At 72.0% G+C, this 56,060-nt stretch carries 53 protein-coding genes and 2 pseudogenes (1 of these 55 running past the window's edge); 28 read left to right on the forward strand and 27 right to left on the reverse strand.

Features of this window, described 5'->3' with window-relative positions; genetic code table 11:
- Positions 1-1,305, forward strand: a 1,305-nt coding sequence (groL, locus tag C1A33_RS10245) for a chaperonin GroEL (RefSeq protein ID WP_101831284.1), incomplete at its 5' end; no start/stop codon positions are given.
- An 84-nt stretch (positions 1,306-1,389) separates the two neighbouring features.
- Positions 1,390-3,597, forward strand: a complete 2,208-nt coding sequence (locus C1A33_RS38320) for a glycosyltransferase (protein ID WP_243407391.1) — start codon at positions 1,390-1,392, stop codon at positions 3,595-3,597.
- A 297-nt stretch (positions 3,598-3,894) separates the two neighbouring features.
- On the opposite strand, the gene C1A33_RS36460 is transcribed toward C1A33_RS38320, so the two are convergent.
- Positions 3,895-4,083 (reverse strand): hypothetical protein, encoded by a 189-nt coding sequence (locus C1A33_RS36460; RefSeq protein WP_243407392.1) that lies wholly within the window; start codon positions 4,081-4,083, stop codon positions 3,895-3,897.
- 135 nt (positions 4,084-4,218) lie between these two features.
- On the opposite strand from C1A33_RS36460, the gene C1A33_RS10270 reads away from it, so the two are divergent.
- Complete coding sequence (locus tag C1A33_RS10270; protein WP_101831286.1) at positions 4,219-4,899, forward strand: class I SAM-dependent methyltransferase; 681 nt, start codon at positions 4,219-4,221, stop codon at positions 4,897-4,899.
- On the opposite strand, the gene C1A33_RS35660 is transcribed toward C1A33_RS10270, so the two are convergent.
- Positions 4,874-5,170 (reverse strand): hypothetical protein, encoded by a 297-nt coding sequence (locus C1A33_RS35660; RefSeq protein ID WP_207770246.1) that lies wholly within the window; start codon positions 5,168-5,170, stop codon positions 4,874-4,876. The genes C1A33_RS10270 and C1A33_RS35660 overlap by 26 nt on opposite strands.
- Before the next feature lie 291 nt (positions 5,171-5,461).
- On the opposite strand from C1A33_RS35660, the gene C1A33_RS10280 reads away from it, so the two are divergent.
- A complete protein-coding gene (locus C1A33_RS10280) occupies positions 5,462-5,803 on the forward strand; it encodes a type II toxin-antitoxin system PemK/MazF family toxin (protein ID WP_101831287.1) in 342 nt (113 codons plus the stop codon).
- 53 nt (positions 5,804-5,856) lie between these two features.
- Here the strand turns inward: C1A33_RS10280 and C1A33_RS10285 are convergent, their stop codons facing one another.
- Entirely contained in the window at positions 5,857-6,660 is an 804-nt protein-coding gene (locus C1A33_RS10285) for a class I SAM-dependent methyltransferase (protein WP_243407393.1), read from the reverse strand.
- A 67-nt stretch (positions 6,661-6,727) separates the two neighbouring features.
- The gene (locus C1A33_RS10290) at positions 6,728-7,528 is read right to left on the reverse strand and encodes a class I SAM-dependent methyltransferase (protein WP_101831289.1); all 801 of its coding nucleotides are present in this window, start codon (positions 7,526-7,528) and stop codon (positions 6,728-6,730) included.
- A gap of 311 nt (positions 7,529-7,839) precedes the next feature.
- Between C1A33_RS10290 and C1A33_RS10295 the strand changes: the two genes are divergently transcribed.
- The 3 genes from C1A33_RS10295 to C1A33_RS10305 all read left to right on the forward strand — a co-directional run bounded on the left by C1A33_RS10295 (position 7,840) and on the right by C1A33_RS10305 (position 12,358).
- On the forward strand, positions 7,840-9,225 hold the full coding sequence (locus C1A33_RS10295) for an MFS transporter (protein ID WP_165818317.1): 1,386 nt from the start codon (positions 7,840-7,842) through the stop codon (positions 9,223-9,225).
- A 610-nt stretch (positions 9,226-9,835) separates the two neighbouring features.
- Complete coding sequence (locus C1A33_RS10300) at positions 9,836-11,428, forward strand: hypothetical protein (protein ID WP_133150632.1); 1,593 nt, start codon at positions 9,836-9,838, stop codon at positions 11,426-11,428.
- 198 nt (positions 11,429-11,626) lie between these two features.
- Positions 11,627-12,358: a dienelactone hydrolase family protein gene (locus C1A33_RS10305; RefSeq protein WP_101831292.1), complete on the forward strand. Its 732-nt coding sequence runs from the start codon at positions 11,627-11,629 to the stop codon at positions 12,356-12,358.
- A gap of 208 nt (positions 12,359-12,566) precedes the next feature.
- On the opposite strand, the gene C1A33_RS10310 is transcribed toward C1A33_RS10305, so the two are convergent.
- The gene (locus C1A33_RS10310) at positions 12,567-12,863 is read right to left on the reverse strand and encodes a DUF1330 domain-containing protein (protein WP_101831293.1); all 297 of its coding nucleotides are present in this window, start codon (positions 12,861-12,863) and stop codon (positions 12,567-12,569) included.
- Positions 12,864-13,021: 158 nt separating this feature from the next.
- Between C1A33_RS10310 and C1A33_RS10315 the strand changes: the two genes are divergently transcribed.
- On the forward strand, positions 13,022-13,924 hold the full coding sequence (locus C1A33_RS10315; RefSeq protein ID WP_101831294.1) for a LysR family transcriptional regulator: 903 nt from the start codon (positions 13,022-13,024) through the stop codon (positions 13,922-13,924).
- A 130-nt stretch (positions 13,925-14,054) separates the two neighbouring features.
- On the opposite strand, the gene C1A33_RS34765 is transcribed toward C1A33_RS10315, so the two are convergent.
- A complete protein-coding gene (locus C1A33_RS34765; RefSeq protein ID WP_165818316.1) occupies positions 14,055-14,237 on the reverse strand; it encodes a hypothetical protein in 183 nt (60 codons plus the stop codon).
- Positions 14,238-14,451: 214 nt separating this feature from the next.
- Positions 14,452-15,000: a GrpB family protein gene (locus C1A33_RS10325; RefSeq protein ID WP_101831295.1), complete on the reverse strand. Its 549-nt coding sequence runs from the start codon at positions 14,998-15,000 to the stop codon at positions 14,452-14,454.
- A gap of 186 nt (positions 15,001-15,186) precedes the next feature.
- On the opposite strand from C1A33_RS10325, the gene C1A33_RS10330 reads away from it, so the two are divergent.
- A complete protein-coding gene (locus C1A33_RS10330) occupies positions 15,187-15,726 on the forward strand; it encodes a class I SAM-dependent DNA methyltransferase (protein WP_101831296.1) in 540 nt (179 codons plus the stop codon).
- A 428-nt stretch (positions 15,727-16,154) separates the two neighbouring features.
- Here the strand turns inward: C1A33_RS10330 and C1A33_RS10335 are convergent, their stop codons facing one another.
- Complete coding sequence (locus C1A33_RS10335) at positions 16,155-16,592, reverse strand: nuclear transport factor 2 family protein (RefSeq protein ID WP_101831297.1); 438 nt, start codon at positions 16,590-16,592, stop codon at positions 16,155-16,157.
- 67 nt (positions 16,593-16,659) lie between these two features.
- On the opposite strand from C1A33_RS10335, the gene C1A33_RS10340 reads away from it, so the two are divergent.
- Positions 16,660-17,214, forward strand: a complete 555-nt coding sequence (locus C1A33_RS10340; RefSeq protein ID WP_101831298.1) for a TetR/AcrR family transcriptional regulator — start codon at positions 16,660-16,662, stop codon at positions 17,212-17,214.
- Between the two features lie 88 nt (positions 17,215-17,302).
- Here the strand turns inward: C1A33_RS10340 and C1A33_RS10345 are convergent, their stop codons facing one another.
- From C1A33_RS10345 to C1A33_RS10355, 3 genes are all read right to left on the reverse strand, one after another.
- Complete coding sequence (locus C1A33_RS10345) at positions 17,303-18,124, reverse strand: SCO6745 family protein (RefSeq protein ID WP_101831299.1); 822 nt, start codon at positions 18,122-18,124, stop codon at positions 17,303-17,305.
- Positions 18,125-18,321: 197 nt separating this feature from the next.
- Positions 18,322-18,981 carry a response regulator gene (locus C1A33_RS10350; RefSeq protein ID WP_101831300.1) on the reverse strand — a complete coding sequence of 220 codons (660 nt, stop codon included), beginning with the start codon at positions 18,979-18,981 and terminating at the stop codon, positions 18,322-18,324.
- A complete protein-coding gene (locus tag C1A33_RS10355; RefSeq protein WP_165818319.1) occupies positions 18,978-20,198 on the reverse strand; it encodes a sensor histidine kinase in 1,221 nt (406 codons plus the stop codon). The genes C1A33_RS10350 and C1A33_RS10355 overlap by 4 nt, the downstream gene beginning before the upstream one ends.
- A gap of 146 nt (positions 20,199-20,344) precedes the next feature.
- On the opposite strand from C1A33_RS10355, the gene C1A33_RS10360 reads away from it, so the two are divergent.
- From C1A33_RS10360 to C1A33_RS10385, 6 genes are all read left to right on the forward strand, one after another.
- Positions 20,345-21,235 carry an ABC transporter ATP-binding protein gene (locus tag C1A33_RS10360; protein ID WP_101831302.1) on the forward strand — a complete coding sequence of 297 codons (891 nt, stop codon included), beginning with the start codon at positions 20,345-20,347 and terminating at the stop codon, positions 21,233-21,235.
- The gene (locus tag C1A33_RS10365) at positions 21,232-22,041 is read left to right on the forward strand and encodes an ABC transporter permease subunit (RefSeq protein ID WP_101831303.1); all 810 of its coding nucleotides are present in this window, start codon (positions 21,232-21,234) and stop codon (positions 22,039-22,041) included. The genes C1A33_RS10360 and C1A33_RS10365 overlap by 4 nt, the downstream gene beginning before the upstream one ends.
- 64 nt (positions 22,042-22,105) lie before the next feature.
- Positions 22,106-22,303 carry a DUF7489 domain-containing protein gene (locus C1A33_RS10370; RefSeq protein ID WP_101831304.1) on the forward strand — a complete coding sequence of 66 codons (198 nt, stop codon included), beginning with the start codon at positions 22,106-22,108 and terminating at the stop codon, positions 22,301-22,303.
- Positions 22,304-22,784: 481 nt separating this feature from the next.
- Positions 22,785-23,132 carry a MerR family transcriptional regulator gene (locus C1A33_RS10375; RefSeq protein WP_101831305.1) on the forward strand — a complete coding sequence of 116 codons (348 nt, stop codon included), beginning with the start codon at positions 22,785-22,787 and terminating at the stop codon, positions 23,130-23,132.
- A gap of 11 nt (positions 23,133-23,143) precedes the next feature.
- Positions 23,144-23,926 (forward strand): nucleoside/nucleotide kinase family protein, encoded by a 783-nt coding sequence (locus C1A33_RS10380; RefSeq protein ID WP_480014317.1) that lies wholly within the window; start codon positions 23,144-23,146, stop codon positions 23,924-23,926.
- Between the two features lie 169 nt (positions 23,927-24,095).
- A complete protein-coding gene (locus tag C1A33_RS10385; RefSeq protein WP_101831306.1) occupies positions 24,096-24,455 on the forward strand; it encodes a DUF6204 family protein in 360 nt (119 codons plus the stop codon).
- A gap of 16 nt (positions 24,456-24,471) precedes the next feature.
- On the opposite strand, the gene C1A33_RS37695 is transcribed toward C1A33_RS10385, so the two are convergent.
- Together C1A33_RS37695 and C1A33_RS10395 are read right to left on the reverse strand one after the other, a co-directional pair.
- Entirely contained in the window at positions 24,472-24,723 is a 252-nt protein-coding gene (locus C1A33_RS37695; RefSeq protein ID WP_165818320.1) for a hypothetical protein, read from the reverse strand.
- Positions 24,724-24,774: 51 nt separating this feature from the next.
- Entirely contained in the window at positions 24,775-25,551 is a 777-nt protein-coding gene (locus C1A33_RS10395; RefSeq protein WP_207770247.1) for a class I SAM-dependent methyltransferase, read from the reverse strand.
- Between the two features lie 151 nt (positions 25,552-25,702).
- Between C1A33_RS10395 and C1A33_RS10400 the strand changes: the two genes are divergently transcribed.
- The gene (locus C1A33_RS10400; RefSeq protein ID WP_101831308.1) at positions 25,703-26,314 is read left to right on the forward strand and encodes a TetR/AcrR family transcriptional regulator; all 612 of its coding nucleotides are present in this window, start codon (positions 25,703-25,705) and stop codon (positions 26,312-26,314) included.
- A 230-nt stretch (positions 26,315-26,544) separates the two neighbouring features.
- Here C1A33_RS10400 and C1A33_RS10405 read toward each other — a convergent pair whose 3' ends face one another.
- The gene (locus C1A33_RS10405) at positions 26,545-26,775 is read right to left on the reverse strand and encodes a hypothetical protein (protein ID WP_101831309.1); all 231 of its coding nucleotides are present in this window, start codon (positions 26,773-26,775) and stop codon (positions 26,545-26,547) included.
- A 106-nt stretch (positions 26,776-26,881) separates the two neighbouring features.
- Positions 26,882-28,117 (reverse strand): epoxide hydrolase family protein, encoded by a 1,236-nt coding sequence (locus tag C1A33_RS10410; protein WP_101831328.1) that lies wholly within the window; start codon positions 28,115-28,117, stop codon positions 26,882-26,884.
- Between the two features lie 140 nt (positions 28,118-28,257).
- Here C1A33_RS10410 and C1A33_RS10415 point away from each other — a divergent pair, with 140 nt between their 5' ends.
- Both C1A33_RS10415 and C1A33_RS10420 read left to right on the forward strand, forming a co-directional pair.
- A complete protein-coding gene (locus C1A33_RS10415) occupies positions 28,258-29,022 on the forward strand; it encodes a metallophosphoesterase family protein (protein WP_101831310.1) in 765 nt (254 codons plus the stop codon).
- Positions 29,023-29,084: 62 nt separating this feature from the next.
- Positions 29,085-29,318: a response regulator transcription factor gene (locus C1A33_RS10420; RefSeq protein ID WP_101831329.1), complete on the forward strand. Its 234-nt coding sequence runs from the start codon at positions 29,085-29,087 to the stop codon at positions 29,316-29,318.
- On the opposite strand, the gene C1A33_RS10425 is transcribed toward C1A33_RS10420, so the two are convergent.
- Complete coding sequence (locus C1A33_RS10425) at positions 29,264-29,641, reverse strand: VOC family protein (protein ID WP_243407394.1); 378 nt, start codon at positions 29,639-29,641, stop codon at positions 29,264-29,266. The two genes, C1A33_RS10420 and C1A33_RS10425, sit on opposite strands and share 55 nt — an antisense overlap.
- Before the next feature lie 213 nt (positions 29,642-29,854).
- Here C1A33_RS10425 and C1A33_RS10430 point away from each other — a divergent pair, with 213 nt between their 5' ends.
- The 3 genes and pseudogenes from C1A33_RS10430 (at position 29,855) to C1A33_RS36475 (ending at position 31,822) form a co-directional block, all read left to right on the forward strand.
- A complete protein-coding gene (locus C1A33_RS10430; protein ID WP_165818321.1) occupies positions 29,855-31,105 on the forward strand; it encodes an MFS transporter in 1,251 nt (416 codons plus the stop codon).
- A 60-nt stretch (positions 31,106-31,165) separates the two neighbouring features.
- Positions 31,166-31,411, forward strand: a pseudogene (locus C1A33_RS37875) (WD40 repeat domain-containing protein); the annotation flags it as partial.
- Positions 31,412-31,468: 57 nt separating this feature from the next.
- Complete coding sequence (locus C1A33_RS36475) at positions 31,469-31,822, forward strand: WD40 repeat domain-containing protein (protein WP_243407395.1); 354 nt, start codon at positions 31,469-31,471, stop codon at positions 31,820-31,822.
- Positions 31,823-32,000: 178 nt separating this feature from the next.
- Here C1A33_RS36475 and C1A33_RS10435 read toward each other — a convergent pair whose 3' ends face one another.
- Positions 32,001-32,891, reverse strand: a complete 891-nt coding sequence (locus C1A33_RS10435; RefSeq protein WP_101831331.1) for a nuclease — start codon at positions 32,889-32,891, stop codon at positions 32,001-32,003.
- Positions 32,892-33,480: 589 nt separating this feature from the next.
- Between C1A33_RS10435 and C1A33_RS10440 the strand changes: the two genes are divergently transcribed.
- The 4 genes from C1A33_RS10440 to C1A33_RS10455 all read left to right on the forward strand — a co-directional run bounded on the left by C1A33_RS10440 (position 33,481) and on the right by C1A33_RS10455 (position 40,414).
- Positions 33,481-33,921, forward strand: coding sequence for a TIGR03618 family F420-dependent PPOX class oxidoreductase (locus C1A33_RS10440; protein ID WP_101831312.1), 441 nt, complete (start codon positions 33,481-33,483; stop codon positions 33,919-33,921).
- Positions 33,922-34,219: 298 nt separating this feature from the next.
- On the forward strand, positions 34,220-37,657 hold the full coding sequence (locus C1A33_RS10445; RefSeq protein ID WP_101831313.1) for a WD40 repeat domain-containing protein: 3,438 nt from the start codon (positions 34,220-34,222) through the stop codon (positions 37,655-37,657).
- A gap of 184 nt (positions 37,658-37,841) precedes the next feature.
- Positions 37,842-39,374 (forward strand): CATRA conflict system CASPASE/TPR repeat-associated protein, encoded by a 1,533-nt coding sequence (locus tag C1A33_RS10450; protein ID WP_101831314.1) that lies wholly within the window; start codon positions 37,842-37,844, stop codon positions 39,372-39,374.
- An 83-nt stretch (positions 39,375-39,457) separates the two neighbouring features.
- On the forward strand, positions 39,458-40,414 hold the full coding sequence (locus C1A33_RS10455; protein WP_133150633.1) for a CATRA system-associated protein: 957 nt from the start codon (positions 39,458-39,460) through the stop codon (positions 40,412-40,414).
- 22 nt (positions 40,415-40,436) lie between these two features.
- Here the strand turns inward: C1A33_RS10455 and C1A33_RS10460 are convergent, their stop codons facing one another.
- From C1A33_RS10460 to C1A33_RS34775, 4 genes are all read right to left on the reverse strand, one after another.
- Positions 40,437-41,426, reverse strand: a complete 990-nt coding sequence (locus C1A33_RS10460) for an AAA family ATPase (protein WP_101831316.1) — start codon at positions 41,424-41,426, stop codon at positions 40,437-40,439.
- A 102-nt stretch (positions 41,427-41,528) separates the two neighbouring features.
- Complete coding sequence (locus tag C1A33_RS10465) at positions 41,529-43,958, reverse strand: transglutaminase domain-containing protein (RefSeq protein ID WP_101831317.1); 2,430 nt, start codon at positions 43,956-43,958, stop codon at positions 41,529-41,531.
- The gene (locus C1A33_RS10470) at positions 43,955-45,085 is read right to left on the reverse strand and encodes a DUF58 domain-containing protein (RefSeq protein ID WP_165818322.1); all 1,131 of its coding nucleotides are present in this window, start codon (positions 45,083-45,085) and stop codon (positions 43,955-43,957) included. Before C1A33_RS10470 ends, C1A33_RS10465 begins: the two co-directional genes overlap by 4 nt.
- 158 nt (positions 45,086-45,243) lie before the next feature.
- Complete coding sequence (locus C1A33_RS34775) at positions 45,244-47,496, reverse strand: NHL repeat-containing protein (RefSeq protein WP_165818323.1); 2,253 nt, start codon at positions 47,494-47,496, stop codon at positions 45,244-45,246.
- An 814-nt stretch (positions 47,497-48,310) separates the two neighbouring features.
- On the opposite strand from C1A33_RS34775, the gene C1A33_RS10475 reads away from it, so the two are divergent.
- Entirely contained in the window at positions 48,311-49,507 is a 1,197-nt protein-coding gene (locus C1A33_RS10475; protein WP_279354606.1) for a beta-ketoacyl-[acyl-carrier-protein] synthase family protein, read from the forward strand.
- Between the two features lie 274 nt (positions 49,508-49,781).
- On the opposite strand, the gene C1A33_RS10480 is transcribed toward C1A33_RS10475, so the two are convergent.
- Entirely contained in the window at positions 49,782-50,447 is a 666-nt protein-coding gene (locus C1A33_RS10480; RefSeq protein ID WP_101831320.1) for a hypothetical protein, read from the reverse strand.
- Between the two features lie 239 nt (positions 50,448-50,686).
- On the opposite strand from C1A33_RS10480, the pseudogene C1A33_RS35665 reads away from it, so the two are divergent.
- Positions 50,687-51,061: pseudogene (locus C1A33_RS35665) on the forward strand (SDR family NAD(P)-dependent oxidoreductase); the annotation flags it as partial.
- Positions 51,062-51,216: 155 nt separating this feature from the next.
- On the opposite strand, the gene C1A33_RS35670 reads toward C1A33_RS35665, so the two are convergent.
- From C1A33_RS35670 to C1A33_RS10505, 5 genes are all read right to left on the reverse strand, one after another.
- On the reverse strand, positions 51,217-51,906 hold the full coding sequence (locus tag C1A33_RS35670) for a sulfotransferase family protein (protein ID WP_207770248.1): 690 nt from the start codon (positions 51,904-51,906) through the stop codon (positions 51,217-51,219).
- 136 nt (positions 51,907-52,042) lie between these two features.
- A complete protein-coding gene (locus C1A33_RS10490) occupies positions 52,043-53,236 on the reverse strand; it encodes a cation diffusion facilitator family transporter (protein WP_101831322.1) in 1,194 nt (397 codons plus the stop codon).
- Positions 53,233-53,622 carry an ArsR/SmtB family transcription factor gene (locus tag C1A33_RS10495; protein WP_101831323.1) on the reverse strand — a complete coding sequence of 130 codons (390 nt, stop codon included), beginning with the start codon at positions 53,620-53,622 and terminating at the stop codon, positions 53,233-53,235. The genes C1A33_RS10490 and C1A33_RS10495 overlap by 4 nt, the downstream gene beginning before the upstream one ends.
- A gap of 62 nt (positions 53,623-53,684) precedes the next feature.
- Complete coding sequence (locus C1A33_RS10500; RefSeq protein WP_101831324.1) at positions 53,685-54,626, reverse strand: ribose-phosphate diphosphokinase; 942 nt, start codon at positions 54,624-54,626, stop codon at positions 53,685-53,687.
- Between the two features lie 173 nt (positions 54,627-54,799).
- Positions 54,800-56,060, reverse strand: partial view of an ABC transporter permease gene (locus C1A33_RS10505; protein ID WP_101831325.1) — the 3' portion only. It continues 35 nt past the right edge of the window; only the last 1,261 of its 1,296 coding nucleotides appear in the window; its start codon lies off the right edge, out of view; the stop codon is at positions 54,800-54,802.

A 56,060-nucleotide genomic window follows, 5' to 3' on the forward strand; every position in this document is an offset into this window, starting at 1 on the left:
GTGGCCGCCGGTGCGAACCCGCTGGGCCTGAAGAAGGGCATCGAGGTCGCGGTCGAGCGCGTCTCCGAGGAGCTCTCCAAGCAGGCCAAGGAGGTCGAGACCAAGGAGCAGATCGCCTCCACGGCGTCGATCTCCGCGGGCGACAACGCCATCGGTGGTCTGATCGCGGAGGCGCTCGACAAGGTCGGCAAGGAGGGTGTTGTCACGGTCGAGGAGAGCAACACCTTCGGGTTGGAGCTCGAGCTCACCGAGGGCATGCGCTTCGACAAGGGCTACATCTCGCCGTACTTCGTCACCGACGCCGACCGTCAGGAAGCCGTCCTCGACGACCCGTACATCCTGATCGTCAACAGCAAGATCGCGGCCGTCAAGGACCTCCTCCCGCTGCTCGAGAAGGTCATGCAGACCTCCAAGCCGCTGGTCATCATCTCCGAGGACGTCGAGGGCGAGGCCCTGGCCACCCTCGTCGTCAACAAGATCCGCGGCACCTTCAAGAGCGTCGCGGTCAAGGCCCCCGGCTTCGGCGACCGCCGCAAGGCCATCCTCGGTGACATCGCCATCCTCACCGGCGGCCAGGTCATCAGCGAGGACGTCGGCCTCAAGCTGGAGTCGACCTCGATCGACCTGCTCGGCAAGGCCCGCAAGGTCGTCGTCACCAAGGACGAGACGACGATCGTCGAGGGCTCTGGCGACCCGGACCAGATCGCCGGCCGCGTCTCGCAGATCCGCAACGAGATCGAGAAGTCCGACTCGGACTATGACCGCGAAAAGCTCCAGGAACGGCTCGCGAAGCTCGCCGGCGGCGTCGCCGTCATCAAGGTGGGCGCGGCGACCGAGGTCGAGCTCAAGGAGAAGAAGCACCGCATCGAGGACGCCGTCTCCAATGCGAAGGCGGCCGTCGAAGAGGGCATCGTCGCCGGCGGTGGCGTGGCCCTGCTTCAGGCCTCGGTCAGCGCGTTCGACAAGCTCGACCTGTCCGGCGACGAGGCCACCGGGGCGAACATCGTCAAGAGGGCGATGGAAGCGCCGGTTCGGCAGATCGCGGCGAACTCCGGATTCGAGGGCGGCGTCGTCGTCGAGAAGGTCCGCAACCTGCCGATCGGCCACGGCCTGAACGCGGCCACCGGTGAATATGTCGACCTGGTGGCCACCGGCATCATCGACCCGGTGAAGGTCACCCGCTCGGCGCTGCAGAACGCCGCGTCGATCGCCGGCCTCTTCCTCACCATCGAGGTTGTCATCGCCGACAAGTCGGACTCCGCGGCGGCTGCCGATGGGGGCGGCATGGGCGGCATGGGCTTCTAACCCCGCTTTGCCTTCCTGGACGTACGCCAAGCGAGCTCTACGCTCGCGCGCCTGCCGGTGGCTTCCGCCGGCGTCGACCGGAAGGTGAGCAGGGTGCCCCTGCGCTACGGCTTCCTCAGTACGTATCCGCCGACGCAGTGCGGGCTCGCCACGTTCACGGCGGCCCTGCGTGAACAGCTGACTGACTGCGCGCCCGGCGCGTCCAGCGGGGTGGTGCGCCTGCTGGACGCGCCCGCCGGGCCGAGTCCACCGCGAGCCGCCCCGACCGGGGTGGTTGGAGACCTGGTGGCCGGGACCCCCGGCGGTCCGCAACGCGCCGCCCGGCTGCTTAACAGGTTCGACGTCGCGGTGGTGCAGCACGAATACGGCATCTACGGCGGCCGGGACGGCGACGAGGTGTTGGAGGTGCTGCGCCACCTCGACGTTCCGCTGATCGTCGTCCTGCACACGGTGCTCGTGCACCCGACCCCGCACCAGCGCCACGTCCTGGAGGCGGTGGCCGCCGCCTCGGACGCGGTCGTCGTCATGACCGAGACGGCGCGGGCGCGACTCGCCGCCGGTTACGAGGTCGATCCGCGCCTGGTGGTGGTCATCCCGCACGGGGCCGCCGACAACCGCCGCGCCACGCCGGCCCGGTCGAGCCGGCCGACGGTCCTGACCTGGGGGCTGATCGGGCCCGGCAAGGGCATCGAATGGGGTATCGCGGCGATGGCGGCGCTGACCGACCTCGACCCGACACCGCGCTACCTCGTCGCGGGCCAGACCCATCCCAAGGTCCTCGCCCGGGAAGGGGAGGCGTACCGCGACAGCCTGGTCGCCCAGGCCCGTCGGCTCGGCGTGGCAGGGTCGGTCAGCTTCGACGGCCGTTACCGCGACGCGGCATCGCTCGGCGCCCTGGTCCGCGCCGCTGACGTCGTGCTGCTGCCCTACGACTCCCGCGACCAGGTGACCTCCGGCGTGCTCATCGAGGCGGTCGCGGCGCTGCGCCCGATCGTCGCCACCCGCTTCCCACATGCCGTCGAACTTCTCGGCGACGGCACCGGCCTGCTCGTGCCACACGGCGACGCCCCCGGCGATCGCGGCCGCGATACGCAGCATCGTCACCGACGACAGCAAGATCCAGGAGTTGGCCCGGGCCGCCGCCGCACACGCCCCCGACCTGCTGTGGCCCGCGGTCGCCCACCGCTACCAGCGGCTCGCCGCCGGGCTGGTCACCCGGACCGGACGCAGGCCGACCCGGGCGAGAAGCGAACTGAGCAGGCCGGCGGCGGTGACCCGATGATCGCCGACGTGTCGTTCGCGCACCTTTTCCGCCTCAGCGACGACATCGGCCTGTTCGAGCACGCCCTGGGCGCGGTTCCCCGTCGGGAGCACGGCTACTGCGTGGACGACGTCGCCCGCGGGATGGTCGTCCTCGCCCGGGAGCCGGATCCGCCCTTCGAACTGGTCCGGCTCCTGAAACGCTACCTGGCCTTTGTCGTCGCGGCGCAGTCGCCGGACGGTGCGATGCGCAACCGCCGGGACACCGCCGGGCGCTGGCGCGACCAGCCCGGCCTCGGCGACTGGTGGGGCCGCGCACTGTGGGGCCTCGGCACCGTGGCTGCGCGGGCACCCACCCTGCGGGCGCGGGACACCGCGCTGGGCCGGTTCCGGGCCAGCGCCAGACGACGCTCCCGCTGGCCGCGGGCGATGACGTTCGCCGCGCTCGGCGCCGGCGAGGTGCTGCTCGTCTACCCGGACCATCAGCCCGCCCGTGATCTGCTCGCCGCCGCCGTCACCGCGATCGGCCCGCCCGGTGTCGACCCGGCCTGGCCCTGGCCGGAACCGGCGCTTCGGTACGCCAACGCCGCCGTGCCGGAGGCGCTGATCCTCGCCGGTATCTGCTTGCCGGACGAGGCGGTGCTCGCGTCCGGCCTGCGGCTGCTGGCCTGGCTGCTCGACCTGGAGACCCGCGGCGGCCGGCTGTCGCCCACGCCGGTCGGCGGCAGGCGACCCGGCGAAGACGGCGAGCCCGGCTTCGACCAGCAGCCCATCGAGGCCGCGACCCTCGCCGACGCCTGTGCCCGTGCCTACGACCTCACCGGCCAGACCCGCTGGCTGACAGGGCTCGAACGGGCCCAGGCGTGGTTCCTCGGGGACAACGACAGCGTCGTGCCACTCCTCGACACCCTCACCGGCGGTTGCTGCGACGGTCTCGAGCCACACGGCCGCAACATCAACCAGGGAGCGGAGTCGACTCTCGCGCTGCTCTCAACGGCGCAGCATGCCCGTCGCCTGCTGGCGGCGCCGTGAGCGCGCGAGGCCCGGCCCGAAACGGTCTCCCCAGCGGTGAGACAACCGTGGACCACGAAACCCACGCGGCGAGCGGATGATCTCGGCCCTTGAGGCCGACCTGGTCACCCGCCACCCGGTCACGCTGTCCGCAGACCCCGGCCGGGTCATCGCGAAGCTGTTCCTTCCTGGCGAGGAAGGCAATGAGGCGCACTCGCGGGCCGCGGGCATCGTGGACCGGGTTCTCGCCCTGCCCGAGAGCGAAGTCAGCCGCCTCGTCGCCGGCCTGCTCGCGGTCTTCGCACCCCGCCACTGGGACTACAGCGACATCCTGGCGCGGCATGCCGCGGTGGTCGAGTCGCGGGTACGGGCGCCCGCGACCGCCCCGCCGTCACCCCCGCCCACATTGTTGACGAGCACGTCCAACTCGCCCAGCTCCGCCAGCGCAGCCTCCACCAGCCGCGCCGGTCCGTCGGCCGCCCCCAGATCCCTGAGCTCTGGCGTCACCGTCCGCGCGGCCGCGACCACGCGCATACCCTCGCCCGTCAGCGCCGCGACGGTCGTTCGGCGAGGGCAGCGCGGTATTCACGATCGCCAGCAAAATGTGTGGCGGGGCGGGGAGGTCTCTGCTCATCTTGTCAGATGCGACAGCGCTACGACGATTTCGCTGGCTGGTACGACGCCTATGCGACCGGGGGGTTGGGACTGCCGTTCGCCCGGGCCGCGGACCGCCTCCTCGCGCGCCTCCTTGGCCCTGGCCACGGCCGTCTGTGCCTTGACCTGGGCTGCGGCGGCGGTGCGCACGCCCCCGCGTTGACCGGCCTGGACTGGCAGCTGATCGGCGTCGACATCTCCGCGCCCCAGATCGACCTTGCCCGCCGCAAGGGCCTCACCGCGGTGGTTGCCAGCGCCGAGCGGCTCCCCCTCCGTGACCAGTCCGTCGACGCCGCCACCATGATCATGACAAGCACCGACTTCGACGACCTGCTCCCGGTGTTCGCCGAGGCCCACCGCGTGCTGCGCCCCGGCGGCCGCCTGGTGGTCGTCGGCGCGCATCCCTGCTTCGGTGGCGTCTTCGTCGAACGCGACAGCCAGGGCGCCTGCACCGTCCACCCCGGCTACCGCCGCCACCAGCGCGTCGAGCAACATCCTCTGCTCGGCGACGGGATCCGCTCCCGGGTCGGGGTCGTCAACGTCCCACTACCCGTGCTGCTGAACGCGCTGACCGGCGCGGGGCTCGTCCTGCGGGAGACCGCGGAAGACGACGGCGACCAGCCGGTCCCGGAACTGATCGGACTCACAGGCGCCCGGCCAGGCCGCTGACGAACCCGACCACTGCGCTGCCCCTGCCCACCAACGCGGCCGAAACCTGCCCGCTACCGGGCCGGTCACAGTCACCGACCGTGATCGTCGCCGCTCTCGATCGTGCGGCCTCCGCGATGCGGATGGTGTCGCCGAGCGCCGTCTCGTCGAGCAGCTCCCGGAGCCCGGACCGGCTGACCGCGTACACGCGGGACGACGTGGCCGGGTCGTCGTACTGCGGTGCGCCGGACTTGAGCAGACTGTGCAGAGCATGGAGCTTACCACCCGTCACGCTCTGCTACTGGCGATGTTGTCGCACCGGATGGCCAAAGGGCCTGGGCTATGCCGTGGGGATGATTACCGGGACGGCATCGTATCGACGTCCCAGACGTCTTCCTGTCGCACCGCGCCAACGACAACGACTGCCCGTGGTACAGGCGCTGTCTATCGGTTTTCGGCCGGTGGTCCCCGCCGATCAGGACTGGGACGTCTGGCGTGCCGCACCGGCGGGCAGGCGAGGATGTTTCGCCTTTCACTATCCTGGCCGCGGGGATAGTGAAAGGCGACCAGACGGGAGAGCTTCGTGCGGTGTGGCGAGGTGTGGTGGGCGGACTTCGGCGAGCGGCGGCCCGTCGTGCTGCTGTCCGAGCCGTCGAACGCCACGTTCCAGGCAATGCACATCGTCGAGCCGGCCACCGTCGACATCACCGGCGTCGGGCTCGAGGTGGCGCTGGGTTCGGCCGACGGGCTTCCCCTCGAAGGGGTTGTACGGGTGGCCTTTCCTCGTCCTGGCAGGGTCCCCTGCACATGGCTCACGACCGTGACGGAGCAGGACCTGATCGAGCGTGCCGGAGCGCTCTCGGAGTCCAAGGTCGGTCAAATCAGGGAGGCCCTCCGGCTCAGCGAGGTCCTCCCGCAGGCCTGAGCGTCCGATCAGCCCAGGGCGTGCCACGTCCAGGACGATGGGCCGTCCTGAGGTCAGGGGCGTCGTCGGCCCCAGGCGATCGCCGTCGCGAAGGCGAGGTCGAAGAAGGCCGGATCCGCCAGTAGTGCCAACGCGTCGTCGAGCACGTCGTCCGAGGCGAGGTCGAGCTCGCGGATACGCGCGCGCAGGCGGGTCAGGGTCAGCGTCCAGCACAGCGCCGAGGCGTTGGCGGCGCCGGTGGGCGGGAGGTGGACGGCCGTCCCGACCTCGACGAGGTGACGGCCGGCCAGCGGGGCCGGGAACTGGCGGGCCCATGTGGAGTCGGTGCCGATGGATCTCGCGAGCACCTCGTCGACGGCACGCATGGCCTGGGCGAACGGGGGGTGGGGTGAGGAGTCGAGCGGGAAGCCGGCGATCGACTCGATCACGATCACACCGCCCGGTCGCAGCCAGGTCACCAGACGGTCGAGGGCCTCCTCCCGCTCGGGGAGATGCTCCAGGACGAAACGGGCGTGGATGAGGTCGAACGGCGCCGCGTCCGGCGCTGGATCGCGGGTGATGTCGTGCCGCAGGACCGTGAGGTGCGCAGCCGGGAGGTCGCTCAGGTGGCCGGTGTCGACATCCGTCGCGACGACGTGGCCGTCGGCGCCGACCAGGTCGGCGAGCCAGCGCGCGATCGACCCGCTGCCGGCACCGACCTCCAGGCAGCGCCAGCCGGCGGCGACACCGCGCTCCTCGAGGATGCGGATGGTCGTCGGGTCGCAGACCGTGGCCATGGCGGCGAGCCGGGCCTGCTCAGCCGCCTGCGGGCCGCCGAGAACATCGTCGCTGTACCGCAGCATCTGTCGACTGGACACCGTCAGGACTCTAACTGTCACTGTGTGCGTCGATGTCCGCTTTCCTCGATCCGTGTCGTCAGGGGATTCACGGGCGGACGCCTCCCGGGGCGCTGTCCACTTGGGGTGGCGGGCCGGTGATGAGGCGCAGTGCGCCGAGGAACGCCGGTTGCCGGCGCAGCGCGCCGTAGCGCTGGTCCCAGGCGCCGGAGTCGAGGTCGGAGCGCAGCCGCGCCAGCCCCTGCTCGGCCGCGCGCGGGTCGACGAATCCCCAGACGGACTGGCGGGCGCGCACCGCCGGGTCGAGGAAGCGTTCGGGCCGGCTGTAGTAGGCCTCGATGAACCTGTCGGCGCAGTCAGCGGGCACGGGCACCGGGGTCACCGTCGCCTCACCCCCGAGTGCCGCCTCGATGCGCTCGATCGCCGGGAAGCGGGGACGGTCCGCGGTGACGAGCTGCGGGACGTAGTCGGTGAGCCAGATGCGGTCGAGCGCGTCACGGTCGAAGGTGAGCACCACGACCGGTCCGCGGCTGACCCGCCGCAGCTCCCGCAGGCCACGGTCGGGATCGGACCACTGGTGCACGGTGACCATCGCCATGGCCGCGTCCACACTGCCGTCGTCGAACGGCAGGCTCTCGGCGACCGCGTTGATCGCCAGTGGCAGGTGCGGTGGCCGCGCGGCGCGCATGGCGGCGGACGGCTCCACCGCGAGCACATGACGGTCGCCGGGCTCGTAGGAACCCGCGCCCGCGCCCACGTTGAGAACCGTCCGCGCGTCGCCGAGCGCGGCGTGGACCAGCGCGGCGATACGCGGATCGGTACGCCGACCGCGGACGTACCCACCCCCCTGGGTCTCGTAGTCCACGTCGCCGTAGGACGGGCTGGGCATCGCGCCGACTCCTCGCCTGATCAGGTATCCCGGCCATCATGCAAGGCCTGAGCCGCGCCGGTAGAGGTGACGTCGCATCTCGGCGACGGCACTGCGCGTGGGCAAGTGTGGGCCGGTCCAAGGGCTCGCGACCGGCTGGTCGCAGCCGCATACGACGATCACCGGGCCCGGCTCATGCTACTTTTGCGACCGTAAGGTGCAGCGCTCGTTCCTGAGAGCCGAAACAGGCTCTGAGCGTGTCGGGACTTCCGGCCAGCACGACAGCCTCAGTACAGGCTGTCTGGTTCTCTCCGCAGAGAGCGTGCTTCGCCGTGTCCCAAAACCTTCCGTTGCGAGCGTGGATCGTCTTCCTGCTGGTGGTCGCCGCCGACGTGCTCGACCTCCTCAGCACCACCGTGACCAACGTGGCCGCACCCACTATCGTCCGTGACCTCGGCGCATCGTCGTCGCTGGAACCCTGGCTCGGTGCGAGCTACACCCTCCCCATGGGCTCCCTGATGATCATTGGTGGGCGTCTGGGAGACCGGTTCGGCTGCCGTCGGATCTTCCTCACCGGTCTGGCGGGGTTCACCCTGGGCTCCCTCGCGGCCGCCGTCGCCACCACCCCGCTGGTCCTCGTCGCCGCTCGTATCGGGCAGGGAGCCTTCGGTGGTCTGCTCGTCCCGCAAGGGTTCGTCCTGCTGATGCGGGTGGTTCCCCACGAGTCGATGCGGGTGGTGTTCGGTCTGTTCGGGCCGCTGCTCGCAGCGTCGTCGATCAGCGGCCCGATGATCGCCGGACTGCTGATCGGTGCCGACCCGTTCGGACTGGCCTGGCGCTCGGTGTTCCTCGTCAACGTCCTGTTCGGCGTCCTCCTGTTCGCGGCAGGGCTGACGTTCATCCCAGCGTTCACCGGCGACATCGCTGTCCGCATCCGGCCCGGAGCGGCCGTGGCGCTGATGGCGGGCCTCGGTCTGCTGCTGGCCGGGCTGATCGACGGGGGCGCCAGTGGCTGGAGCCCCCGCGCCCTGTCGGCAATCGCGGCCGGCGCCCTCGCACTGGCATCCCTGGGATGGCAGCAGAGGGGCTCCACACGGCCCCTGCTGGAACGGTCACTGTTCACCAACCGCGGCTTCGTCACCGGCCTGGTCTTCGGGGCACTGCTCTTCAGCACCGTCACGGGAACCATGTATGTCACGGCTCTCTATCTGCAGCAGAGCCTCGCCCTGAGCCCATTCCATGCCGCTCTGACCACCGCACCGATGTCCATCGGCATCATCGCCGCCTCGTTCACGGTGCGCCGGCACATCATCGACCACGGCCGCACCGTGGTCTCGATCGGCGTGGCGACCTTTGCTCTGGGCGTCCTGAGTCTGACCGTCCTGATCACCGCTCAGCCGCACCCGGTGCCCTGGATCACCGTTCCCCTGCTCGTGACCGGCCTGGGCATGGGCTGCTGCTTCGGGGCCGTGTTCGCTGTCGCCCTCGGCGACGTCAGCCCGGCCCAGGCCGGCAGCGCCAGCGGCGTGCTCAACGCCGTGCAGCAGCTCGTTAATGCTGCGGGTTCCGCCACTGTGTCGACCATCTACCTGGCCGCCAGCACGCCGGGCGCCGTCTCGAGCGGCGTTCTGCCCTGCCTGATCCTCACCCTGATCATCACGGCGGTTTGCGCGGCGAGCATCCCCCTGCTTCCCCGCCAAGGAGCTGACGTTCACTGATGATGCGGTGCCCCGTGACCTGTAGTGGCTCGCGGGGCCACGCCGGGCCGGGCCGGTCGGCGTGGGCGTGCCGGCACAGTCTGCGCTCCCGATCGCCGTCGCGAGAACGGGTACCCACGGCCTCGCGACGGCGATTGCCTCAGTCCTGCGACAGTCCTGCAACCGCCACCAGCGGACTCACGTACAGCGACCCCACACCCGACATCCATGATCGCCGACGGCGGCGGCTCGACCAGCAGACCGAGTGACCAGCAGGCCGAGCATGGGGGCGAACGTCCCGTGGGTGGGAAGCGCGCGCGTGGGAGGGCGGCACCGTGTCGCGAACTCCGCGTGTCGTGTCCGGTTTGCCCCCGAGTTCGCGACACAGGCCGCCGTGACACTGCCAGAACGGTGCCCCGGGCCGCGCGGCCACGACGCGAAGATCATCAGTCGGGAGACTTCTCTAACGCTCGATAACCTTCCCTTCCCGCGCGTCAGGATCCGACACGTCGACGGGGGTGTTTCGTGTTCCGTTACGTCGTGAGGTATAACGATACGTACTAACGTTTCACCTGCGCGACAATACGTAATGACGGATGTGGCGTGGGGATGGAGAGGGAGTGGGAGCGCGATGAGCCGGGTACCTCGCCCGCCGCGGCAGCGGCAGGAACCGTCCGAACCCGAGGAGCCGTTCCGCCCGCCGGTCCCGCGACCCGCCGTCGAACCCCCGACGGGCGACTCCCCTCCCCCGCTCGGGCAGGCGGGCACACCCGGCGGGGCGGATACGCCGCCGCCGGATGCGACAGTGGGCGACATGTTCGCGGCACGCAGGCACCCCTCGGCCGACGGAGTGGACGCGGCGCCGCCCATCCCCCCGTCCTCGGACGGCGCCGGCGTCACCGGGCCCGGTGACCTGGCCGCCGGTCTCGCCGCGGACAGTCCCCCGGCCGACCCGGCGCCCACGCGGACACCACCGGCACCGCGCGCGCCGGACGAGAAGACGCCGCCCGACGGCGCAGGGGTGCGCTGCGCGTTTCCCGGCTGCACCCGCCCGAGCGCACCCGCCGACGGGCCGGGCCGTCCGCCCGCCTACTGCGACGACCCGGCGCACAACCGGCTCTCCGCCTACCGCCGCCGCCGCGACCTCGCCGCCCAGGCCGGCGCCGCGTCCCGCCCGGGCGGCACCGGCACGCCCGGGCGGGGTATGGACGCCACCCGGGCGGCCCGCACGACGCTCGCCGCCGGACGGGCCCGCGCCGAGGAGCTCGCCGCCCAGGTCCAGACGATCACCGCCGACCTCACCCGAGTGCTGGACGCCTTCGGCCGGCAGATGGCGCTGCTCGGCGACGTCACCGCCGCCGAGGCGCAGGTCGAGGCCGCCGAGGCCGAAGCCGCCGAACGCGTCGCCGAGGCGGTCGCCCGCGCGGTGCGCGCCGAGCAGCACGCCCGCGCCGCCACCGCCGCCCGCGCCGAGGCCGAGGCGATCACCGCTGAGGCCGCCGACGCCCTCGACCAGGCCGAACGCCACGTCGAGGACCTCGCCGCCCAGCTTGAGGCGGCATCCGAGGCCGCCGAGACCGCGCGGGGCGAGGCGGCCGAGGCGATCACCGCCGCCCGTCGCGACGCCGCCGAGGCGATCCAGACCGCGCAGGTCCGCGCCACCGCCGCGATCGACACCGCCCAGGCCGACGCCGAAACCCAGGTCCGTGTCGCCCTGGCCGAGGCCAACACCCGTGTCCGCGACGTCGTGGCCGACGCCGAGGCCCGCGTCGCCGAGGCCCTCACCGCCCGCGACCAGGCCCAGGCCGACCTCGCCCAACTCCGTCGCGACGCCGAGCGCGACGCCCGCACCCTCGCCGAGACCCGCGCCGAACGCGACACGCTGCGCGAGGACATCCGCCTCGAACGCGCCGAGGCCCTGCGTCTACGCCAGGCCGCCGACGCCGAGACCACCCGCCTGCGCGCCGACGCCGCCGCCGAGACCACACGCGTGCGCGAGCAGGCCACCGCCGACGCCGACCGGGCCCGCGCGGCGGCCGCGGCCGAGATCGACCGGATCCGCGCCGAGTACGAGACCCGCCTGGACGCCGAACGCCAGGCCGCCGCCGAACGCCTCGCCGTCCTCGCCGACGCCCGCGCCGAGGCCCGCAGCCGCGCCGAACGCGCCGAACGCCAGGCCGACGATCTCACCGCCGAACTGCGCACCCTGCGGGCCGCTCCCTGACCCGGCGCGATCCGGTCCACGCGAAAACCTGTTGGCGGATCATGGCGGCCCCTGTTAGCGTGCCGGTGGCCGTGCGAGAGGACGAGGAGGTGGTACCCGTGAACGCAGGATCGACAGGGGTGCTCCCCGTCGGGGTCACGGTCGGGCGGTAGGTCGTCCGGGAGCGCCGTTCACCGCGCACTCCCGAAAGGCACGACCATGCGTTTCACCTCCGAACAGCGCCTCGACGGCGGCGTCCTCGAACGCGCCTTCACCCTCGGCGAGATCCCCGGCATCCTGTGGACGCCCGAGGCCGCGGCCGCACCGGCGCCGCTGATCCTGCTCGGTCACCCCGGTGGACTGGAAAGGATGTACCCCCGACTGGCGGGGCGGGCCCGGGGCTGCGTGGCGCAGGGCTTCGCCGCCACCACCCTCGAGCTGCCCGGGAGCGGGCAGCGGCCCCGCGACGCCGACGCCGAGCAGGCCCGCGCCGACCTGCGCCGGGCGCTGGCGGCCGGCGAGAAGCCGGCCGACGAGGTCGTCGACCGGCTCGTCCTCCCGCTGGTCGACCGGGCCGTCCCGGAATGGCGGGCCGTGCTGGACGCCCTCCTCACGCTGCCCGGGATCGGCGGCCCGGTCGGCCTCGCGGGAGGGCTGATCGCCATCGGCGTCCGGCTGGCGGTCGTCGAGCCGCGCATCGCGGCCGCGGTGCTGTTCGCCGGAAGCTACGTGCCCCGCGTCATGCTCGACGAGGCCCGGCAGGTCACCATCCCGCTGCACGTCCTGCTGCAGTGGGACGACGAGGGAAACGACCGGCAGCTGGCCCTGGACCTGTTCGACGCCTTCGGCTCGAAGGAGAAGAGCCTGCACGTCAACATGGGCGGGCACACCGGCGTCCCCCCGTACGAGGGGGACAACGCCAACCGGTTCCTCGCCCGGCACCTGACGTGAGGTAGGGCAGTCCTCCGAGCCAGGGTCGCAGATCAGCTCCGCCGCGGTCAGGAGCCCGTGGAGCGGTCCTCTGGTCGCCGCGACGCGGGCGGCGACCTCCGCCAGGAGCGCGGCGCGCGCGGTGATCCTGGCGGAGTGCCCGATGCCGTCCACCACGCAGCGTGTGCGTTTCAGGTGACGGATGCTCAGCGATGGCTGGGCCCGCCGGTCAGTCGATTCCTTCGATGATGCGGAAGTCGCGCTCGACGCTGCCGGGGAGGGCCACCAGCGCCTTCTGGTATGCCTCGCTCTCGTATGCCGCGACGGCCTGCTCAAAGCTGTCGAACTCGATCAGAACGACGCGTTGCGTGATTCCGGCCTCGTGGGCCACGACTCGACTGCCACGGGACAGGAGGCGCCCGCCCCCAGCCTGGACAGCCGGACGGGCCAGCCTGTCGTAGGCAGTCAGCATCTCAGGGTCGGAAATGGCGGGGTAGACACTGACCCAGTAGCCCTTAGTAGCCATGGAAACCTCCTGTGTTCGGCCGGGCACGTCTGACTTCGAATCGACACTCAGATCGATCGATCCCGGCATGCGCACGTTAGGGCTTGATACGCGGTCGAGGGAAAGACCGGTACGGGATAGACTCAGAACGGATCGTTATCAATCGACAGGGAGGGCACGTGGCGCCGGATACGGTGAGCCTGCGGTACTTCCTGGTGCTGGCGCAGGAGTTGAACTTCACCCGCGCGGCCGCACGGATCGGTATCGCGCAGCCCGCACTCAGCGCCCGGATGCGCCGGTTGGAGGCGGAACTCGGTACCGCGCTGCTGGTTCGCAACACGCGTAGCGTCGTTTTGACCACGGCCGGTGTGGCTTTGGCGGAGTCCGCGCCGCCCGCGCTGGCGGCGCTGGACCGGGCGTGGGACACCGCCCGGAGCGCGGCGGCCGGTGAACTGGGCACGCTGCGCATCGGATACAGCCTCAGCGCCGGGGCCGAGACGGCACCGGCCCTGGTGGACAGGCTGATTCGCGGCAACAGCGGACTCGAGGTCAGCGCGGTCCCGATGGCGACACCGGAGATCTCCCCCGCGGTCGCCGACGGCCGCATCGATGCCGGGATCACCCGCGGTGAACAACCGGGCCGTGGCGTGCGCCGGTTCCTGCTGCGGCGTATGCGCATCGGGGTCCAGCTGGCGCAGCACCATCCGCTGGCCGAACGCCCGGAGATCGAGATCGCCGACGCGGCTTCGTATCCGCTGCGACTCCCGGACCGTGCGGCGAACCCCGTGATCCACGATCAGCTGTCCGCACTGTTCCGAGACACCCGACCACACCCCCGATTCCACACGCCCGCAGTCTCTTTCGACATGTCTCAGCGCGACCTGCGCGACGGGGTCACCCTCGCCCCGGCCGGAGAAGCCGCGCTCACGGCACAACCGGCCGGTCTCACCTGGCGACCGCTGCGAGGCGCGCCCAGCCTGACGGTCCACCTGGTCCTCCCACGCGAGCAGTCGCCGCTACACCACCGCATCCGTGCCGTCGCCAAAACCCTGGCGCACGAGCTGCACTGGCTGCCGGACTGACGCGCAAGAGGTCAAGCGAGACGGACGTCTGCGGTGGCGGGGCTGAAGACCCTGCGCCCGGCGGACTTCGCGGTGATGACGACGACGGCGGTCTTGCTGAATGTCCGACACGACCGGGCTACGCCGTCGGCTACAGTCCGCCGAGAGCATTGGCGACCGAAAGCGTCGCCGGCACCGCGACGAAGAAGGCGCCGCCGCCGGTGAGGATCGCTCCCGCCGAGAGGACTCCGTTCGCGACAGCGAGGATTCCGCCGAGCAGGCTGACGACGAGGGAGATGGTGATGCACAGCCCGACCACCAGGACTTTGAACACAGCGACTCCTTTCCCTGGCCTGTGTTCTCGCCAGTTCTGAGGGAGACTTCCTGGGGTCGATCTCTCGCAGACAGGGGGTGGTCAATCCCTCATCCCGAACCCGTGGGCGACAGCGTCACAGGCTCCCGGTTTCCGCTCCAGTGTTCCTCAGGCCCCGGGTATCTCACTTGCGGGATATCTGCTCTGCAGATGCCGCCACGTGGCGTGTCAGGTTCTACTCGGGTAGAAGGTCACGTGGCAGCGGCTGGAGGCCAGCGCTGCGCAGGACCTGTTCGACGAAATCGTTCTTGGCGTTGGTGTAGGCGTTGCGGTTGTGTCGATGCTCGACGGCAAGGCGCCTTTTGAGCTCGGCGTAGTCCTCGCGGAGGCGGGGGTCGGCGCGCAGCGTGTCCCGGAACGCGAGCAGCGCCCTGGCGTGGGGGTGGAGGTGCTCGACCACGTGCAGATGGTGGGTACGGGCGTCGGGTCGCGGGCGTAGGAACCACAGCCGGTAGTGCCGGCACGGGTCCTCTGGCCAGAACAGCCATCCGTCTGCTTCCAGCGTCGGGATCGCGCACTGTGCTTCGTCGAGCGAGCGCACCGGGGCGAGAAGATCGATGACGGGTTTGGCGGGCAGGCCGGCAACAGCAGTGGACCCGATGTGTTCCACCGCGGCGCCCAGCCACGGGGCCAGAACGGTCGAGAGCCGGTCTCGCTGCTCGGCGAACCGCGAGGGCCATGCGGAGTCGTAGGCGACGACATGAACGGGCTGGTCAGCGGGCATGGGAACGGCCTCCCGGGGCGTGGTGGGTCTGAGGTTCCTCCGGTCGTCGTCCCACGACGATCGCGGCCCATCATGCTGTTCGGCCTCAGCGCGACGACCGACAAGGCCTACGAGCCGGCATGAGCGAGGCAAGCGCCATCCCGCAGCCGGTCACCGCGAGTCATGTCTTGATCATCAAGAAGGAAGGTGAGCCAGCTCGTGACCAGTGGTGAGGACCTTGTCCGATGGGACAGTGTGGCCGAGGTCTACGCGAGGACCGTCGGTGGGGACGACGACAGCTTCTACCGCAGGTTGGCGCCCTTCCTGCGCCACCAGTTCGGTGATGTCACCGACCTGCAAATCCTCGACCTCGGCTGCGGCCACGGGTGGCTCACCGCGCTTCTACGCCAGGCGGGAGCTCACGTCGTCGGCGTCGACGGCAGTGCCGCCCTGATCGACATCGCCCGGTCCCGATACCCGGGCATCGACTTCCAGACGCATGACCTCACCGCCGGGCTGCCGTCCCCACGGCGGACCTACGACCGCATCGTGTCCCACATGGTCCTGATGGACGTCCCCGTACTGGACCGACTCCTCGCCGACGTCACGAGTGCGCTGTCCCCGGACGGCGTTTTCGTCTTCTCCATCCTGCATCCCTGCTTCTTCGACCAGGCTCCAGTGCAGGACTCCGAGACCGGACGGTGGCACCGCCATGTGCGCGGATACCTCGAGCACGAGCAGCGCTGATCGCTTCCTTCGGTGGGCACACCCACTACCACCGGCCCCTGTCCTGGTACGTCGGCCGCCTCGCCGCCCACGGGCTGGCCGTCACCGGTCTGCACGAGCCGGCCACGTTGCCCGCCCATCGGCATCCCGCCACGCAGTGGAGCGACTACGAACGCTGGTTCGCGACGATCCCCACCATGATCGCCCTGGCCTGTCGTCCCCTGTCTCGGCAGACCTCGCACCATGCGTCCCCCGCCCCGGGGCGCGAGGGTGATCAGATTTGGTCAGATTGAGGTACAACCCCAACACCGCACGATCAACTGGTCGCAGAAACGTCAGATTTGAGTCCTCGGCGATGTTTCTTGACGCATGTCCGCTTGAAGATCCCTCCCGTTGGACGGTCGGCGCCGGACTTGTCGAACTGGCTGGAGACTTCTGGGATCAGCGACTCATCGTGCGAGGAGAGCGGTGGCGAGTTCGGCGGTGCGGCCGAGCAGCCGGGCGGCGGCGATCGGGTCCATGTAGTCCTGGTAGGACACGATCTCGCCGTCGCGGACGCGGATGACCCCGAGTGCCCGGAAGCGGTACGGCCCACCGGTGACGATCGAGCGGCCGTGGTGCTCGATCTCGGTGACGACGACCTCCGGGTCGTCGGTCTCGCGAACGAACGCCTCGACGCCGTCCATCTCAAACACCCCCCTGGGGGCCGGCGCGGCGGCGAAGTACTGGCGGATCACCTCCCGGCCGCGCAGCTCGCGGGGCTGACCGGGCATGGCGAAGGGGTACTCGAGCACCCCGTCCTCGGCGAACAGGTCGGCGAAGACCACCCCCTCGCCCGCCACCATCCGCCGTACCCGCTCGACGACCTCACGTGGGCTGTTCGTCATGGTTCCCCTCGTAGAATCGGAACGGTGACACCGCTTAGAGGATACGGAACGCACGCCCCGGTTGGCAATGGGCGCCGCTGACTCCGGACCGCCGCTGCGGGCGGATGCCCGCCGTAACCGCGAGCGGGTGTTGCAGGCCGCGCGGGAGGTCTTCGCCGAGTCCGGCTTCGCCGCACCCCTCGATGAGATCGCCGCCCGCGCGGGAGTCGGAGCCGGCACGGTCTACCGGCATTTCCCCACGAAGGAGGCGCTGTTCGAGGCCGTGTCCGCCGCCCGCGTCGCGGATCTCGTCGCCGACGCCCGCCGCCGCGCAGACGAGCACGATCCCGCGACCGCCTTCTTCGGTTTCCTTGCCCTGTTAGGGGCCGAGGTCGAGGCCAAGCGAGACACCTCCGACGCGATCGCCGTGCCCGGCCCGCTGGGTGAGGCCATGCAGGATGCGCTCGCGCTCCTGCTGACCCGCGCCCAGCAGGCCGGCGCGGTCCGCCAGGAGGTCACCGCGGCGGACCTGGTCGCGATCCTCAAAGGTCTGCTCACCGCCGCGCACGAGGACACCGATCCCGGCCGGTCCGCACGCCTGCTCGCCATCCTGACGGCCGGGCTTCGACCAGACGCCCTCTGATCTCACAGCGATGCATCCTGACCGTCCAGTCCCGCGTCAACGCTGCACGTCAGTCGGGTCAAGCACGCCCCGGAGCGGCGCCTCACCTCTACCAGTCCTGGGCGGCGAGTAGCAGTGTGGCGAGCGGTTCGAGGGTGGTCATGAGCTCGTCGAGCTCGTCGGGCCCGAGGCTCTCGTACGGCTTCGCGGCGAGGTCGTCGGTGAGCGCCTCGACCCGCGCACTGACGGCGCGGCCCGTTTCGCTCAGCCCACCGTCGTCTCCGGTCAGGGTGCGGGCGCGTACCCCGTCGATCAGGGCGGCGAGCTGCGCTGGGGGGAGGTGGTGGATCCGTCCGAACTTCTCCGCGGGCATGCCCAGGTCGAGGGCGTAGAGGACGTGAGCCTCCAGGCCGCCGACACCTTCGATCATCAGGGCGGCGATGTGCCCGTCGCCGCGGTGCTCGCGCAGCAGGGAAGCCGCGTGGAAGAGGCGAGCCACCACGTCCTCGGGGATCGGGATCGCGCGCAGCGCGGCGTACATGGGCCTGCCCGCGAACGGTGCGCTGGTCGCGGCCCGCAGCAACAGTTCGGTGGCCCGTGCGAAGGCGGGCGAGTCGACGTGATCGCCGAGGATCCGCCGCAACGCCTTCACACAACCCCTCTGACGAGCGGCGATCGCCGCTTCGGGCGTGGTCGTGTCCCACACCTTCGGGATGTGGCGGGCGACCTCGCCGGGAGCGAAGTTGTAGAAGAGTGCGTCCACCACCTCCGCCGGGACGATGCCGAGGGGCGCCGCCCGTCCGGCGAAGTAGGTATCCCAGTAGTTGGTGAACCCCAGGGCGAACATCGCCTCATTGGGTTCGTCGGCCGCGTAGGGGATGGCACCGATCGGTTCGATCAGCTCGAACATCCGGCGTGCCGTCGAGTTCATGGCCTGACCCTCCTGCTACCCAGCGCGTCGTGCGGACACTTACGATCACTTGGACACCTGGTCCCCGCGAAACTCATCGACGTCCTGGCTCGACGCACCCGAAAACCCTCCTGGCCAGCGGTAACGGCTCCGGCCCATAACGACAGGAGCTGTCGGCCAGACCACCGCCGCAGGGTAAGCGCCCCACGAGGGGTTGCTCAGTCGTCGGTGTCGGCCTGCGCGACGAGGAGCGCGAGTTGGACGCGGTTGTCGAGGTCGAGTTTGTCGAGCAGCCGAGAGACGTAGGCCTTGACGGTGGCCACGCTCAGGTAGGTGGTGGCAGCGATCTCCGCGTTGGGCAGGCCGCGGGCGACACCGCGGGCGACGTCGCGTTCCCGGTCGGTGAGCCCGGCGACGCGCGCGCGTGCGGCGGCTCGTTCGGCGCCCTGCTCGCCGGTACCGAGCATGGCGATGACCTGTCTGGTGATGGTGGGCGACAGCGTCGCGTCGCCGGCGGCAACGGTTTCGATGGCGCGGACGATGTCGGCGGGCCGGGTGTCCTTGAGCAGGAAGCCGGCCGCGCCGGCGCGCAGCGCGGCGAGGACCTGACGGTCGGCGTCGAAGGTCGTCAGGATGATGACCTTGGGCGCGTCAGCCCGGCGGCGGAGTCGTTCGGTGGCGGTGACGCCGTCCACCTGGGGCATGCGGATGTCCATCAGGACGACGTCGGGGCGCAGCCGCCGCACCGCGTCGGGCACCTCGCAGCCGTCGGCGGCCTCGCCGACGATCCGCAGGGTCGGGGTGCCGCCGAGCATCACCGTCAGGCCGGCTCGCACCAGCGCGTCGTCATCGACGACAAGCACGCGGATCGGGCTCATCGAGCCAGCCCCGATCCGGCGAGGTGTGGGTCGTGAGCCGGCCATGGCAGGTGCGCGCGGAGCAGGAAGCCGCTCCCGTCGCCGGTGGGGCCGTATTCGAGGTACCCGCCGGCCAGTTCGGCGCGTTCACGCAGCCCGATCAGCCCGGTCCCGGAGCCGGGGACGGTCGGGCCGGCGCGGCCGGTGAGGTCGGTGAGGTCGTTGCGCACCGCCACGCGGACCGTGTCGCCGGGCGTGCCGGCCACGGTGACCGCGACGCGCGCGTACGGCGCGTGCTTGCGCACGTTGGTGAGCGCCTCCTGGACGATCCGATAGACGGTGCGGCCGGTGCCGAGCTCGAGACCGTGCCACTGACCCGTCGCCGTGAACGAGACGGCCAGCCCGGCCGCGCGTGACTGCTCGATCAGACCCGGCAGGTCGGCGGCGGTCGGTTGGGGCCGGCCCGCGTCGTCGGCCGACGGGGCGCGCAGCAGCGCGATCACCGAGCGCAGGTCGTCGAGCGCGGCGTGGGCGCTGTCGCGGATGACGTCGCCGGCGCGAGCGATCTCCGCCGGCGGTGCGTCGGGCCGGAACGCCAGCGCGCCGGCGTGGACGGCGAGCAGGGTCAGCCGGTGGGCGAGTACGTCGTGCATCTCCCGGGCGATGCGCTCGCGTTCGTGGCGCCGCGCGGCCTCGGCGCGTTCGAGGGCGAGATCGCGTTCGCGGGTGACGTCGGCGCGCAGCGAGGCGAGCAGCTGCCGCCGGGCGCGCACGAACATGCCCCAGCCGGTGATCGCGGCCGTGAGCAGTACGCCGACGGCAGCGTTCCACCAGAAGTGCGGCAACGGGTACAGGGCCAGGGACGCGAACACGCTGACGATCGCGAGCAGGGTGATCGCGAGCGCGGTCTGCCAGCGCCGGTGGATCGCCACCGCGAACACCCCGACCAGCGGGGTGCCGGCGCCGAGCGTGGAGATCGTGCCGGCGACGATGGCGAAGACCGCGAAGTGCACTGGCCAGCGGCGGCACACGTAGACGCCGGCCAGACAGGCCACTCCCAGCACCACATCGACGCTGCGTAGCCAGAGCGGATGGTGGTACCGACCGAGCAGCACGGTCTGCTCGTTGAGGAGGCTGAACCCGACCGTCGCCAGCAGCATCGTGGTGCCCACCGCAATGCTGCGACGGCGGCGCCCGCCGCGGCCGTGGCGGATCGGCGGGCTCACGAGGTCGGGCATACGTGTCAGCCTAGGTCCGGCGCCGCCGCGTCGCGGGCGGTCGGCATCGCCCATAGACCAAAGTCGATCCGGTCGCCGACCTTTGGACCTCACTCATCACCTTCGGACGGCTGCGGCGACCCGCGGGTCGCCGTCATGCTGGCCACATGATCGTCATCGACCGCCTGACCAAGCGCTACGGCGCCGCCGCCGCGGTGAGCGACGTGTCGTTCACCTGCCGTCCCGGCACGGTGACCGGTTTTCTGGGCCCGAACGGCGCCGGCAAGTCGACCACCCTGCGGATGCTGTGCGGCCTGGCCGCGCCGACCTCTGGGACCGCGAGCGTGCTCGGCGTCCCCTTCCGCGACCTCGACCAGCCCGGGCGCCGCGTCGGGGTCCTGCTGGACGCCTCGGCCCAGCACCCCGGCCGGACCGGCAGGGAGACGCTGACACTGGCCGCGGACACCATCGGCGTCGAGCGCCGCGAGGTGGAGGGGATCCTCACCCTGGTGGGGCTCGACGCCGCCGCGGCTCGCCGGCGGGTCGGCAGGTACTCCCTCGGCATGCGCCAACGCCTTGGCATCGGGATGGCGTTGCTCGGCGACCCGCAGGTGCTGATCCTCGACGAGCCGGCCAACGGCCTCGACCCGGCCGGCATCCACTGGATGCGTGAGCTGCTGCGACGCTTCGCCGACCGCGGCGGGACCGTGCTGTTGTCCTCCCACCTGCTCGGCGAGGTGCAGGCCGTCGCCGACCAGCTGGTCATCATCGCCGGGGGTCGGATCGCCGTGCGGGGCGGCACCGCGGACCTGTTGTCGACGACCGGGGTCCAGGCCCGGGCCACCGACGCCGAGGCGCTCACCCGAGCCCTGACCGCCGCCGGCCTGCGGCACCGGCGCCGGGGGGACGGGAGGTTTGTGGTGGACGCGCCGGCCGAGTCCGTCGCCCGCGCGGCCCTGGCGCACCGGGTCGTGCTTCTGGAACTGCGTGAGCCCGACGCCGCAGGTCTGGAAGAGCTGTTCCTGTCCCTCACCAGCCCTGCGGAGCGTGTCGCGTGAGCGAGAAGATCCTGTTCACCTCAGAAGCGGGCCGGTCCACCGTCCCCGCCCCGGCGCTGGCCCGGCGGCGCACCTCCGCCGGGTTCGGTCGGCTCGTGCGCATCGAGCTGCGTAAGAGCGTCGACACCCGTGCCGGACGCTGGCTGCTCGCCGGGGTCGCGATCATCGGCGTCGCCATGACCTTCGTCGCCATGTTCACCGGTGACCCGGACGACCACACGTTTCCTCGGAGTGCCTCGTCCATCCAGGGCGCCATGGCCGTCCTGCTGCCGATCGTCAGCATCCTGCTGGTCACCAGCGAGTGGTCCCAGCGCACCGCTTTGCAGACCTTCGTCCTCACGCCGCGACGCGGCCGGGTGATCGCGGCCAAACTGGCCGCCGGCGCCGCGCTGGCCGTCGCCGTCGCCGTGCTCGGGATCGTCCTGTCCGCCCTGGCCACGCAGCTCGCCGGAACGCACCCGACGGTCGGCGAATGGCGCCAGGCCGGTGTCGTCCTGGTCGCGAGCGTGTCCGTGCAACTGCTGTCCCAGCTCTCCGGCATGGGTTTCGGCCTGCTTCTGCTCCACAGCCCGGCCGCGATCGTGGCCAACTTCGTCATCCCGATCGCCTGGGCCGCCCTGGGCGGTGGCATCGCCGCTCTGCACGGCGTGCAGCCGTGGCTCGACCCGGCCAAGGCCACCGAGAACCTGCTCGGCGGACACATGAACGCCCACCGTTGGGCCCAGGTCGGCGTCGTCGTCCTGGTCTGGGTGGTGGCCCTGATCGCCGCCGGGCTGATCCGGCTGCGCCGCAAGGACATCTCGTGACCGTGGCGCTCACCTCTTTCTCGCCCGCCCCCGGAAGAACCCAACACGCGAAAGGAGCGTGCACATGAACGACGCCTGGGAAGGCACCGTGGTCAGGAAGTCGCGCGGCCTGCTGGACGGCTCGAACATGTACCGGCGCCTCAAGATTCGTCTGCGCGACGGCACCATCATCACGGTCCGGGTCAGCCGCCCCGTGTGGAACAGCGTCGCGGTCGGCGACACGGTCCTGAAGCAGTCCGGACAGGACCCGGTCAGGGGCTAGCTAGCCGTGCTCCGCCAGCGTGCCCGGGTGGTCCAGGACGCGACCGGGCGCAGCAGCAGACCTCTCTGCTCCGCGCAGAAAAATCTGTAGCCGCCGCAGTAGACATCGGGCGCCGCTCCGGGTAGAGTTCTTCTCGTAGCCAAGAGAGTCCGAGATCGCGGCAGACATGAACTGGCGCGAGCAGGACGGCCGCCCGGACAGGCAGCCGAGCACCACCAGCAGTACCCCCCGCCAGGTAGCGCACACGGAGAGGAGTGGACGCCATCAGGATCGCCTGAGCGACAGCCCAGGTCGCTCGGTCACCGCAGGCCCCGATTGGAAGGTGGTCCCCGGTCACGCATATGCGATCTGCGCGCGCCTGCCGTTACGGGCGCATACGCGGAATCAGGAAGCCGGCGCATCTGGCCGGCAGATGGTGTTAACCCTCGGGGCCCTGGTGCGAGTAGGCACCAGGGCCCCTTCGCACGCCCCGAGAGGCGCGATGACCCCTGAAACAACCCGCAGACCAGCCGACAGCCTCGACGACGACGACTATCCCGCCTACACCATGGGCCGCGCGGCCGACATCCTCGGCACCACCCCCGCCTTCCTGCGTGCCCTCGGCGAAGCCCGCCTGATCACCCCCCTGCGCTCCGAAGGCGGCCACCGCCGCTACTCCCGCTACCAGCTACGCATCGCCGGCCGGGTCCGCGAACTCGTCGACCAGGGCACCGCGATCGACGCCGCCTGCCGCATCGTCATCCTCGAAGACCAACTCGCCGAAGCCCAACAGCTCAACGAACAACTCCGTCGGCGGACATCCGAGCCGCCACCCGACGGACCGTCCTGACCCCCACACCCGTGACGATCGACCTGACCGGGGCGGGGCCCACCCCGGGCTACGGCGGCGGAAGTGGTCAAGCCGGCAGCCCGCAGCCACGGAAGGTCCGACATATTCCCCTGAAGCCGATCCCCGCGCTTGCCGGTCTACTGCTTCGCGCGTGCCCGGACCGGGTGCTGCGTGTCGCGATCGACGGCCCCGACGCTGCCGGCAAGACAACCCTGGCGGACGAACTCGCCCACGCGCTGGCGGGTCGGGACCGGCCGGTCATCCGCGCCAGCGTCGACGGCTTTCACCAGCCCCGGGCCGTGCGCCGACGCCGCGGGTCGCTGTCCCCACAGGGATACTTCCACGACGCGTTCGACTATGCCGCGCTGCGACGCCTCCTACTGGACCCGCTGGGTCCCGCCGGCGACCGGTACCACCGCACGGCCGCCTTCGACCACGTCCACGACCGCCCACTCGAACAGCCCGCCCACCTGGCGGCCCACGACGCGATCCTCCTCGTCGACGGCGTCTTCCTCCAACGCGACGACCTGCGAAGCTGCTGGGACCTGACCGTGTATCTCCAGATCAGCCCCGCCGAGTCGCTGCGCCGCGCATTGCGACGCGACACCGCCCTGTTCGGTTCCCCCGCCGCCGTCCGCGAACGCTACGAGGCACGCTACCTGCCCGGCCAGCAGCTCTACCGGGCCATCGCCGCGCCCGCCGACCACGCCGACGTGCTGATCGACCACGAGCGACCAGATACACCCCGCATTCTGCGCTGGCCGACAGGCGGATCCGGAGTCATACCGGCGTGACGCCGACACACGGCTGCCAGGGCCCGCGCGCCTGGGCCGCCGCTCCCCGCCTGGTGGCGTCGTCCACGGCCCCGGACGCGCCTGCGCCCACATGGTCGAGAGCAGTACCGCGTCGTTTCCCGCCGGAATCACGGTGGAGTCCGTCGATCTTGCTGGTTAGGGTCATGGGATGAGTACTCGCACTTTCCGTATCACGGTCCGCGGCGTCTTCGACGGACTCAGCACCGATCAGCGGGCCCAGCTCCTGGCCCGTGCCGCAGAGCACGACGTCCTGCGCGCTGCCTTCACACGCGAGGGGCACCTCAGTTACGACCTGACAGCGCGATCCGCCTTCACCTTCCGATTCCTGGATTCCGGGGAGGAAGAGGAGGACATCCTGGAGGCATCCGAACGCGCTGAGGAGGCGGCGAAGGCGTGGCTGACCGGGCGCGGCTACGGCTACAAGAACCTGCGGTCCCAGGCCGAGGACCTCTCCCAGGCACCGCTGGGCAAACGGCAGCGCCGCGCTGCGGCCCAGAAGAACGTCTGATCCTTCAGCCGCATTCTCACCGCCTGGCCTGCTGCTCGACCCGCTGGGCCCCATGGGAGACCGGCGCTACCGCATAGCGGCTTTCGACCATCTCCGCGACGTCCCGCTCACCTGTCCCGCCCTCGAGGCGGCGCACGACGCGGCGCTCCTCGTCGACGGTGTCTTCCTCCTGCGCGACGAACTGTGCGGCCTGTGGGATCTCAGTGTGTTCCTCCAGGCAGGTCAGCCCCGCCGAGTCGCTGCGCCACGCGCTCCGACGCGACGTCACCCTCTTCGGTGAGCCGCGGTTGTCTTGCCGCGGCAGCCTCGCGGCCGGGGTTCACCCAACCGCGCGGCCGGCGTCGGCGCGGACGGCGGTGGTCGCCAGGGTGGTGTAGTGCATCGTGAAGCGGCCGCCGAGGGCGTCGAGGGCACGGCCGACCGCGCCCAGGATCTCGGCCAGCTGATCGGCGCGAAGGCGGGTGAGGCCACCGGTGGTGGGAAGCAGGTCCAGCCACTCGTCGCGGGTGTACGGCCGCTCCCAGTCGAATCGCCACTGCTCCGGACCGTCGAACCGCCCGGTCTCGCGGATCCGCTCGGCGATCGTCGCGTACACCGCCTGGTACATCTCCAGCGGACGTCGCGGCGGCTGATCGCCGAACGGGGAGTCGGGCACCACCCGCCGGTAGGCGGCCGCGAACGGCTCGGCCACCTCGGCGGGCGGCTCGAACACGTGCCCGAAGATCGCCAGGAGGCCGCGGGGGCGCAGCACCTGGGCCGCCTTCACGGCCCCGGCGACCGGGTCCACCCAGTGCCACGACTGGGCGGCGATCACCGCGTCGAACGTCCGTCCGGCCGGTTCCCAGGCTTCGAACGTCGACACCTCGACCCGCAGGCCGCGGGCGCGGGCGGCCTCTGCCATCCGCGTGTCCGGCTCGACACCGAGCACGGTGCAGCCGGCGGCCTGGAACTGGCGGGCCGCGATGCCCGTGCCGGCGCCGACATCGAGCACGCCCGGCCCCGGACTCCTGGCGACGACTCGCGCCACCAGATCCTCGGGGTATCCCGGCCGGGCCCGGTCGTAGCGGTGCGCGTCCGTGCCGAAGGACTCGGCCATCTGCCGAGCCTGGTGCGGTCGGGCCTGGCGTGGTCGCGCCGGCTCCGGCTGCTCGTGCTCTCGCGGTAGAGTGGGCATGCGCCCACCTTAGTGGGCGATTGCCCACTTGCCTACGGATGCCCCGGGGCCTGGCGCACGAGAGGATCAGTCCGTGCCGACCGGGGTTCACCTGCGCGACGTGCGGCAGCAGCTGTTCGACGCCGCCGAACGCGTGCTGCTGCGAGACGGCCCGAGCGGGCTGACCAGCCGGGCCGTCACCGACGAGGCGGCCTGCGCCAAAGGCGTTCTCCATCGTCACTTCGCCGACTTCGATGCCTTCCTCACCGAGCTCGTGCTCGACCGGGCCGCGCAGCTCGAGACCCGCGCGCACGCGCTGCGCGAGACCGTCGGCACCGCCACCGTGGCCGACAACCTCGTCGGCGCGCTCACCACCCTGTTCGGCCCGGTTCCCCTCGCGATCATCCCGCTCATCACCTTCCGCGACGAGCTGCGCGCGCGGCTACGCCAGGCCAGGCCGGACGGCGGCATCGCGATCCTCGCCCAGGTCACGGCCACCGTCCGCGCCTACCTGGCCGACGAGCGCGCCGCGGGCCGCATCGCCGCCGACGCCGACCTCGACTCCCTCACCCTCTCCCTGGTCGGCGGCGTACACCTCCTGCTCGCCGACCGCGCTTCCAGCGCCTCCGACCCACCACCCGCGGCAACCATCACCAGACTGGTGACCACGGTGCTCGCCGACGCCATCCACCGGCGGCCTCGCTAGGCCGCCCATGGGCCGCGATCACTGTCCGTGCGAGCACACCGCTCGCGGGCGGCGCGGCGCAGCCCCTTGATCTGTGCCTGGGACGGCTGGCCCGGGCACGGCTGCACCGGCGCGACCTCGGCCGGGTGTTCTACAACGCTGCCCCCCATGCCGGCCGCGGCACCGCCAGCGACCATCGCCCCACAACCTGATCACGACCTTGCTGTGGACGTGGCGTGCGGCCTGCAGGGTCACGGCGCCCGATCGTCTGCCTGCGCCCGTGCGCGGGCACGCCGCTGCGCGTTCCAGGCGTCGACGGTCGAGCGTCGCCACCGGGGGCGACGGCGGTCGGCGGGGCGTTCGTCGTCGGGATCATCGGGGGGCGGCGCGGTGCCCTCCTCGACACGGGCACGCCAGGAGGACGCGGTGAGGCGGATGCGGTCCGCCACCTGGGTCACGGTCAGCAGCGGATCCGGGTCCATCCGGCCATGCTGCCCGACGGATCCCGACACCGCCGCCCGCCGCGCCCGTTGGCGCTACCGTGTCAGGGCGCCGCGCCGCGGCCCGCGGGAACGATGTCGACGCCGATCAGGGCCTGCGGGTGTGGAAGGTGCGGCGCAGGTCGGTGATCCAGGCGGCGGGGTTCTCCCAGGGGATGAAGTGGCCGCCGTGGTCGTGGGCGCTCACGTTGACGTGGTGGAACCACGTGGCCTGCGGGCCGGAGGTGAACGCCGCGACGCGTTCGTCCGTGGTGTGGATGCCGGGTGGGTTCTCGTAGGTGACGAAGGTGAGACCGGTGGGGGCCTGCACGACCGGGGTGCGGCCGTGGGAGGGGGTCCAGGGATAGCGGTTGGCGTTGGCGTAGTAGCGCATCGACGTGGCGATGGCGCCCGTCACCCAGTAGATGGTGGCGTGGGTGAGCAGATCGTCCTTCGTGAAGACGGAGGCGAGGTCGCCGCCGTTGTCGCTCCAGGCATTCCACCGTTCGAGCAGCCAGGCGAGCAGTCCGGCGGGTGAGTCGGCCAGGCCGTGGGCGAGGGTGGCGCCGTCGAGCATGTGCACGGTGAGGTGCGACGCCCAGCGGCGGTCCTGCTCGATGATCCGGGCGCGGATGGCGGCGGGCTGGTCGTCGGACAGCGGCCGGCCTCGGGCGAAGTCCCAGGCGCGGGGGCCGGTGAAGAAATCCAGCGGCAGCCCGGAACCGATGTGGATCCCGTACAGCGCGTCCGCGTACTTGTGGCCGAGCTGGCTGGTGACCAGGGCGCCGATGTCGCAGCCGCCGGCGGCGTACTTCTCATAGCCGAGGGTGTCGGTCATCAGGGTGTGCCACAGGTCGGCGACCTTCCAGAAGTTCACATCCGGAAAGCCGGTGAGCGGGCCGGGGAAACCGAACCCGGGCAGGGACGGCACGATCACCTCGAACGCGTCCGCGGGGTCGCCGCCGAACGCGGCCGGGTCGGCGAGCGGGTCGATCACCTTCGACCAGTGCCAGAACGTCCACGGCCAGCCGTGGGTGAGGATCAGCGGAATCGGCCGGGGGCCGCGGCCGGGGCGGCGCAGGAAATGCACCGGGATACCGTCCACCGGCACGACGTAGTGCTCGTAGCCGTTGATCGCGGCCTCGGCCGTGCGCCAGTCGTAGCCGTCATGCCAGTAGTCGACCAGCCCGCGCAGATAGCCGGCCGGAACACCATAGGACCAGTCGTCGTTCCCCTCATCCACCGGCGGACGGGTCCGCGCCAGTCGGGCCCGCAGATCGGCGAGGACCTCGTCGGAGACCTGGATCGGACGGGGCTCGAGGGGGAAGGCACGCGGGGTGGTCATCGCAGGGTTCTCCTCACCGGGCAGCAGGAGCGGCGGCTGGGCGTGACCGTGACGGGCCAGGTTCGCTGACACGTCACCGGATCCACCGTGTCCACCCCAAACCTAATGTTCCGGGGGCGTGCTTTCGGGATGATCGGGCCATGGTGCGCATCGCGGCGGTGGGAGATCTACATGTCCGTCCTGGTACCGCCGCCCGGCTACGGCCGCGGTACCAGCGCGCGGCCGACGTGGCCGACCTCCTCCTTCTCGCCGGCGACCTCACCGAGGCAGGCGATATCCCCTCCGCCGCGCAGGTGTGCGAGGTGTTCGGCGGACTTGACCTGCCGGTGATCGCCGTCCTCGGCAATCACGACTACGACCGGGGCGAGGAAACGGCGATCGCCGCCATGCTGACCGACGCCGGCGTGACCGTGCTGGAGGGAACCGCGACCGTCGTCGACATTGCCGGCAGACAGGTCGGGATCGCCGGCGCCAAGGGATTCGGTGGCGGGTTCGCCGGCCGCACGGTCGCCGCGCACGGTGAACCGGAGATGAAGGCGTTCGCGTGCCACGCCGAGACGGCGGCCCAGACCTTGCGCGACGCGTTGGGGCAGCTCGACGTCGACCTGCGGGTGGCGCTCACGCACTACGCGCCGAGCAGGGACACGCTGGCCGGAGAGCCGTTCGAGATCTACCCGTTCCTGGGCAGCTACCTGCTCGGCGCGGCCATCGACGACGAACCCGCGTCCCACACGCAGGGCGCTGGCACACGGCACCCGGTCACCCTCGCCCTGCACGGCCACGCGCATTACGGCACCGAAGTCGGCGTCACGCCCGCCGGCACGCCGGTCCGCAACGTCGCCGCACCCGTCATCGGCGCCCCGTTCGCCGTCTACCAGCTACCGGACGTGCACCGCATCGGCTGACACGACAGGGCCGTCGAGACGACAGGGCCGTGGCACCGGCCGCCGGTGCGTCCCTTCCACGCATGAGCCCGCGGGTGGTGATCGCCGAGGACTCGGCCCTGTTCCGCGCCGGCCTGGCCCGGCTCCTCGAGGACGACGGCCATGAGGTGTGCGCGGCGGTGGGCGAGGGCGGCGCGCTGCTGGCCGCGGTCGCCGAGCATCAGCCCAATGTGGTCGTCGCCGACATCCGCTCGACGCAGTGTCATGCCGTGACGTGCAGGTCGACGACGCGGTCCTCGGGATCGCGCAGGACGTGATCGCCCGGTTCCAGCGCGATCCGCAGGCTGTCCAGGGGGACTGTCAGACCAATCCTGGTCCGCCCGGTCGCCGTGCCGGCGCCCGCCGGGTAGAGCTCGAGGACCGTGCCCCCGGCCAGTACCGCGGCGTAGTGCTCGGGGCCGCCACCGTGGCGCTCACCTTCGAACACCAGCCCCAGGTTCCGGTAGAAGTCGCGGCAGGACGCCAGGCGGGCACCGTAGAGGACAAGCAGGTTCACCTGCACCTGGGTCGAGGGTGCGCGGTCCAGGTCGAGTCTCGCCGTTCCAGGGAGGGCATTCCTGCTCCGGGATGCGTGGGACATCGTCCTCATGGTGCTTCTCTCGGTCGGGCGCCGCGACCGTTGGACCGTCCGACTGGACCGTTCGACGGACACCGACCGCTACCATCGCTCACCATCAGTGGGATGGATCGGGATCGGGATCGGGATCGGGGGACGCGGCGGACGGCGGTGGCTGGCAGCGAAGCCGAACGCTCGGCCGGGACGCCGTCACCGCGGCGGGCACGGATCGCCAGCATGATCGCGATGGTGCTCATCGGGCTGCTCGTCGGCTCCTGGGCACCGCGGATCCCCGGGGTCAAGCAGCACCTGGGGGCCAGCGACGGTCAGCTGGGGCTGGCGTTGCTGGGCGCGCCGTTCGGCGCCGTGGTCACGATCTGGCTGACCGGGCGGCTGCTTGACCGCATCGGCAGCCGCGCCGTCCTGCGGATCACGTTCGCTCTCACCTGCGCCGTCGGGGTGCTGATCGCGCACGCGGGGACCGTCACCGGGCTGTTCGCGGCTCTCGCCCTGTGGGGTGCGGCCGGCGCCGCCGCGGACGTGGCGCTCAACGCCCAGCTCGCCGTCGTCGAACGCCACTACGGCCGGCCGATCATGACCACCGCCCACGCCGCCTGGGCCGGTGGGGCGCTCGCCGGCGCCGGCCTCGGCTCGGCCGGCGCGGGGCTCGACGTCCCCCTCGACGTCCAGTTCGCCGCCGTCGGCGCAGTCTGCCTCGCGGTGATGGTGCTGGCGACACGCGCCATGCTCCCGCACGACGACGCCGGCGGCGCCGCCACCGACACGCCCACGGCGATCGCGCGGACGGCGACGCGACAGCTGACGGCGACGCGCAGGCCGTGGCGGTCCGCTCAGGGGCTTCGGCGGGTTCGGATCCCCCGGGCGCTGGTGGCGCTGTGCGCGATGGCCTTCGCCACCATGCTGTGCGAGGGCGTGGCCGCCGACTGGAGCGCCCTGTACCTGCAGGATGTCACCGGCGCCGCCGCCGGCGTGTCCGGGGTCGGCTACGTCCTGTTCGCCGTCGCCATGCTCGTGACCCGGCTCGTCGGCGACACCGCCACCGCACGCTTCGGACCGGACCGGGTGGTGCAAACCCTGGCCGCCGTCGCGGCCGGCCTGTTCGCCGTGGCTCTGGCGACCGGCTCCAGCGCGGCGGGAACCGTCACCGGCATCGCGGGCTTCGCGGCTCTCGGTGTCGGCACGGCCTGCGTCTTCCCCGTCGGCGTCTCCGCCGCCGTGCGGGTCGGGACCACCGCGGGCTCCGCCCTCGCCGCCTTCGCCACCTGCGGCTACATCGGCTGGCTCGCCGGCCCGGTCCTCATCGGCGCCCTGTCCGACCTGATCGGCCTGCACGCCGCGATGGCCGTCGTCCTCGCCCTGCTCGCCCTGATCGTGCTGCTCTCCCCCGGCCTGGCGCAGGCGATCGGCCAGGGGTCCAGCCGGATACCCACCGAGCCACCGGACACCAAGAGCGGCGTCACAGCCTGATCACGATCACGCCGCGGACAGTTGTCCGACAGGCGCACATCACACCGGACCTCGCGACACATGGAAACAGCCGAGAGACCTGCCGCCACGACTGCGATCCTGACACCAGGCCCACCAGCGGACTGGTCGGCATCACGACTACTCAGGCTCGAGCAAGCCAGATCGAGGTCACCGACGGCCTCGAAGGACGTACGCCCTGGACGCGATGGACTCGACGCGGAGGTCAAAAGCATCGCGACAGGCACCGTCGGGGACCGGCCGATCGCCGTCACCGGCAGCGCGGACGGCACCGTCCGGCTCTGGGACCTGCGCACCCGGGCCGGGGGCCGCCTTGTCGGCGCCCACGACGCCGCGGTCGGAGCCATGGCCATCGGGACCGCGCGGGGACAGACCGTCGCGATATCCGGCGGCGAGGATGGCGACGTCCGACTCTGGAGGCTGACCGAAAGCTCCCCCATCGGCGTCTCCCTCGGCGGCCGGATCAGCAATGCGGTCAAGACCGTCGCCATCGGCGCGGCGCATGGCAGGGACCTGGCCCTCGCGGGTAGCGACGATGGCGCCATTCGCCTCTGGGACCTGGCCACCGCCCGCCTCTACGGGCCAGGCCTCACCGGCCCCGGCACAGGCCCGGAAGCACTGGGCATCTGCTCTCTCAACGCCCGTACCACCGTCCTGTCCGGACACTGGGATGGCACCTTGTGGACGTGGAGCCTGTAGCCGGGACCCGCGTCGCCATCCGCCATCCGTACGCGCCGGCGAACGTCGCGCCGCCGGCCAGGACCGCCCCGGCCGGGCGCGCGCCGTCGAGCCAGGCCAAGAAGGCCCAGATCAGGGCAATGCTGACCGACTCGGCGGGACAGAGCCTTCCGACAGGCAGGCGAATTGGCCCGCGGACTCAGCCCTCGAGGAAGACGATGCGTTCCGGGGGGACGGTGAGGGTGACGGTCTGGCCGGTGGTGCCCGACGCGGTGGCGACGGTGACGAGGCTGTCCAGGGCGGTGGCCTGGCCGTCGGGGACGGTGAACAGGCGGTCGTCGAGGGTGGCGAGGAAGTCGCGGAAGCCCGACAGGTCCACGCCGCCGGACTCGTCGAGGGTCAGGTACTCGGCGAGGCGGCGGAACAGCTTCGGCAGGACCACAAGGTCGTCGGTGAGCGCGGCGCGCGAGGAGACGGTGAATCCGGCGGTGGTGACGTCGAGCTTCCAGATGCCGGTGGCGGCACGCCGGGCGGCCTCGGTGGTCGCGGCGAGATCGGCGCGCAGGTCGGCGTACAGCTTCGAGTAGAACGTCGGGTACACCCAGCCGGCGGCGAGCAGCCTGTGGTTGACCGAGCGGTGCAGGCCCTCGACGTCGAGGAACACCGACCCGCCGTCCCGGGTGCCCGTCGGCGGTTCGCCGGCGAACGCCATCGCCACCGCGCGGCCGTACTTGTCGGCGAAGCGGGTGAGGATGTAGCCGTCGGTCTGGGTGGGGGTGGCGGCGGTGACGGTGCCGCCGGTGGTGCGGGTGACGTCGGTGAAACCGAGTTCGCGCAGCAGCGCGTCGGCGGCGCCGGCACCGAACTCGGGCCGCTGGTGCCACTCGTGCGGGGCGTGCGGCGGGGTGTAGTGGGTCTCCAGGGCGTCGATGGCGTCCAGGCGCAGCTGCACACCACCCGCCGCGTTCGCCTTCACGGCGATGCCGGCCCGGCGGAAGGCCTGCCGGTCGCGCGGATAGAACCGCACCGAGTCCCCGTCCGGCGACGCGCCGACCACCCGATAGCTTCCCATGATCAGCGTCAATGGCACGGTCCGTATCTTCCCGGTCGCCATAACCGCCATACCACCGCCCGCCATGAACGCCCGATGAACACTGGATCATCCGGGTCCCACCGGCACGAACCGGGTCAGGCCGCGCGCCCGAGGCGTTCCGCGGAACGCCACAGCCCAGACGATCCCCGCGCCGCGCGCCCACCGGAGTGGCGCGGGGCCGAGCCGCGGCGCCCGACGCGTTCCGCGGAACGCCACAGTACGGATGATCTCCCCCTGGTGGTCCGGTGCGCCTGCTGGCGGAACTGCCCGGGATGAGCAGCCCGCGAGGACCGGGACCCACCACCGGCGGGCCCGTGCACCGCCCGGCGAGGCCCTGCCCGACGCCGGCCCCGCCGGGATCCTCCCCCCGTCCCCGGCCGGCGGGCACCGCCACGTTGGCGCAGGCAGAGCTGCCCGTCCGGGCCCCGCCACCCGCACCCGACACGACAACCGACCGCGCCCGACCGTCACCGCCTGACGACGCATGACGCTGCCCACGCCCCGGCCGGACCCCACGGCCCGGCCGTCCGCCCTACCATGGAGATGATCAGCGAGACGATCGGCCACCACGAAGGGTGACAACGACGTGACCACGTTCGAGGACGCCGCCGCCCTCAGCCGCGCCGAGAGCGGCCTCGCCGTCATCTCGACACAGCGGCCCGACGACGCCGGCATCCAGGCGTCCGTCGTCAACGTCGCGTTCATGGACCATCCGCTCACCGAGAAGCCGGCCGTCGCGTTCGTCACCTACGGCGGGATCAAACTCGCCCACCTGCGAGCCCGGCCGGCCGCGGCGGCCACCGTGCGCTCGGGCTGGCGGTGGGCCACCGTCGAGGGCAGCGCCGAACTCATCGGCCCCGACGACGCCCACCCCGACGTCGACGCCGAACGGCTCCGCCTGCTGCTGCGCGAGATCTTCACCGCCGCCGGCGGCACCCACGACGACTGGCCCACCTACGACCGCGTCATGCGCGAACAGCGCCGCACCGCCGTCCTGCTCACCCCCACCCGCGTCTACGGCCCCTGAGCGTCTACGGCCCCTGAGCGTCTACGGCCCCTGAGCGTCTACGGCCCCTGAACCCGGCTCCGTCCCGGCCGAGCACCGCGGCGACCCGAGCGGCTGGCTCGGCCACACGCGTGGCCCACCGGCCGCCACCATGAGTGGCAGATCCGTTGTGATGGGTATCCTCTCCGTTCATGGAGGATCGGGGGATCCATACCGCTGGCGCGCCGCCGGCCACACACAGCCATGAGGCCGATCGTCGGAGCCTGGCACCACGCCGGGTGCCGGCTGCAGCGCGGCCCGACATCGCGGAGCGGCGTCAATGACGCCACCACTGCCCACAGAGCCCGACGGCGCGGACTTCTCCGTCGTCCAGCGCCGCGCAGCCCGCGATGCCGCACAGCGCCGAGAGCGCTACCACCACCTGACGACAAGCCTGGACGAATGGGCCGCACTCGCCGCGGCTGCCCGCGTCAACGACGACGCCCGTGACCGCCTCGACCGGCTCCTGGACCCGGGCTCGCCGTTGCACGCCGCGCTCGCCGAGGCGCACCGGCCGTGGCGCGGCGGCGAGGACCGCGGTGTCGCCCGTGACCCCCTCGAGGACGAACGGGACGACGACAGTGTTGATCTCGCCGCTGCCAGCGCCATCCTCTCCGTCATCAGGACGCTGTGTGGGACCGGCACGCGCGCGCAGCTGCGGGACGCGGCCGAGCACTGGACCCGCGCCTGCCTTCCCTCGATCGGCGGTCCAGGCCACCCCAGCGCCGCCAGGACCACGGCGGTCGCGATGATCGACGGCGTTCCCGGACTGCCGCACCGGGGGCTGCTGACGCTGCTCGCGTGGCGGCTCGCGGGCACGGAGCCACGAGTTACCCGCATGATCCGTCTCCCGGTGCTGTTCGACCGCACCACCACCGGTGCCCGCGCCTTCCTGTGCCTGCGGGTCCTCGACGCAGGCCCGGCCGGATTCCATCCCGACCCGGTCATGGCCTTCCTCGCCGCCGACGCCCCGTTCGCCGACGCCTTGCGCCGTGCCTGGCGAGGATCCCCGCTGGCCGGGACAGGCAGCTGCGTGACCTGGGCCGTCCTCGGCGAGGATGGTCGACCGGTCAACGACTTGGCCGACGGCTCCCTGGGCGGCGCTGTGGCCGTCGGACTCGTCGAGCTACACCGGCTGCGCTGGCGGACCAGCCGCGTCAGCCCGCGCCGCCTCGACAGGCGATGTGCGCTCAGCGCCGCCCTCGACGCCGACGGCCGCGAGCTGCGGCCGATCGCCCCGAGCAGTCTAGCCCGCAAACTGCGTGCTGCAGCCGAGGCGGGTGTCAGCCGGGTCATCGTGCCCACCGCCAACGCCGATGATGCCCGCCTGGCCGTCCGTGCGCCCACGGCGGCCGGCGGGCGCCAGATCCGCGTCGACGCCGCCGCGACCGTCGCCGAGGCAGTGCGGCGCACGCGCATCACAGTCAATCCCGCGTTCGCCTGGCCGGTCGCCGTCGTTGTCATCCTCGCGACGGCGGCGGGCACGCTGACCGGCGTGCTCTCCTCGAGCGAGCAGGCCGCACACCGGCGCACGGTCGACGCGCAGCGCCAGGCAACGGTACGCACCTTGCAGGAGCAGGCGGCCGGTCTCGCCGGTCACGACCCGACCACCGCCCTGCGGCTCGGGGTCGCCGCGGCCAGGCTCGACCACGGCAGCCCGCCGAGCCTGGCGGCACTGCGCGAACTCCTCGACGCCACGCCGACTCGACGTGCCACGGTCGGGCATCCCAGCGCCGTGAACCGCGTCGCGGCCGATCCATCCCGCCGACTGTTGCTGACTGGCTCCGGCACCAGCGTGCATGTCTGGGACACCGCGTCCTCCCGGCCGCGGCAGGTCGGCGAGCTGCCATCCCACACCAGCGTCAACACGTTCGCGCTGGGAGCGGGCGCGCGGCTAGCCGCAAACCTCGACGGACACGTCTGGCTGTGGGACCTGCGCGATCCTTCGCGCCCACAGCGCCATACCGTGCTAGGCGGCCCGGCGACCGACCTCCGCTTCAACGCCGACGGCGGGCGCCTGGCGACAGTCTCGAACGGCGGCGCCGCCGCGCTGTGGGACACCCATGATCTCGATCATCCGCGCCGGCTCCTTTCCCTGCCGGCGGCGGTTACCTCCGCATCTGTGGACAAGGCCGTGATCGGACTCGACGGCGACGCCACCACCTTGGCCCTGGTTAGCGGCGGAGCCCTGCGGGCCTGGGACATCACGGATCCCGCGCATCCACGCATTATCGGCGTGTTGCCACAGCCCGCCGATCAGAAGGCCGTCACGCTAGCTCTCGACCCGCACGCGGCGCTCCTCGCCGTCGGCTATGACGACACCACCATCCGCCTGTGGGACCTGCGTCTGCCGACCTTGACGTCGCCCGCTGCCACGCTACCGCCGTCGAGTGCCGGAGTCTCCGACCTCGCGTGGAGCCCAGACGGCGCCATGCTGGCCGTCTCTCGGAAGCCAACCGGCACCGGCGCTGCGGCAAAGGCGGCGACCGTCGTCTGGGATCTTCGTGATCCGGTCAGGCCAAGGCAGGCCATGACCCTTCCTGCCCAGGCGGCTGCTGTGCGCCTCGCCTTTCCCGATTCCGGCCTTCTCGTCGTGTGCGACGATGAGGGCACTGCCACCGAGTGGCGCCTGCCCGGTAGGCGACGCTGGTCGGCATTACGGGCGGCACGTCTTTCCGGGGATTTGACCCGAGTTGGCGTCACTGCCGATGGGTCGCTGGCCGCGGTCGCCGACCCAGTTGACACCGTCACGCTGTGGGATGTGACCAACCCGTCCAACCCGCGGCGGCGCACGGCTGTCCATCGCGGCTCCAACCCCGACCGGGGCGGATATGTCCAGAGCGTCGCCTTCAATCCGGCCGGCACCGTGCTCGCGATCGGCGACGCCTCGGGGTTCCGGCTCTGGGACGTGCGCCATCCTGACTCGCCCGTGCCGCTGCCAGGGCCAGCGAATGGCACGCCTGGCGGCTCAGGGAGCCCCGAGGTGTCCGGCAGGACTGAGGCTGCCGTGCTTGCCTTCTCACCCGACGGGACCGTGCTGGTCAGCGGTACCCAGGGGGTGATGCGCACCTGGTCGCTCACCGGGAATACACAGCCGAAGCTGAGTGGAGTGTTAGGCGGATCCAATACCGTCGGGCTGTCCGACGTCACCTTCGGCCCCGACGGTTCGCTGATGGCCACCGTCGCGGATCAGGGCACGGTAGTGTGGGACGCGCGGAATCCCGCCCGTCCGGTGTTTCGGGCCCGGATGAGTACGCCGGGTGCCCAGCTCGCCCGGATCTCCCCGGCCGGCCAGGTCCTCGCCACCGCCGGGTCAAACGGCACCGTCACCCTGTGGAGCGTCGACGATCCGACCCGTCCGATGTCTCTGTTTTCGTTTTCGGCGGCAGTCGCGAACCTGTCCTCACTCACGTTCACCGTCGGCGGGTCTGTGCTCGTCGTCGGTGGCCGCGATGGTTCGATCGATGTGTGGGACGTGCGGCGCGCCGCACGTCCTCGGCGCCTCAATGCCCCCATGGCCGTTGAACGCGGGAGGGCGGTCACGACACTGGTGACCAGCGATGTGGGTGGCGGCACCCTGTGGAATCTCGCCGATCTCGCCAGCGAAGTCGGCAACGAACTTGTCGAGGCCTGTGCTAGGGCCGGACGCGGCCTCAGGGAGTCGGAGTGGCATGACTACCTGCCCGATCTGCCGTACCAGAAGACCTGCACCCATTGATGACAAGCGGGACCTGGCACCCGATCTGTGAGGATCGGAACCGTCACGGAAGACGTCTTCAGGGGCAGGCCTTGATCGTTGGAGATCGCCGGTTAGCCCCGCGGTGGCTCGCGTGAGCTCACCCCGGACAATAGATGTCATGGCCGCGCACCGCGAAGATGGCTACCGCGACGATTCGTGCGGCATGGCGTCCACTGGCACGATGTTTGGGCATGAACTGGTCGTGCACCTGTTCACGGCGACGCAGGGGCCACGCGCCGCCGACGGCTACGCCGCGCTGCGCGCCATCTGGGCGGACTGCCGCGAACGGCTGGGCATGGGCCACCCCGTGCCCGGCCAGGACCTACCCACCACGCTGGCGTCGACCATGCCGCCACCGTGGTCTACGCCCGAGGGCGTCCTCGCCGCCCAGGAGAAACCGGACGCGCACACCGAGGAGGTGCGCCAGGCGGTGCTGCGCCGCGACCATGACCTGTGGTGCCTGTCGGTGATGGTGGCCCCACCACCGGCCGCCGAGCCCCCGTTGACCTGGGCTGACCTGGACATCGAACTGTGGTCCATGCGCGGCGTCCGGGACGACGCCCTTCTTGGGACGGCCTGGATCTACCAGGGCCGGTGGGGGGTTCCCGGCCGCGTCCCGCGTGTATCGGTGCCCGCCAGCGCCGACACCGCCCGGCGATGCGTGCCGTCCTTGCCGCCCGCGCTAAGAACAGGCTCCTGGCTGACGCGGGGCACCACCACCGGTCAGGGCTTCGGGGTGTGGGAGACCGGGCGGACAGACGACACCCGGCGCGACCGCGCCCTGCTCGTGCTCGCCGCGGCCGACGACGACGAGGCACTGAGCTGTTGGAGCTGGTCGCGCCCAGATGCGGCCATGCCGACGCTGGTGACCTATCTGGCGGCAACCGCCAAGATCCGCTACCAGCTGCGGAGCTGGGGCGACGGCGTGGCGACCCACCAGCTACTCGAACGCGCCGAGCGGGCGGCGCGGCATGTACGTGCCCACCTGCCCCTCCCAGACCCGACCGCGGTCGACGAGGTGCGTACGGTCGCGGTCGACCTGGCGGCCCTGACGGCGAGCCTGGCCACGCGGCGCCAGAGCATCCGCCTCGCCGCCCGCAACGCCCGCAGCGCGCTGCGGGCGGACGGCACGACTCCCGGCGAGCACGATGTGTTCGGCGAAGATCTAGCCCTCGCCAGTCATGTCGACGACCAGCTCGACGCCGACCTGATCTTCCTGGACGCGGCGACCCGCCAGGTCAGCGCCACACTCGAGGTCGCGATGCAGGCCGGCCGATCGCCCGGTGATGCTCCCCCGCACCAACGCGTGGGGAGCCCGCTTCCCAGCTCCGCGGCCGACAGCGCGCTGCCATGGCCCCGTGACCTCGCACTGTCCGACGACGACCGGGCGACGTTACGCGCGGAACTCGCGGCCGCCTTCAGCCCTGGGCAGGCCCGTCACCTGGTCGAGGAGCTCGGGATTCCTCGCGCACGGCACCCGCGGGTGGGCGACGGCGACGGCTCGCCCCTGTCGTGGTGGACGGAGATGTTCCACGAATTCGACCGAGGCCCGGTTCCCGAACCGTACCGGCGTCTGCTCGCCGCCGCTCTCGCCCGCTACCCGTACAACGCCCGCCTGTACCTGCTGGGCGCACGCCACGGGCTTGGCTTGACCACAGATCACGGGGACGTCGAGCCCAGAGCGACCGGTGAGTGAGCGAGGGCACGGCCGGCATGCGGGAACCTACCTGTGGTGACATGACACCGACGTAACGGCTCGATACCGCTACGCTGGCAGCTATGGGGGACCACCGGGGGGACCGTGCGCGGTCGCCTGCGCCGGCACAAGAGGCCGAGCTCGCTCGGCTTCTCGAGGACATGCAGCGCTGGCGGCTGTCAGCCGAACAGTGGAATCGCATCACCGACCTTGTGCGCTCCTGGCCCGCGTCGGGCAGCAACGAACGCGAGGAGATCCTCGCCGAACTCGTCGGGGTGGCCCGCTCGCAGGCCAAACGATTCGGTCGCCCTGATGACGGCACGCTGAACCCACCGCCGCGCGCCCTGCGCAACGTCCTGCAGCACGGTCCGGGTATTCCCGAGCCTCCGGCGGACGACACGGCATCCCAGCCCAAGGACAACGCACCACCGACCGGCGGCGAGATCAGGGCCCGGGCCATCGCGAACCCCGCCGCCGAGGAGCCTCTCGCAGCCCTCGCCACGCTGCTGCGCCGCGCGGGTCGACAGACTCGGTCGCTGTCGACGTTCCACCGCGGCCGGGTGTCCTGGGCCGAGACCGAGGACGCCGCACGGCCTGGTCAGGTGGCGGAATCCCTCGTCGAAGGCATGCGGGTGATCCAGACGTCGGTCGGGCCGGCCGCCGTGCATCTGCTCATCGCCGTGGGGGCCCGCGGCCGTGACGGCGATGTTCTCGCTGTCACCGTCACAGCGGGTGAATCCGCCGATAACGCCGATTCCGACGCGCAGCCGGCAGGCGCCGATGCCTACCTGCTTCCTCTGTGGCGCAACGCCGACAACGAGTTGATCACTGGTCTGGACGTGGCCACCACCGAGGCCACCGTCACCCTCACGATCACCGAACCGTTTCCGGCCACGCTGCTGGGTGCGGACGAGGCCACGCTGGTTCGCCGATCGGTACCGGTCGGTTCCCGCTCCGCCCGCAACGCCTGGCGGCGCATCGCCCGCGCTCGTCGCGAGGATGACACCGTGCGGGGCGCGATCGTCGACGCCCTGCGCTGAGCACCCCTCGGCCGGCCGAGGATCAGCCGAATCCCCGCGGGATACGCACACGGCGGACGATGTCCGCGACGATGCTGCGTTCCATGCCCAGCACGCCACCGTCCATGCCGGCGGCGTCGAGGATGAGCCGGTGGGCGAGCACCGGAACCGCCAGGTCCTTCACGTCGCCGGGGTCGACATAGCCTCGCCCGTCCGCGGCGGCGCGCACCCGCGCCGCCCGGAGCAGCGCCACACCGGCCCGGGGACTCGCACCCAGGGCGACGCCCGGCGCGGCACGTGTCGCCGCCACCACCTCCACGATGTACCTCAGGACCTGATCGGACACCTCGACCCGGCGGGTGAACGCCAGCAACGCGCGGATCTGCCCGGCACGCAGTGCCACGGGCAGGGCCGCGCCGTGCCGGCCTTCGTGATGGTCACGCAGGATGTTGACCTCGGCGACCGGATCCGGATACTCCAGCCGCGTCCGCAACAGGAACCGGTCGAGTTGCGCCTCGGGCAGCGGATAGGTACCCGCCATCTCCACCGGGTTCTGGGTGGCGATCACCACGAACGGGTCGGGCAGCGCGACAGGAGTGCCTGCGACGGTGACCTGCCCTTCCTCCATCGCCTCCAGAAGCGCCGACTGGGTCTTCGGCGACGCCCGGTTCACCTCGTCGGCCAGCACCACGTTCGCGAACAGCGGACCCGCGCGGAACTCGAAGACGTTGCGCGCCTGGTCGTAGACCTCCGCGCCGGTGATGTCCGCGGGCAGCAGGTCGGCGGTGAACTGGACGCGGGCGAAGGTCAGGCCGACCGATTCGGCGATGCTCCGTGCCAGCAGCGTCTTGCCGACGCCGGGCACGTCCTCCAACAGCAGATGCCCTCGGGCCAGCAGGCAGGTGAGCGCGAGGCGCACCACCTCGGCTTTGCCGCGCACACGTTGCTCGACGTTGTCGGCCAGGTCGTCGAACAGATGGCGATAGTCGGTGCTGGTCAGTCCCGGACGATCCGGGGGTGAGGAGGTGACCATCCGCTGGTCCTTCCTGGCATCCGTCGGGTGATGGCTCTCGGGTGGGAGGGAGCTGTGGCGGGCGGCTCTGGGCGAGGCGCCGCCCAGTGGGGCGAGCGGGACTCAGGTCGGCAGGCGAACCCGGCGGGGCGCCCGTCCGGCGGCGAGAGCACGCGCGTGCCCGGCAGGGCCCAGGCACCCGCCGCCCGGCCCGGGACGGCGCAGGCGCCCCGGGCTCAGGCGATCCGCGCATCGCCGGTGCCACGGCCGCGTGCGGCGCAGCGAGCGGCGCAGGCGGTCGGCATCGGCCCACGCCTCGCCCGCCGCCCGCATGCTCGGCGTTGCCCGTGCGTACAGGGCCAGACCGGCCTGGTCGGACAGGCGGCGCAACGCCCGCCCGTCCGCCGGCTCCGCGCCGACGCCGATTCGGGCGCGCACGGCCGCTTCGACGTCGCGGCGACCGGCGGCGGGACCAAGCGTCGTCCCACCGTCGTCCAGCTCGGCAAGCAGATCCAGCCAGGCGCCGCCGGTGCGGCGACGCGGGTCGGGATGACGCCGCCACCCCCTCCGGATCATCCCTGGCACCAGCAGGACCAGCGCCAGGTAGCAGAGGAGGACACCGGCGGAGGCTGCGCCCCCGATCACGAGGAGGCGGTGGCGAAGTCCAGGCGGTGGGGGCGCGGGGGCAGGGGGTTGGCTCGTCGTCGTGGCCCCGCCCCCGCCTCCGCCTGCGGTTCCCGCGCCGGCCGAGCCGGACGCGCCCCCGCTCCCTGCTCCCCTGCCGCCTGTTCCACCCGCGCCGGCGGCGCTGGACATCGGGGTGGCGGCGGCGCGGCGGGGGGTTGGGTCGAACGCGACCCACCCGAACCGCTCGAAGGCGACCTCCGGCCACACCGTGGCCTGAGCGCCGCGTACCGTGAGCACCGGTCCGCCTTGGACCCGAAACCCCACCACGAGCCGCGTCCGCATGCCGAGCCTGTCGGCGGCAAGCGCGAACACGGCGGCGAACTGCTCCGGCGTCCCCGCCCGCGCTCCGTCCAGGAACGCGGCCAGGTCGGCCGGGCTGTGACCGGCTCCGGCCATCGGGTCGTAGGCGTACCGGCCGCGCAGCGTGTCGGCCAGGTTCACCGCGGCGGGATAGCCGGAGCCGGCGCCACGGCGCACATCGACGACAAGCGCATCAAGACTGGCCGCCAGCGGACCCGAGGCGTCCACCGGCGCGGGGCTGACCGGATGCGGCGCGACGGCGTCACGCACCAACGACTGCTTAGGGGCGGACACAGGACGCACCGTCATCTGGTAGGACAGCCCGGGGCGAGGCCCCGCGCGCGAGAGCAGCAGGCCGCTGGCGACGTCGACGGACAGGTCCGGGCCATCCAGTCCGACCAGGCGGCCCATGGTCGGCATCAGCGGCCCATCGAGGCCACCCAGAGTAACGTGCATGCGCGTCGGGGCACCGAGCCTGTCTCGATCGGCGGCGTCGAGGCCGTCCTGGGGCAGCGGAACTCCGAGCCCGGCCGGCATCGGAGCCGCCGATGTGGACCAGTCGTGGCCGTCATAGCGGTCGAGCACCGCGAGGCGCAGCGGGTCGGCCGGGAGCGGGCCGCGCTGCGACCGGACGGTGAACAGAGAGCGCCGCGGCTCACGCAACCAGCCGCTGACCTTGCTCAGCGGACTGATATCGGTCCACTGGCGGGTGTGCGGGGTGATGGCGGCACGGGGATCGAGCGGGTGGTGGTCCACGGTCCGTGCGGCCGTTCCGGCGAGGATCGCGGCGAGCAGCACCGGTATCGTGGCGAGCAGGGTGGCGAGCAGCGGCCCCGCTGCCGAGCGCAGTCGCGGCGTACACCGGGACCGAGAAGCGCCGCGCACGCCGTGCGAGGGCGGCCGCCAGCCCCAAGAGCCGGGGGCGGCGGCCAGGCGCATCGGGTCGGTGGGCGCACCGGCGGCGGACAGCGCGCCGACGCCGAGCAGGGCAGTGGCGGGTGCCAGGGCGGCCCGGCCCGGCACCGCGAGTAGGACCGCGGCCGCGGCGACCAGACCTGCCGGTGCGAGCGCACGCCCGGAGGCGGCGGGCGCACGCACCCTCACCATCGCGAACGCACCCGCCAGCCAGGTGATGGTATAGGGCACGGTCACCAGCAAGGCGGTGGGCCGCACGGGGAGCGTCGACTCCAGGATCCTTCCCGGCCCCTCGACCGGTCCGGTCAGCAAGAGGCGCCGGGTGGACGGCGCCCAGAGTGGGGCCTGCGCGTGCAGGACCCCAAGCCATCCCGCCACGAACCACATCGCGGCGGCAGCGATCGCGCCGGCAACCGCGAGCAGCGCCCGCGCCTGCCAGCGTGTCGGCCGCGGGCGGAAGCCCCCTTGGGCCAGCCACGTGGCGACAAGCGCCGCCGCCGGTCCGCCCACAGCACCTGCGGCGACGGCCGGGACGAGGGCCTCGTCGGGGAAGGCCCGCTGGAAGACCAGACCTGCGGCGCACACCGCGGCAACTACCAGTGCGAGCCGTCTCGCCAGGCGCCACCCGCCGCCGACCGACGCGGCGGTCATCGATCCTGCCCGCTCGACTGTGCCCACAGCCGCAGCGCGGCCGATGCGCCGGGTGCGGACAGCACCGTCATCCCCGCGTCGCTCGTACGCGCCGGTGAGCCGGCGCCAAGTCGCAGCACCAGCACAGGTCCTCGGCCGTCGCGGTGTCCGCGCAGCCAGCCCGGCACCGCCGGATCGGAATCGCGCTGACCACGGCCGGTCACCACCACGGTGGCCGCGTCCGGTATGGCACCGAGTCCCCGCAGTCGCCCGCCCGGGCCTTCGCGCCCTGGGACGCGGGCCTCGATGCGGTCGATCTTTCGAAAGGTCAACCAGGCGAGCATCCGGTCGACGTCGCCGCGCCGCCCGTCACAGCGCAACTGTGCGGCACCGGCTATCACAAGAATCCGGCCACCGCCGCGCAGCAGCTGTGCCGACAGCGATGCCGCGACGTCGACCGCCTCCTCGAACGCAAGGGGGCCCGCCGCCATCCACGACGCTGCCCGGGTGTCGAGCACGAGGGTCAGCGCGGGATCGGGTACGTCGGTGAAACGGCGGACGAGCAGCGCGCCGGGTGTCGCGGCCCGCGCCCGCAACGTCGACGGCCAGTGGATGCGGCGGACGTCGTCGCCGAGGTGATAGGAACGCAGCCCGGCGAAGGACAGTCCTCCCTCGAGCCGGCCCCAGGTGCCGCCGTCGGCGTCCGTGCGCGCCGCGCGGGTACGCATCGGCGTGGGGACGGGGAGGATGCGCGGGCCCACCAGAACGGTCACCGGCGCTCCGATCTCCCGGCAACGCTCGAGCAGCCCGAAGGGGTCGCGCCGGTGCTGACGCAGCGGGCCGATGCGATGCCGGCCGCGTCGGGTCGTCCGCACACTCACCTCCACCACGCCGGGGCCCTCGTCGTGCCGTGGAACGAGGGCGCGCCCAGCCCAGGCGGTGCCCGGCAGCGACAGTGCGACGGGTCGGGCGCCCCGCCGTGTCCACCGGCCTGGGGCGAGGTGCGAGACCCGCAGGCGTGCCGACACGGCGTCGCCTCGGGTCACGACGGCGCGCGTCAGCTCGATCGACCCGGTCAGCGGAAGGTGCGGTGCCACCGTCAGGCTGGCCGCGACCAGCAGTGCCGCAGCGGCCGCAGCGGCCGCCATCGTGACCTCCGGATAACCCGATGCCAGGCCCAGGGGTGCTCCCGTGGCGGCCATGACCGCGGCGATGCGTCCGCGCCGGGTGGGTCGCGGCCAGTCCGACCGGCGCCGTCTGACCGCCGCTGGGGACTGCTGGAGACCGGTGGCCGTGGTGCTGCCGGTCAACATGACGGGATGTTGGGCGAGGGCTGGTTCGCCCGCGACATCGGGGTGCTGACGTAGATGTCCGGCACGAAGCCGTCGACGCCGTCGACGGTTACTTTGTCCCACCACTGGGAGATTCCGTCGCTGCCGGTTGGCTGGTAGGGGCCGGTGGTCTGGCATAGCACGTGCACTGGCACACCCCAGGTGTTCTGCGGCGTGCCGGGCAGCAAGACGCCCGTCGGAGACCCGCCGGGTGCGTCGAGGACCGGGAGGTCCTCAACATGCGCGTAGGTGCAGTCGTCGCAGGGCGGTTTGGTCCACGCGACGATCGTGTCGGCGCCGTACGACGAACAGCCAGCGGCGTTGCAGACGGAATACTGAAACCTCGTTACGTACGTACCCATGCCCAGGCGGACATCGAAGTGCACAAGTCCATCGGGGGCGAGCGAGTCCCAGTCCCCGCTGTGGGATGGCTGGGTGCACCCGTCCTCAGGGAAGGTGCCGCCGCCCGACTGCAGCATGTAGAAGTAGCTGAAACACACCTGCTCCGGAGGCCCACCTGACTCCGGGGTGAAGGTGAGGTCGAAGAAGCCGTTGCCAGTGACGATGTGCGGGTTGGCGAGCTGCCCGGGCCGCTCGCAGCCGTAGGCGTCGTGGCTGACCGCGGCGACTGCCGGGTCGAGGAAGGTCACCGAGTAATTGCGCTTCCCGCAGTCCGGGACGCGCACACGAAAGCCGTTCGAGGTGGTCGACACGATTGTCGCGTCCGGGCTCACCGACAGGGTCGCTCCTGACGCCGGAACTCCGCCGGGCGCGGTGATGGTGACGTCCACGAGATGATCGCCGGAGGGCCGCACCTGCAGGGATCCCGGCGGACGCGATCCCGGTGGCACGGTTCCGGTTCCAACTTCCGTGGACGTCGGCGACGGAGGCGGGGTGCGTCCCGGCCGGGAGGCACCGCCGGAGTCCTCAGAGCTGGGCGGAGTCGGTGGCGGCTGCCCCTGTGAAGGTCTCGTGCCGCGCTCGCCGGTCGGGACGGGTGGGGGCTTGGCGGCGGGCGGAGATGGCCGCTGGTCCCCCGCGGGATGCGCGGGTTGCGGATCCGTCTGTGAGGGGCGTGTCTGTCTCGGCAGGGCTGGCGAGGTACTTGGCGACGGAGACGCCGCGGTGTTGGAGGCGCTGCGCGGCGCCGGCGGGGAAGGCGGCGGAACCGTCGCCCTCGTGGTGGCCGCGGGTTTCGCCGATTCCGCCGTGGCCGCCACAGGTGCCGGCACGACGGTCGGCCCTGGTGCAGGTGTGATTGACGGCGGCAGTGGCGCCGGTCCGAGGGTGGCGGGCGAGAGTGAACGGAGGTGGATCGCGCGGGTGCGGCCCTGATAGGTGACGCTGGCCTGCCCGCTGTGGCGGTCGTTGGCCCACAGCAGCAGTCCGCGTGTGGTGAGCGCGATATCGGCGCCCGGCGCGCCGAGCGTCGTAACGGCGAGCGTGCGCCCCGTGCGGCTGTCCAGCGCGAGGACCCGACCAGTCTGGTTGTCCGGGATGTAGAGCACGGCGCCCTGCATCGCGGGCGCGCCGAGACCGCTCCCAGGAAGACCGGCGGGCAACCGCACCGCCCGAACCCGGCGGTGCGCGGTATCGACCAGCAGCACCCGCGCGCCAGACACCACGAGAGGGACGACCGGGCCGGCATCCCCGCGGGGTAGGCGTGCCATCGCGGCCGCCAGGTCGTCGCCGCGCACGCTCGCGGGAAGTGTCAGGACGCCCCGCGTGCCACGGAGCGGGACGAGCCGGTTTCCGGAGACATCCAGCGCCCACGGATGTCCCGCCGCCGTCACGACGCCGAGCTGACCTCCCGGACGCGTCACCTGGTGTGGGACGTCGAGCGTATCGCCGGCCAGGGAGGCAACCGCACCCTGTCTCGCGAGACCCACCCAGACCTGACCGGCGTCGTCCGACCACAGGTCGCTGGCCGGCAGGCCGCGGGTGTTCACGCTGCGCCGGATACGCAGAGTGGTCGCGTCGACCCGGACGAGGGAGCCAATATTTCCGTCTAGCAGATAGGCCTCCCCAGCACGGCTGATAGCGATACTGAGACGGCTTCCGGCGTCGGCGAAGGAGCGCCGCGGCACCATCGGGCCGGTCGTCGCCCGATTCGCTGACGCCGCGTCGACGCGGGCGACTGTTCCCGTCGTGCCCACTGCGATGAGCACGCCGTCGTCGGGTCCCTGAGTGAGGGCGAGAGTCTGGTGGACACCATAGGGCACAGCCACCGGAAGGCCCGCCGTCGCGGAGGCGCCTTCGGCGCGCTGGACCACTCCTGAGTCCGAGGCGGACAGCCAGAAGGAATCGGCCTCGATTTCCAGCTGAGCCCTGCCATGTCCTTGACGAAGGATTATCACCAGAGCTGCGACAAGTAGAAATACCGCTGCCGCCGCTGCCGCCGCTGCCGCCGCTGCCCGCACCCGAGTGCGGCGGCTACGCGAACCCTCGGCGACAACCCGCGAACCCGAAAAATCCGCCAGATGAATATATCGATGCATTGATGTAGATCCCCCGTGCGCGCATCGTGGTCCCCCGACCGACACTTGCGCATCAGGGAGATTCTAGACCATGACGACCATGGGCCTCGCCCGACCGCGCTGTACCCGCTCCGCCTCGCGACGCTGTCTTCGCTGACATGACATGACGAACACGACAGCTCCCGGGTAAACCCGGACAGCGTAACGGCTCGTGCACCATCGCGGATGTTGTGGGCGGCAAACAGGTCAGGGCGGCGTCGAGCTGGTCGCATCCGTCCAGACGGCGTCGGTCGTTGTGGGTAACCGACAACGAGCGGGCACCGATCTCGGCGGCGACGACGCTGGGCGCGGCTGGGGGCTGGCTGCGAAGGTAGAGGCTGTCACCGCCACGGGGCCGCCCTGACACCCGCGTGTCCCGTCGCGTTCACCTCCACCGTCGGCGGAGCATCACCACCGGTGGAGTGCCGCGACCGGTGGTGCGCCGCGACGGCGGGGCGCCACCTGGCGGCTCGGGCTCGGCACATCCGCGGACGAACGGGAGATCGCACTCGTGCAGGACAGGATCGTGGTCACGGGAATCGGCGCGATGACCCCCCTCGGTGGGGATCTCGCCACCAGCTGGGACGGCCTGCTCGCAGGCGCCTCCGGGGTCGGTCTTGTCGAGGACGAGTGGGCCCGCGACCTGCCGGTGCGCATCGCCGGCCGGCTGCCCGTCGACCCGGGCGCGACCCTGCCCCGCAAGGACGCCCGCAAGCTCGACCGCTGCGAGCAGATGGCCATGGTCACCGCCCGCGAGGCGTGGGCCGACGCCGGGCGGCCCGAGGTCGACCCGCACCGGCTCGCCGTCGTCATCGGCACCGGCTACGGCGGCGTGCAGTCCACCCTGAGCCAGCACCGCGTCGTCGAGGCGGGCAACGCGCGGCGGATGAGCCCGCACGCGATCATCATGCTGATGGCCAACGGGCCGGCCGCCTGGGTCAGCATCGACCTCGGTGCCCGCGCCGGCGCCCGCACCCCGGTCAGCGCCTGCGCGTCCGGCGCGGAGGCGATCTCCATCGCGATGGAGATGATCCAGGCGGACCTCGCCGACGTCGTCGTCGCCGGTGGCGTCGAGGCGCCGGTGGACAACCTGCCGCTGGCCGCGTTCGCGCAGATGCGCGCCCTGTCGACCCGCCACGACGACCCGGCCGCCGCGTCCCGGCCGTTCGACGCCGACCGCGACGGCTTCGTCCTCGGCGAAGGGGCCGCCGTCGCCATCCTCGAACGCGAGTCGTTCGCCACCGGACGCGGCGCCCGTGTGCACGCGGTGGCCGCCGGCGCCGCGGTGAACTCCGACGCCCTCGACATCACCACCGCCGACCCGGCCAACCAGTCCCGCGCCATCGCCACCGCGCTGCGCCGCGCCGGGCTCACCGCCACCGACATCGGCCTCGTGCACGCCCACGCCACCTCCACCCCGGTCGGTGACCCGCTGGAGGCCGAGGCGATCGCCTCGACGATCGGCACCCACCCGGCCGTGTTCGCCACCAAGGCGTCGACCGGTCACACCCTCGGCGCCGCCGGCGCGATCGGCGCGGTGGCCACCATCTGCGCCCTGCGCGACGGCATCATCCCGCCCGTGCGCAACCTCGACACCCTCGACCCGGCGATCAAGCTCGACGTCGTCACCGGCGCCGCCCGCCGCGAGCGTGTCCACGCCGCCGTCGCGAACGCCTTCGGCTTCGGCGGCCACAACGCCACCCTGGTCTTCACCGCCGCCTGACGCCCCACCTGGGCCGCGTCTCGCGTTGTGATCGTCGCGTCGCGTGGGCGCGGCGGCGGGTTTGTGGCAGCGTCCTGGCCATGTCACGGCGGCCCGTGTCGCGAACAGGGGGACGCGTCGGACGCGACACGCCGACGTCGCGACACGGTGCCGCTGTCCCCCGCGGGACTTCCCCTCGACGGGAAACCTGCCCCGTGTGACGAGGGTGCGGCCGCGACGACGATCAGGCCGGCAGGTGCGTCGGCCCGGTTGCTCCGTCAGGCCTGCATGTCGGTCAGGCTGGTCTCTCGGTCTGCTCGGCGGGCTGGTCGCCGCTCGTCGTCGCGGCCGGCGGATCGAACGTCGACTCCGCCGTCGACTCAGCCCTCGGGGGATCGGTGGGCGCCGGGTCGGACGGCGCCGGCTCGTCAGCCTCGCCCTCGTCAGCCTCGCCCTCATCAGCCGCGGTCTCGGGTGCCATGTCCGCGTCCGAGGTCGAGGGTGACGCCGCCCGGCGACGGCGGCGCACGACAAGCACGACGGCGACCGCCACGGCCACCACCACGGCGGATCCGGCACCGACCACCGGCCACACCCAGCCCGGCGTGCCGTCGTCGACATGGCCGGAGACCTGCACGTACTCGGGTTTCTCCACGGTGGACGTCAGATCCTTCGGGACCAGGATCTGGTCTTTCGGGCCGAGCAGCCTGTTGCGGTGGCGAAAGTCGTCGAGGCTGGTGAACAGGGTGCCGTTCTTCGGGTCGAGCGCGACCGTGCGGCCGCCCTCGCAGCGGACGAGGTACAGCGACAGCGCGTCCAGCTTCCCGGCCCCGGCCCGCTCCACCACGATGCGGCGCTCCACCACCGGCCCGGGCTTCGCGGCCGGCTCGCAGCGCGGCGACGACGACGAGCCGCACCCCGCGAGCACCATCACCACCACCAGGCCCAGCAGCGCCACCATCCCACCCGCCGCCCTCACCCCGGCACGCGGATGACGACGGTCAGACACTGCGGGCACGAACGGAGCGGCGGACACAGGACGTCGACGACACCGCGGAGACGGTCGGAGCATGCGTTCATTGTGCTGACCGGCCAAGGCCTGGGCGCACCGCGGTCGCGTGACCCGCGCCGCGCGCCCGCCGCGGCGGGGCGGGGGGCGGGTTGACTTCGAGCGCGCGCGAGGACCTAGCGTCTGCGATCATGCCAACCATACTGATCACCGGGGCGAACAGGGGTCTTGGCTTCGAGACCGCCCGCCAGCTGCTCGCCGCCGGCCACACGGTCTACCTCGGCAGCCGCGACGCCGCGCGTGGCCGGCACGCCGCGGCCAGCCTGGACGGCGCACGGGCGGTCCAGCTCGATGTCACGGATGACGCTTCCGTCGCTGCCGCCGCCGACGTGATCGGCCGGGACGGAGGCCTGGACGTGCTGGTCAGCAATGCCGGCATCGCCCCGGAATGGGGGGAGAACGGCGTGGTGACCGGCGCCGCCGACCTGACCGCCGCACTGACCCGCCAGACGTTTGACACGAACGTTCTCGGCGCGGTGCGCGTCCTGCACGCGTTTCTCCCGCTGCTGCGCCGCTCCACCGCGCCGGTGGTGGTCCTCGTCAGCAGCGGCCTGGCGTCTCTCACCCGGGCCAGCACCGCGGGCTCCTCGACGCCGACGGCGCCCTTCCCTGGTAACCCGACGCAGGCGGCGGCCCACAGCAGGATCGCGCCGTTGGCCGGTCAGCCGGTCGGACCGCTTCCCTGCGCCGGCGCGGCCGACCCGTCCGGGACCGTCGCGGCGGCGAAGCGCTCCCGCTGCTTGGCGGCGAACGCCGCCGTCGCGTTGGCCCGCGGGAACGGACCGGCGGGAACCGGGACACCGAGGAAGTCGCACAGCGGCTCCCAGCCGTGCGTGACATCGAACACCAGCAGGCGCCGCGCGGGCACCTCGCGGCGCACGGCGGCGGTGTGCTCGGCGAAGATCTCCAGAGCGCGGTCCCTGTCGGCGAAACGCCCCCCGAAGACGCCGTCCCAGATCAGCGCGTTCATCATGGTAACCACCTGCCGGCCCTGCTCGTTGAGGTTGGGCGGCGTGGACGAGACGGCCCGGAAGATCGTGTTGCGGGCGCTGGCGTACCACCGCTCGGGGTCACGCACGGTGTGGATGACCCGCGCCGCCGGGTAGGCCTCGACGAGCTCCCGCCAGAACCGGGCACCCGGCCAGTCCACCGTCGACCGACAGCCCTCGAACAGCGCCTCCCAGTTCACCGGCTTGCCGTCCGCGGCGTCGGTCCAGTATGGGATCGTGTGCCGGCGGTGGGCCAGTACCTCGTCCATGTGCTGGCAGGGGCCGAAGCCGAGCTGTTCGAGTGCCGCCTTGAGCGACAGCGTTCCCGTGCGTCCGAATCCCACGCCGATCACGTCGAGCATCGCATCTCCTCAGCTGCGCCGATCCCCCACGTGTGCCCCCACGCTACCGTCGGTGTGACGCTGCGTGAAGATCCAGCCGGCGAGGTGGACGCAGATGGCCACCTCGACGCGGGCCGACGGCGGCGCGCACAGGCCGCTAGCTGCCAGGATCCGCCCGCGGGCTGGTCGCCGTGGTGACGCCGACCGCCGGGGCGGCGGGGCCGGCTGTGCTGGTTGGGGTGGTTGTGCCGGTGGTGGCGTCGCCGCCGGCCGGCACGCGGAGGCGGGGGCGGGCCAGGCCGCAGGGATCGTCGTCGGCGGTGCAGGGCTCGCATTCGGCCTCGACGGTGACGTGGGTGATGCCGTGACGGGCGGCGAGCATCGCCTTGATCTCGTCCGAGACGGCGCGGGCCTGCGCGAGGCTGGGATGCCCCCCGTCACGGCCGTCGTCACCGCCGTCGAGATGACCGAGGGTGACGTGCACCGAGGCGGCGGCCACCCGGTCGGACAGCCCCCACACGTGCAGGTCGTGGACGTCGAGAACATGCTCATGGCCGAGGATGTCGGCCCGTACAGCCACCACGTCGAGATTCTCCGGAGTCGCCTCCAGCAGCACCCGCGACGCGCTGACCAGCAGCCGCACGCCCTGCGCGGCGATGAGCAGCGAGATCACCAGCGACACCGCCGGGTCCAGCCAGTACCCGCCGCCGGCCAGCCAGATCACCAGGCCGGCGGCGGCGACCGCCACCGACACCGCGGCGTCCCCGGCCAGGTGCAGCACCGCCGCGCGGGTGTTCAGATCGCCGTCACGCTCCCGCACCAGCAGTGCCGACACCCCGTTGACCGCGGCGGCGACCAGCGCCACCACCACGACCACCGGCCCGTCGACGTCGCCGTGCGCGCCCAGGCGGCGCAGCGCCTCCACGGCGAGCAGCGCCGTCACCACCAGCACCGCCGCCGCGTTGGCCTGCGCGGCGAGCACCGGCCAGCGCAGCCCGCCGAACGTGCGCCGCGCCGAGGGCGGGCGCCGCGACAGCGTCAGCGCCACCAGCGCGAGCGCCACCCCGGCCGTGTCGGTCAGGTTGTGCCCGGCGTCGGCGAGCAGACCCACCGAATGCGCCGCCACCCCGGCGATCGCCTGCCCGACGACGATCGCCAGGTTCAGCCCCGTCGCCCACCACAACCGCCGCCGCTGCGCCGCCGTCGTCCGCCCCGACACACCATGCCCATGACTGTGGCTGTGGCTGGCATGGCCGGGACCGTCGCCATGGCGGTGGTCGTGGTCGTGGTCGTGATCCTGTTCGGGGACGTGGTGGTCGGCGCCGGCCCAGTGGCCGGCGTGCGCGGTCACGACAGCGCCTCGTCGACGGCCGCGACCGCCTCTGCCACCCCGGCCGGGACGAGCGGTACCGCGGGACCGGTGTACTCCTCGTGGACATGCTCGGGATCGACGGCGAGGACGACGTCGAGCAGGTCACCGAGGGCGTGGCGCAGCTTGTCGTCGGCCAGCTCATAACGCTGGCGGCGACCCTCCGGCGTCGCGACGACCAGCCCGCAGCCGCGCAGGCAGGCCAGATGGTTCGACAGGTTCGTCCGGCCCACACCGAGGACCTCGGCGAGCTCCGACGGATACGCCGCGCCCGCGCGCAGTACGAGCAGCAGCCGCGCCCGCGTCGGATCGGACAGCGCGTGCCCGAACCGCGCGAGCACCTCGGCGGACGACGCGAGAGCAACCATGCCCCAACGATACAGCCGCCGCTGACGTCAGCGCATCCTGAACAGACGCCTCCGGGGGCGGTTCAGGCGTCGAACAGGGCGCTGACGGACTCGCCGTTGTGGATGCGGCGGATCGCCTCGGCCAGCGGCGGGGCGACGGTGAGCACCGTCAGCTCCGGCACCCGGCCGTCGACAGGAATCGGCACCGTGTTCGTGCAGACGATCTCGACGACCTCCGGCTGGTCGGCGATCCGCTTGAGCGCCCCGGCCGAGAACAACCCGTGCGTGCAGGCGACCCGCACCGAGCGCACCTCGAGCTCACGCAGCCGCTCCAGCAGCTCCAGCACCGTCGAACCCTTGGCGATCTCGTCGTCGAGCACGATCACGTCCCGCCCGGCGACGTCCCCGATCACCGAGGAGATGCTCACCCGGTCGTCGGCGAAGCGCTGCTTGGCACCCGCGGCGACCCGCGCCCCGAGCATCCGCGCGAACGCCGCCGCCTCCTTGGCGTTGCCCAGGTCCGGCGAGACGACCGTCGTGTTCGACAGGTCATGGCGGCGAAAGTGCGCCGCGAGCTCCCGCAGCGCGTGCAGATGATCCACCGGGACGCTGAAGAACCCGTGCACCTGCGGCGAGTGCAGCGTCATCGCCAGCACCCGGCTCGCCCCCGCGGCCACCAGCAGGTCCGCGACGAGCCGCCCGCCGATCGAGATCCTCGGTGCGTCCTTCTTGTCCGAGCGCGCATAGGCATAGTGCGGCAGCACCACCGTCGTGCGCGCCGCCGACGCACCCCGCGCCGCGTCCAGCATCAGCAGCAGCTCGACCAGGTTCTCCTGGGTCGGCGCGACCAGCGGCTGGATCAGGAACACGTCCCGTTCCCGGCAGTTCGCCGGCAGCTGGACCTCGAGGCAGTCGTTGGCGAAGCGCTGCGTGCGTACCCGGTGCAGCGGCACGTCCAGATGCGTGCAGATCTCCTCGGCGAGGCTGGGGTGGGCACTGCCGCTGAAGACGGCGATGTCGCGCACGAACGCTCCCTGTTCTCCGGTGTTGCGCGTTCACCTGGGTGACGCCGCGCAGTCGGGCCGAGGTCGCCGTCCCGTCGACGACCGACCCGGATGCTACCGACGAAATGGCGCCCAGGCGCGGCCAGCGGCCCACGGCCGCCCCGCCGACCCGGCGCGCCGGGCCACCCAAGACGTCAGGCGGCCCGCAGCGCGTCGCGCAACGCCACCCGGGTGCCCGAGCGTTTCACCGCGTTGCCGTACACCCGGCCCGCCAGCCAGACCAGCAGCCCGGTCAGCGCCAGCGCCGCGACCAGCGCAACCACCACCTGCCACACCGCCACACTGCCGATCCCGATCACCATCGGCATCAGCACCGGCGCGAACAGCGGGATCATCGCCAGCGTCAGCACCAGCCCGCTGTCCGGCGACGCCGGCAGCACCGAGATTCCCACCACATACGGGATGATGATCGCCGCGATGATCGGCGGGGTGACCCCGGCGGCGTCCTCCTGCCGCGACACCAGCGCCCCCGCCGCCGCGAACAGCAGCGCGTACATCGAGAACCCGACCAGGTACCACAGCAGCGCCATCGCCACCGACCCGACCGCGAGACCCGCCGGAATCCCGAGCTGCCCCGTCGCCAGGCCAAGCCCCACCCCCACCACGCCGATCAGCGCCAGCTGCCCCAGCGCGACCGCGCCGATCCCGACGACCTTCCCGGCCATCAGCTGCCACGGCCGCACCACCGCCAGCAGCAGCTCCACCACCCGCGACGACTTCTCCTCCACGACGCCCTGCGTCACCGCCGGCCCGAAGATCATCAGCGAGAGATAGATGAGGCCACCGGAGAGCAGGCCGAGCAGCAGCCGCGGCCCGTCGACCTCGCGCTTCGCGTGCAGCGCCGTCACGTCGACGCCGGCCGTCACCACCGCCCGGCCCACCGTCGCCGGATCACCGCCGAGACCGGCGATCTGCGCCTCCAGCGCGGCCTGGCGCGCCGCGACCGTCAGCACGGAGGTCAAGGTGTCCGACAGATCCTTCTTCACCGTCACCTGGTAGCCGCCGCCGGCCGCCCCGGTGCGCACCAGCGCGTCGACGTCCCCGTCGAGCACCGCCTGCCGGCCGTCGGCGACGTCGGTGACCGTGCGCACCCGCACCTCCTCGCCGAGGGATCGCCCCGCGGCGACGATCGCCGTGGCCTGCCGTCCGTCCGCCGCCGTCACCGCCACCGTCGACGACGACGACGACGACCCGCCGCTGACGGCGCTGAGGACCAGCACGGCCGCCGCGATCGCGACCACGAACAGCGCCGTCATCACCTGGAACGCCCGCGACCGCACCCGGGTGACGATCTCCCGCCCGGCGATCAGCCGCAGCGCCCGCGCCGTGCCGAGCTCACCGAGCCCGCCGTCGTGCCCGCTGACCCCACCTTCGGATCCGCCGGTCGCGCCCCGC

Source organism: Frankia canadensis (assembly GCF_900197875.1).
GTDB classification, from domain to species: Bacteria; Actinomycetota; Actinomycetes; order Frankiales; family Frankiaceae; genus Frankia; species Frankia canadensis.

Excerpts from the sequence above, each read along its gene's own strand:
- C1A33_RS10270 (WP_101831286.1), top strand. The coding sequence starts at position 4,219 with ATGCGACAGCGCTACGACGATTTCGCTGGCTGGTACGACGCCTATGCG.
- C1A33_RS10290 (WP_101831289.1), bottom strand. The coding sequence starts at position 7,528 with ATGCCCAGCCCGTCCTACGGCGACGTGGACTACGAGACCCAGGGGGGT.
- C1A33_RS10300 (WP_133150632.1), top strand. The coding sequence starts at position 9,836 with ATGAGCCGGGTACCTCGCCCGCCGCGGCAGCGGCAGGAACCGTCCGAA.
- C1A33_RS10305 (WP_101831292.1), top strand. The coding sequence starts at position 11,627 with ATGCGTTTCACCTCCGAACAGCGCCTCGACGGCGGCGTCCTCGAACGC.
- C1A33_RS10310 (WP_101831293.1), bottom strand. The coding sequence starts at position 12,863 with ATGGCTACTAAGGGCTACTGGGTCAGTGTCTACCCCGCCATTTCCGAC.
- C1A33_RS10325 (WP_101831295.1), bottom strand. The coding sequence starts at position 15,000 with ATGCCCGCTGACCAGCCCGTTCATGTCGTCGCCTACGACTCCGCATGG.
- C1A33_RS10335 (WP_101831297.1), bottom strand. The coding sequence starts at position 16,592 with ATGACGAACAGCCCACGTGAGGTCGTCGAGCGGGTACGGCGGATGGTG.
- C1A33_RS10340 (WP_101831298.1), top strand. The coding sequence starts at position 16,660 with ATGGGCGCCGCTGACTCCGGACCGCCGCTGCGGGCGGATGCCCGCCGT.
- C1A33_RS10345 (WP_101831299.1), bottom strand. The coding sequence starts at position 18,124 with ATGAACTCGACGGCACGCCGGATGTTCGAGCTGATCGAACCGATCGGT.
- C1A33_RS10350 (WP_101831300.1), bottom strand. The coding sequence starts at position 18,981 with ATGAGCCCGATCCGCGTGCTTGTCGTCGATGACGACGCGCTGGTGCGA.
- C1A33_RS10355 (WP_165818319.1), bottom strand. The coding sequence starts at position 20,198 with ATGCCCGACCTCGTGAGCCCGCCGATCCGCCACGGCCGCGGCGGGCGC.
- C1A33_RS10360 (WP_101831302.1), top strand. The coding sequence starts at position 20,345 with ATGATCGTCATCGACCGCCTGACCAAGCGCTACGGCGCCGCCGCCGCG.
- C1A33_RS10370 (WP_101831304.1), top strand. The coding sequence starts at position 22,106 with ATGAACGACGCCTGGGAAGGCACCGTGGTCAGGAAGTCGCGCGGCCTG.
- C1A33_RS10375 (WP_101831305.1), top strand. The coding sequence starts at position 22,785 with ATGACCCCTGAAACAACCCGCAGACCAGCCGACAGCCTCGACGACGAC.
- C1A33_RS10385 (WP_101831306.1), top strand. The coding sequence starts at position 24,096 with ATGAGTACTCGCACTTTCCGTATCACGGTCCGCGGCGTCTTCGACGGA.
- C1A33_RS10395 (WP_207770247.1), bottom strand. The coding sequence starts at position 25,551 with ATGGCCGAGTCCTTCGGCACGGACGCGCACCGCTACGACCGGGCCCGG.
- C1A33_RS10405 (WP_101831309.1), bottom strand. The coding sequence starts at position 26,775 with ATGGACCCGGATCCGCTGCTGACCGTGACCCAGGTGGCGGACCGCATC.
- C1A33_RS10410 (WP_101831328.1), bottom strand. The coding sequence starts at position 28,117 with ATGACCACCCCGCGTGCCTTCCCCCTCGAGCCCCGTCCGATCCAGGTC.
- C1A33_RS10415 (WP_101831310.1), top strand. The coding sequence starts at position 28,258 with ATGGTGCGCATCGCGGCGGTGGGAGATCTACATGTCCGTCCTGGTACC.
- C1A33_RS10420 (WP_101831329.1), top strand. The coding sequence starts at position 29,085 with ATGAGCCCGCGGGTGGTGATCGCCGAGGACTCGGCCCTGTTCCGCGCC.
- C1A33_RS10425 (WP_243407394.1), bottom strand. The coding sequence starts at position 29,641 with ATGTCCCACGCATCCCGGAGCAGGAATGCCCTCCCTGGAACGGCGAGA.
- C1A33_RS10430 (WP_165818321.1), top strand. The coding sequence starts at position 29,855 with ATGATCGCGATGGTGCTCATCGGGCTGCTCGTCGGCTCCTGGGCACCG.
- C1A33_RS36475 (WP_243407395.1), top strand. The coding sequence starts at position 31,469 with ATGGCCATCGGGACCGCGCGGGGACAGACCGTCGCGATATCCGGCGGC.
- C1A33_RS10445 (WP_101831313.1), top strand. The coding sequence starts at position 34,220 with ATGACGCCACCACTGCCCACAGAGCCCGACGGCGCGGACTTCTCCGTC.
- C1A33_RS10450 (WP_101831314.1), top strand. The coding sequence starts at position 37,842 with ATGGCGTCCACTGGCACGATGTTTGGGCATGAACTGGTCGTGCACCTG.
- C1A33_RS10455 (WP_133150633.1), top strand. The coding sequence starts at position 39,458 with ATGGGGGACCACCGGGGGGACCGTGCGCGGTCGCCTGCGCCGGCACAA.
- C1A33_RS10460 (WP_101831316.1), bottom strand. The coding sequence starts at position 41,426 with ATGGTCACCTCCTCACCCCCGGATCGTCCGGGACTGACCAGCACCGAC.
- C1A33_RS10465 (WP_101831317.1), bottom strand. The coding sequence starts at position 43,958 with ATGACCGCCGCGTCGGTCGGCGGCGGGTGGCGCCTGGCGAGACGGCTC.
- C1A33_RS10470 (WP_165818322.1), bottom strand. The coding sequence starts at position 45,085 with ATGGCGGCCGCTGCGGCCGCTGCGGCACTGCTGGTCGCGGCCAGCCTG.
- C1A33_RS10480 (WP_101831320.1), bottom strand. The coding sequence starts at position 50,447 with ATGGTGGCGCTGCTGGGCCTGGTGGTGGTGATGGTGCTCGCGGGGTGC.
- C1A33_RS35670 (WP_207770248.1), bottom strand. The coding sequence starts at position 51,906 with ATGCTCGACGTGATCGGCGTGGGATTCGGACGCACGGGAACGCTGTCG.
- C1A33_RS10495 (WP_101831323.1), bottom strand. The coding sequence starts at position 53,622 with ATGGTTGCTCTCGCGTCGTCCGCCGAGGTGCTCGCGCGGTTCGGGCAC.